Genomic DNA, 55,774 nt, shown 5'->3' with positions numbered 1-55,774 from the left:
TGATGGCGCTGGGCCTGTCGCTCATCATCAATCTCACCAATGTCATCAACTTCGCGCACGGCGGCTTCCTCGCGCTGGGGGCGTACTTCGCCTACACCCTCGAACCCTATCTGGGCTTCTGGGGGGCCTTGCTGGTGTCGCCTTTCTGCGCCGCGCTGGTGGGCATCATCGTCGAGCGGGTGCTCATCCGCCCGCTCTACAAGCGTGATCCACTCTACAGCCTGTTGCTCACTTTCGGCCTGGCTTTCGTGCTGGAAGATTCCGTGCGCTACATCTGGGGCGCGCAGGGCCTGCCGCTGAAAGTGCCCGACGTGCTGCAGTCGTCGCTCAGCCAGACGCTGTTCTTTCTCACCGGCTACCGTGTTTTCATGGTGGTACTGGTGGCGCTGGCCGTCGCCATCCTGTTTCTCATCCTCAAGAAAACCCGCCTGGGGATGCGCATTCGCGCGGGCACGCTCGACCTCGAAATGGTCTCGGCCCTGGGCGTGGACGTGCGCATCCTGCGCAACCTCAACTTCGGCCTGGGCATCTTCTTCGCCGGCCTGGCCGGGGTGCTGGCGGCGGGCATGCTGGGGCTCACGCCCACGATCGGCGATCAGCTCATCATGCCCAGCTTTGTCGCCGTCATCGTGGGCGGCCTGGGCAGCCTGGTGGGCACGCTGTTTGGCGGCATTCTCATCGGCGTGGCCACGGGGGTGGTCACCGTGTTTTACCCTTCGGCATCCGAGGCCACCATCTACGTCATGATGGCCCTGGTGCTCTTGATCCGGCCTCACGGCCTGTTTGGTGAAGAGGGCGGGACGAAACTGTGAATCAATCCTTCAACGCGCGTCTGCCGGGATTGGCGATCCTGTGGCTCATTCTGCTGTCCATGCCGTACTGGATCGGCCTGGTGGGCGGCTATACCGACCTGGCCTCGCGCCTGCTCATCATCGGTCTGGCGGCCATGGCCACCAACTTGCTGGTCGGGCATTCGGGGGTCATGGCCTTTGGCCATGCGGCGTACTTCGGGCTGAGCGCCTACACCACGGGGCTGGTCATCAACCACTGGATGCCCAGCACGCCACTGGCCTTCGTGGCCGGGGTGCTGATGGGCACCTTGGGGGGCGCGCTCGTGGGCTTTCTGCTGGCCAAGCTGCGCGGCATCTACTTCGCCCTGGCCACCATCGCCTTCGGCCAGGTGTTTTTCTTCATCGCCTTTCGCTGGAACGCCGTCACCGGGGGCGATAACGGTCTCACCTTCCAGCGCCAGCCCATCGACCTGGGCCTGCTGCGGATCGACCTGACCCACAGCCTGCCGTACTACTACACGGCGCTGGCGGTGTTTGCCGTGTGCGCCGCGGCCATGGCCATGATTCTGCGCTCGCCCTTCGGCCACACGCTGCTGGCGATGCGCGAAAACGAGCGTCGCGCCCGTTTTCTCAGCATCCCGGTCAACCGCCACCTGTGGATGGCGTACACCGTCTCGTGCGTCTTTGTGGCCGTGGCTGGTTCGCTGTACGGCATGCTCAACAATTTCGTCAGTCCGCACGACCTGCACTGGACGCAGTCGGGCGACTTCGTGCTCATGGCGGTCATTGGCGGTATGCGTTCCTTCTGGGGGCCGCTGCTGGGGGCCGCCATCTTCGTGGTGGCGCAAGACTATCTCTCCAGTCTCACCCAGAACTGGATGTTCTTCATCGGCCTCATTTTCGTGCTGGTCGTCCTGTTTCTACCGCGCGGCATCGCCGGGCTTTTGCAGCGGAGGGGCGCATGAGCCTGCTCGAAGTACATCAGGTCTCGCAGCGCTTTGGCGATCTCGTCGCCGTGAAAAATGTCTCGTTGGCCATCGAACCGGGCGAACTGCACGCCATTATTGGCCCCAACGGCGCGGGCAAGACCACCTTCTTCAACATGATCAGCGGCTTTTACCGGCCCACGGAAGGCCGCATCGTCTTTGACGGCCACGACGTCACCGCCGTGCCCGCGCACCGGCGGGTGGCCATGGGCATGGCGCGCACCTTCCAGATCACCGAGGTCTTTCCCGAGCTGACCGTGCGTGACAACCTGCGCATCGCGGTCGAAGTTACCCAGGGCCTGCGCATGCGGCTGTTCAGTACCCGCGCACAGACCCGCGCCACCAACGAGCGCATCGACGAACTGCTCTTGCTGGGCGGCCTGACGGATTACGCCGAGCGCTACGTGGGCGAACTCTCGCACGGCGACCAGCGTTCCGCCGAGATCATGATGGCGCTCGCCCTGCGGCCCCGGCTGCTGCTGCTCGACGAACCCGCCGCAGGCATGGGCAACCAGGAAACCTACGACACGGCCCGCCTGATCCGCCGCCTGCACCGCTCGCAAGGCCTCACCATCGTGCTGGTCGAGCACGACATGCGCGTGATCTTCAACCTGGCCGACCGCATCACGGTGCTGACCGAAGGTGAAATCCTCGACCAGGGCACGCCGGATCACATTGCCGCCAGCGAAAAAGTGCAAGTGGCGTACCTGGGGGAAAAGCATGAAGGCGCTTGAAGTGCGGCAGCTCAACACCTACTACGGCAAGAGCCACATCTTGAAGGGCGTCGATCTCGACGTGGGCGAGGGTGAGCTCGTCACCCTGCTGGGGCGCAATGGGGCGGGCAAGTCCACCACGCTGCGCAGCATCATGGGTCTGACGCCCGCGCGCGCCGGTTCCGTGCGGGTCTTCGGGCAAGAGTCCACCCACCTCGCGCCTTTCCGGGTGGCGCGCCTGGGGGTCGGGCTGGTGCCCGAGGGGCGGCGCATCTTCGCCAACCTCACGGTCGAGGAAAATCTAAAGGTGCCGGTCGACCAGCCCGGGCCCTGGAACATCCCCAAGGTGTATCGGCTGTTTCCGCGCCTGGCCGAACGCAAGGCGCACAAGGGCAAGCAGCTCTCGGGCGGCGAACAAGAAATGCTCTCCATTGCCCGGGTGCTGCTGCTCAACCCGAAGCTGCTGCTGCTTGACGAACCCTCGCAGGGGCTCGCGCCACTGATCGTCAAACAGGTGTTCGACGTCATCGTGGCCGCGCGCAACGCGGGCACCGCCGTGCTGCTCATCGAGCAGAACGTGCGCGCCGCCATCGGTGTGGCCGATCGCGCCTACGTGCTGGATCGCGGGGCCATCACCTACAGCGGCCAGGCCGCCGAGTTCGGCCAGGACGAACAGCGCGTGCAAGAGCTTGCGGGCGCCAGCGCGCAAAAATGGGATTTCCCCGATGACGACTAGTGTGCTCGCCGGGTCGCGGGTTCTTGGGTGCGCTCGCTTGTACCGCGCCCGCTTAGCCGCTTATACGGACATTGCCTAGGGTTTTGGGGGCTCTGAGGCGAGGCGGATGGTACAAAGAGAGTTTGTTCACCATCCAGGCAGGCACCGTATCATGAGCGATTCCGATTTTCAGCCAGGCACCATCCAGCGTGTGGACAGCGGCTTTCAGGGGCAGCTGCAGCGCACCATCGAACATCCGCCCGCACAGGTCTGGCAGATGCTCACCGCGCCCGATCGACTGGCGCAGTGGCTGGCGCCGGGCACCATCGAGCCGCGCCAGGGCGGCGCGGTGCACATCAACTTTGCCGACAGCGGCATCCTCATCGAAAGTACGGTGTCGGCCTACGAGGCCGAACGGGTGCTGGAATATTCCTGGAGCAGCGGCGACGAGCCCGCCCGGCCCCTGCGCTGGACGCTGAACCCAGTGCCGACGGGCACCCAGCTGGTGCTCACCGTGCGCGTGCCCGGCAACGAAGACATCGCCAAGGCTTGCGCCGGCTTCGAGGGGCACCTCGACATGCTGGTGGCCGCGCTCGAAGGGGTGCCCATCCGTTTCCCCTTTGAACTTTTCCTGCAGGCGCGCAAGGCCTATCAGGCGGTCGTGGATTCCCAGGCGGGGTAGTCGGTATAGCCATGAACCCCGCCGCCAAACAGCGTGGCGGGGTCGAAGGCCGCCAGCGGCAGGCCTTGTGCCAGGCGCTGCGGCAAGTCGGGGTTGGCCACAAAGGGCCGCCCGAAAGCCACCAGATCGGCATACCGGTGCTCGAGCACCCAGGCTGCCTTGTCCAGGTCGTACTTGCCCGCCACGATGATGGGGCCGGGAAAGCGTGCGCGAACCGCCTGGCGGAAGGCTTCGGTGAATTCGGGCGCGTCGTCCCAGTCGGCCTCGACCAGGTGCAGGTAGGCGATCTGTCGTTCGTGCAGGTAGCCGACCGCTTCCAGGATGGTGGGCAGGATGTCGGGGCAGGCCATGCCGCGCGCCGTCAAAAACGGGGCCAGGCGGATGGCCGTGCGCGCGGGCCCCGCTTCGCTGGCCACGGCATCGACCACCTGCTTGAGAAAGCGCAGGCGGTTCTCGCGCGAGCCGCCGTATTCGTCGGTGCGGACATTCGAGGTCGTGCGCAGGAACTGATCGATCAGGTAGCCGTTGGCGCCGTGGATTTCCACGCCGTCAAAGCCCGCCGCCAGGGCTCGACGGGTTGCCAGGCGGTAGTCTTCGACGATCTGGCCGATTTCGGCGTGTGTCAGGGCGCGCGGCGTGGGGCAGGGGGCGGTGCCGCCCAGGCCCGTGGCGGGGTCCACCATCCAGATGGCGGCCTCGAACGGCACCGCCGAGGGCGCCACGGGTAGTTGCCCGTCGTGGAAGACCGGGTGCGACATGCGGCCCACGTGCCACAGTTGCAGGAACATGCGGCCTCCCGCCTGGCGCACTGCCCGGGTCACCAGGCGCCAGCCGTCGCGTTGCGCATCGCTGTGGATGCCGGGGGTGAATGAATAGCCCTTGCCCTGGGGCGAAATCTGTGTGGCTTCCGACACGATCAGCCCCGCTTCGGCGCGCTGGGCGTAGTACTGCGCGTTCAGTTCGGTGGGGATGTCGCCGGGCTGCGCGGCGCGGCAGCGCGTCATGGGCGCCATGACGATGCGGTTGGGCAGCTCCAGAGCGCCCAGGCGAAAGGGGGTGAACAGCAGCGGGGCTTTATTCATGGTGGTTCTTGAGGTAGGGGCAGGTGGATTCGCTCAATGGGCCGTAGGCGGCTTCGGCGGGAATGTGCGCCGCCACTTTGTGCAAATCCCAGGGGCCCGTGCTTTCAGCGGGTTTTTTCACCTGCAGCAGCGTGAGGTCGTTCATCATCCGGCCATCGGCGCGAATGACGCCGTTGTGTACGAAGAAGTCGTTGACGGGGTGGGATTTCAGCCAAGCCATGATGGTCTGCGCGTCGTCGGTGCCGGTATCGCGCACGGCGTTCAGGTAGCTGCGCGCGGCGGAATAATCACCCGCCTGGCCGTAGGTGGGCATGCGGCCGATTACTTCATAGTAACGCTTTGACCAGGCCTCGGATTCGGGGTTTTTGTTCCAATACCAGGGCACCGTGAAGTACATCCCTTGTGTGACTTCCAGCCCCAGGGCGTGGATGTCGAGCAGCGTGGCCGTGAGTCCCACCGGGGTCATGGTCCGGGTCAGGCCGAACTCGACGGCGGTCTTCAAGGAGTTGACCAGGTCGGCCCCCGCGTTGGCCAGGCCCAGCACTGTGGCACCCGAGTTTTGAGCCTGCAGCATGAAGGACGAGAAATCGGCGGCGCCCAGCGGGGTTCTGACCGCCCCGGCCACCGTGCCGCCCGCCTTCTCGACCACGGCGGCGGTGTCACGTTCGAGTTCATGCCCGAAGGTGTAGTCGGTGGTGACGAAAAACCAGCGCTTGCCGCCTTGCTGCACGACGGCGGCCCCGGTGCCGCGCGCCAGGCCGCTGGTCGAGTAGGTGTACTGGATGGTGTAGGGGTTGCACTGCGCGTTGGTGAAGGCCGAGGCCCCGGCGCCCGAGGTGATGAAAGGTTTTTTCTTTTCCGCCGCCACCGCCGACATGGCCAGGCTGGCCGCCGAATTGGTGCCGCCGATCAGCAAGTCGAGCTGCTTGTTGTCGAACCAGTCGCGCGCCAGCGCCGAGGAAACGTCGGCCTTGTTGCGGCTGTCGGCCACCAGCAGTTCGATCTTCTTGCCATGGACGGCGCCGCCGGCATCGGCAATCGCCATGCGGATGGCCTGCGCGCCACCGGGGCCGTCGCCGTCGGCATAGACGCCGGACATGTCCGTGATAAAGCCGATGCGGATCACGTCGTCCGAGATGCCGTCCGCCAGGGACGGCGCCGCGCAGCAGGCGAGCATCATGCCGATCAGCAGGCACGAGCGGTGGAGTTTCATGAAAATTCCTTTCGATGATGACTGGGGCCCTCATGATGCCACCAGGGAGCGCCCGTCTTTCCAATATGCACACGCTAAGCAGGGTGGCGCCCGGGTTCCGGGCACCGGGGCCTGCCTGTTACCAGGCGCCCTTGTGTTCGGGCACGTGCGCGACCAGCGGCAGCGCGGCCAGCACGACCAGAGCCCAGATGCCGTAGACCCAGGCCTGGCTGCGGCCGGGGTCGTGCGACACGGACAGCACCATGGTGACGATGGAGATGAAGGTGATGGTGCCGATCTGCATGGCCAGCGTACGCAGGGCGGCCAGCGTGGCGGCGTGGTTGGGCGCCAGTTGCAGGCCGGCATTGCGGCTGGCCGGGTTCACCGTGCCCGTGCCCACGCCCACCAGGAAGGCGGTGGCCGTGAGCCAGAGGAAGGGGGGCAGACCAAAGGCGGGGGGCAGCGCGAGCAACACCATGCCCAGGGCGATGATGGTGCCGCCGATATACAGCGGCAGGCGGTAACCCGTGCGGCGGATGGCCAGGGTGCAGGTCAGCGAGAACAGGATGGCGGCGATGCCCTGGGCCACGAGCAAGGTGCCTGAACCCAGTGCGTCGATGCCGTAGCGGTTGCCGGCGTAGAGCGGCACCAGGGCGATGGCGCCGATGGTGATGCCGCCAAAGACCATGTTGATGAGGTTGACGACACCAAACGATTCACCATAGATGAGGTGGGGTTTGATGAAGGGATGTTTGACGCGCCGGATGTGGCGAAAGAACAGGCAGGCTGCCAGCACGGCCAGCAGGCCTGGCACGAGCACCTGGGCCGATCCGGCGGCAACGTCGCGTTCACCCAGGAAACTGGTGGCCAGCATGCCCGCCAGCAAGCAGACCCCCAGGTAGCCCAGGCCGGGATAGTCCAGTCGCGGGCCTGCCTGACGCTCGCGGACCGGGTCGGCGGGAATGTAGCGCCAGGCCATCCAGAGAATCAGCAGCCCGATGGGCACGTTGACGAAAAAGACGCCGCGCCAGCTCCAGTAGGTGACGAACAGACCGCCGAAGATGGGGCCGATCATGGCGCCCACGGGGAAAATGCTGCCAAAGAGGCTGACGGCGCGGTCGCGGCTGCTGCCGAAGTAATCGACCACAATGCCGGTGGCCGAGGGCGTGAAGCCGGCGCCGCCAGCGGCCTGCAGCGCGCGCAGCAGGATCAGCAGATAGATGTTGTCGGTGAGGCCGCACAGCAGGGACGCCAGGGTGAACAGCACGACCGAGGCCATGAAGACGCGGCGGCGGCCCATGCGCTCGCTGAGCATGCCGCTGATGGGCAGCATGAGCACGAAGCCGAAGGAATAGGCCGTGATCGTCCAGCCGGCCCAGTTGATGGAGGTGTCCAGCCCGCGCAGCAGGGCATGCAACACTGTGGCCACGATGGTGGAATCCACGGACATCATGAGCAGGGCCAGCGAGATGGTGATGAAGGCGGGAACCTGGCGTATGGCCGGTGTGGCGGGGGACGCGGATGGCATGCGATGCCTTGTGTTGAAACGCAAACCCCGCATTTTATCGCTGAAACAGCGTGTTGCAGGGCTTGGGGGGCTAGGGCAGTGCCCGCAAGACGGCCTCTACGTCGAGTGTCTGGAGGGCGTCGACCACCATCTCCCAGCGGCCCTCTTCGCACAGCCCACCCAGGCCTGCGCGTTCGTAGCCGTCAAGCGCGGCCTGCAGGCAGGCGGCGCGTACCGCCAGAGCCACCTGCCGCAGGCGTTCGGTGTCATCGGGGGGCGTGGCGGGGTGGGTCATGGCTTGCGCGCCGCCGCCCGGGCGCTGTCGACCTGGGTGCGGATGTCCTCGACCACGCTGCCGTTGGCCAGCGTGGTGATGTCGCCCACATCGCGTCCGTTGGAGATGGCCGAGAGCACCCGGCGCATGATCTTGCCCGAGCGCGTCTTGGGCATGTCCTGCACCACGTAGACGTGTTCGGGCCGGGCGATCTTGCCGATGATGGACTCGCAGGCCTGGACGACCTTGCGCGCGGCGGCGGCGGGATCCCGGGCGTCGGGCGTGAGCGAGACGTAGACCTCGGGCACCTTGCCCTTGACCTCGTCGGAGACCGGCACCACGGCGGCCTCGGCCACTTCGGGCACGGTCATGCAGGCGGATTCGATTTCTTTCGTGCCCAGGCGGTGGCCCGAGACGTTGATGACGTCGTCCAGGCGCCCCAGGATGCGGAAGTAGCCGTCGGCGGCCTGCATGGCGCCGTCGCCCGACATGTACGGCCAGTCGCGCCAGTCGGTGCTGTCGGGGTTCTTGCAATAGCGCTTGTAGTAGGTGTCGATGAAGCGCTGGTCGTTGCCCCAGACCGTCTGCATGATGCCGGGCCAGGGGTTGCGGATGCACAGGTTGCCGGCCTGGCCGGCACCTTTTGCGACTTCGTTGCCATCGTCGTCGTAGATGACCGGGTAGATGCCGGGCAGGGCGGGGCCCGCGCTGCCCGGCTTCATGGCGTCGAGCGCCGGGATGGTGCTGCACAGGAAACCGCCATTTTCGGTTTGCCACCAGGTGTCCACGATGACGGCCTGGCTCTTGCCGACTTCTTCGTAATACCAGCGCCAGGCGCTGGGCTCGATGGGTTCGCCCACGGTGGTCATGTGCTTGAAGCGCTGCTGGCACTGGCTGGGCTCGTCGGGCCCCGCCCGACGCAGCGCGCGCACGGCGGTGGGCGAGGTATGGAAGATGTTGACGCCCAGGCGCTCGGCGATGCGCCAGGGACGGCGCACGTCGGGGAAGGTGGGCGTGCCTTCGTAGATGACGCTGGTGGCCGCCAGCAGCAGGGGCCCGTAGACGATGTAAGAGTGCCCGGTGATCCAGCCGATGTCGGCCATGCACCAGTAGGTGTCCGTGGGGTGGATGTCTTCGATGTACTTGGAGGTGCCCGCCACGTAGGCCAGGTAGCCGCCGGTGCGGTGCTGGCAGCCCTTGGGCTTGCCCGTGGTGCCGCTGGAATACATGAGGAACAGAGGGGCTTCGGCGTCCATGGCTTCGGGCTCGACCCGCCGCCCGGCGTACTGCTTGAGCAGTTCGTTGACGAAGTGGTCGCGCCCTTCGACCATGGGGGTGGGCGAGCTGTACTTGCCCGGATAGCGCTGCCAGATGAGCACCTGGTCGACGTGCTGGCCCAGCGCTTCGGCGGCCTGCACGGCGATGTCGGCATTGACCTTGTGGTCGATGAGCTTGCCCGAGCGCCAGTAGGCGTCGGTGGAGATGAGCACGCGGCTGCCGGAATCCTGGATGCGCGAGCCGCACGACTGCCCCGAAAAACCGCCAAAGACCTGCGAGTGGATGACCCCCAGGCGCGCGCAGGCGAGCATGGTGATGGGCAGATCGAGCGTCATGGGCAGGTGCAGGGTGACGCGGTCGCCCTTTTTCAGCCCGCAGAAGTCGCGCAGCAGCGCCGCCATTTCGTTGACCCGGACGTAGAGTTCCTGGTAGGTCATGGCCACGGGCGCGTCGGATTCGGGTTCGGCCACGAAGATGAAGGCGGCCTTGTTGCGGTAGTGTTCAAGGTGGCGATCGACGCAGTTGTAGCAGGCGTTGAGTTCGCCGCCCGTGAACCATTTCCAGAAGGGCGGGTGGCTGGTGTCGAGCACCGTGTGATAGGGCTTGGACCACGTCAGAAGGTCGGCGTATTCGCGGAAGCAGTCCGGGAAATTGTCTTCGCCGAATCGCGTGCGCACGTCGGGGTCGCGCAGGTTGGCCTGGTCGATGAAGGATTGCGAGGGCTGGAAGTATTGCTCCTCTTTCCAGTGCACCGCGATCTGGGCCTCGTTGGCCTCGGTGCGCTCCTCGTTCCGGGATGTGTTGCTCATGGTGAACCCCCCTGGTAGGAACTGGTACGCTATTCAGTCTACTCTTTGCGTGTGCGTCGCGGTACGCATGGGCGAGCGGCGAGGCCCTGCTGGCCGGGCGCGCCCGAGATCGCTGCGCTGGGGGCACGCCGCGGCCGTCCTTCTTTTTTATCGAGCCTGGCCGCCTGTCAGCCCTTGCAGACCCTGCAGCAGGTTTTGCAGCTGGGTGGGCTGTGCGGGCAGGGCGAACTGGCTGGCGGCCGGTTCGCTGCCCGAGATGGATTCGAGCGTGAAGTCGCGCCCCAGGCGCAGGATGCCGCGCCGCTGGGCGGGCAAGGCCGCGGTCAGCTTTTGTGCCGTGCTGGCGCCCAGCAACGTGTCCATGGTGTGCAGGTAGGTGTCGCTCATGTTGACGACCAGCGGGTCGTCCGTCAGCACGGCGTCGGTGATGTGGCGCTTGCCCTGCGTGTCGGTGACGGTGAGCTGGTACACGTGGCCCGCGATGCCGGCCACGGTTTCACGCTTGCCCAGGTCTTTGACCTGATCCACCTGCTCGGGCAAATACTGGTTGGGCCGGGACTGGGCCAAGGCGCCCAGGCCTTGCAGCAGGCCACCCACCTCCATGACCAGTGGCTGCTGGCCCTGGTACGTGACGGAGTACGCCTTGTCGCCGCGCACGAGCAGGTAGTTGCCGCTACTTTGCTGCTGGACGCGCACCGCGCCCTGGGTCTGCCAGGCAAGGTGCGTGGTTTTGCCGCCCGCCAATACCGTGGCGCTGCCGCCCGCCAGCGCGCTGATGGGCAGGGTCGCCGCCAGCAGAAATGCGCCCAGCGGCGCGTGCAAGCCTGCTTTCAAATGCATGTGAAATACCTCGTAGTGGCACGGACGCCTGCGCCGCGCACTCGCGCCGACGCACCCCGTGACGCATGGTTCAGACGGGTCTATTGTGCCGCAGCCGCGCGCGGCCGCTGTGTTCAAGCGTAACGCGGCCCGATGCCGCGCTGGCCATCTGGCCCGTGGGCGGGCCAGAAGCCGCGCGCGGCGTGCCGGTACTGCGCCGGTGCCGCCGGGCCGCCGCATAAAATATCGGCTTCCCTCAACGAACGACAGGTTTTCCATGCTGCTCTACGACGCCCACAGCCCGGCTCCCCGCTGCCTGCGCATGTTCATTCTGGAAAAGGGCCTGCGCGTGCCCGCCGTCACGGTGGACGTCTTCGCGGGCGAGAATCGTCAGGCGGATTACCTGGCACGCAATCCGGCGGGCCAGACGCCCGCCTTGCTGCTGGACGACGGCAGCACGCTGGCTGAGGCCGTGGCGATTGCCGAATATCTCGAAGAGCGCCACCCCGAACCGGCCCTGATCGGCCGCAGCGCCGAAGAGCGGGCCCACACCCGGCAATGGTGGCGCAGGGTCGAACTCAACGTCACCGAGTTCATCCACAACGCCTACCATTATGCCGAAGGGCTGGCGCGCTTTCAGCCGCGCATTCCGGTGGTGCCCGAGGCCGCCCAGGGCCTGAAACAGGTGGCACAAGACCGCCTGCGCTGGCTGGACGGCATGATGGGGCCAGGCCCATATCTGTGCGGCGAGCGTCTGACGGCGGCCGACATCTGGCTGTACGTCTGGCTCGATTTCGCACAAGAGACGGGGCAGCCTTTCGACCACGCCCTGGGCAAGATCGGCCCCTGGTTCGAACGTCTGGCGCGCCGCCCCAGCGCCGCAGCCAGCCGCCAGCTGTTTGCCGACTGACCGGCGCGCGGGCTGGGTTCAGTCGCGCGCCTGGATGCGCAGGCTGCGCTCGACCAGCCAGGCACAGCCCAGCAAGGTGATGTTGATGGCCAGGTACAGCAGGCCGGCGATCACGAAGGTTTCCACGATCAGGTAGCTTTGGCTCATCAGGCGCCGGGCGTAGCCGGTGAGTTCCATCACCGCGATGGTGGAGGCCAGGCTGGTGCCCTTGATGGCCAGCACCAGCTCGTTGCTGTAGGCCGGAAACGCCTGGCGGATCGCCAGCGGAAAGCGGATGCGGCGAAACACCTGCAGGCGATTCATGCCGCACGACAGCGCCGCGTCGATCTGCCCCGTGGGCACGGATTGCAGGCCGCCGCGGATGGCCTCGCTCATGTAGGCGCCGCTGTTCAGGCTGATAGCCAGGATGGCGCAGCGCGCGCCGTCGCTGAAAAGCCACCAGAGCGCGGGCTGTTCGCGCACGAAATCCAGTGTGCCGATGCCGTAGTACAGCAAAAACAGCTGAATCAGCAGGGGCGTGCCGCGAAACGTGGTGCTGTAGAGAAACGACACCGTGTTCAGCACGCGCTGTTCTGAGGTACGCATCAGCGCCGCGCTCAGGCCCAGGATGGAGGCGAACAGGATGGAGAACAGGCCGATGCGCAGCGTGATCCAGAAGCCGTCGATAAGCACCGGGACGGCTTTTTCAAAGAGCTCGATCATCGTCCGGCCCCCGTCATGCCGCGCCCGAAGTGGCGTTCGGCCCAGACGAACAGCCCCTGGCTGCAGACGCCGATCAGGAAATACAGGATGCCGGCCAGCAGGTAGAGCATGAGCGGCGCCCGGGTGGCGGCGGCGCCCAGTACTGCGGCGCGCATGAGTTCGACCAGCCCCACCAGCGAGATGAGGGCGGTGTCTTTCAGGGCGTTTTGCCAGACGTTGTTGGCGCCGGGCAGGGCGTACCAGAACAGCTGCGGCAGGGTGATGCGCCACAGGCACTGGCGGCGCGTCATGCCGATGGCGCGGGCGGCTTCCAGCTGGCCCGGGTCGATGGCCTTGAAGGCGCCGCGAAAGACTTCCACGCTGTACGAACCCGAGATCAAACCAATGGCCAGGATGCCGATGAGGGTGGGAAACACCTTGCCCATCAGGTCGTCCCATTCCAGCCAGTCGGCCAGGTCGGCGGCGGGCTGTACCGTGCCGAAGAACAGCAGGTAGATGATGAGCAGCTCGGGGACGCTGCGCACCAGCAGCGTGTACAGGCCGATGAGGCCACGCGCCAGCCAGTGGCCGCCCGATTTCAGGGCCGCGCCCGCGATGCCGATCACCAGACCCAGGCAGATGCCGAACAGGCTGATGAAGATCGTCATGCCCGCGCCGCGCAACAGCATGGTGCCCCAGCCGGCGCTCAGGATGTCGTACAGGGAAGAAATCATGAAATTGGAAGAGCCCGGGTGCTTGCCCTTGCGCCGGGCTCATCGGTGCGCAAGGCAAACCAGCCCCGGACGGGGCTGGTGGTGGTCAGACTGATTTTATTTGCAGGCGGCGTAGTTGGAAAGATCGACGCCACCGAACCATTTCTGGCTGGACTGCTTGATGGTGCCGTCCTGGATCAGCTCGCACAGAGCCTTGTCGACCTTGGCCTTGAGCTGGGTGTTGTTCTTGTTGATGCCCGCGCCAATGCCCTGACCGAGGATTTCGGGGTCGGCGCTGCTCTTGATGACGGCGTCGGCCATGGCAAACTTGCCCTTGCCGCTGGTGTCGAGAAACTGGCTTTGCGGCGTCACTTCGGAGAAAGTGGCGTCGAGGCGGCCAGCGGAGAGATCCATCTGCATCTGGTCTTGCGTCTCGTAGCTCTTGAGCTTGAGCTCGGGCGCGTGCTTTTGCAGGAAGGCACCCTGGGTGGTGCCGCTTTGCACACCCACGGTCTTGCCCGCCAGACCGGCCAGCAGGGCCTTCTGGTCGGTGGCCTTGAGCAGCGGGCTGTTGGCCGGCAGCACGAAGGCGGAATCTTCGGTGGCGTAGGGGATGCTGAAGGCGATGACCTTGGCGCGTTCCGCCGTCACCGACATGCCGGAAATCACGAGGTCGAAGCGGTCGGCCTGCAGTGAGGGGATGAGGCTGTCGAAGGCCTGCACCACGAAGCGGCATTTCATGTCGAGCTTCTTGCAGACGGCGTGGCCGACGTCGGCGTCAAAGCCGGTGACCTTGCCCTGGGCGTCTACCATGCTCCAGGGGGGATAGCCGCCTTCAGTACCGATCTTCAGGGTGGCGGCGGAGGCCGCCGTGGCCAGGCCGACGAGGCCCAGTGCGGCGCACAGCACGGCCTTTCGTGCGATGGAAGTCACCATGGACGAGATCCTTTTTCGTTGTGAGCGGGAAAGAGGCAATAGTAGTACATCACTAGCCGATCTGCACGGAAGCACCCGGGTAGCGGACGCGGCTGTAGCGCTGCGTGCCCAGGCTGTAGACGAGGGTCAGCGGCCCCAGGCGGCCGATGAACATCAGCACCATCAGCAGCACCTGGCTGGGCAGCGACAGCGTGCGCGTCAGGTCGGGGCTCAGGCCCGTGGTGCTGAAGGCCGACATGACTTCCATCATGAGCAGCACGAAGGGCTGCTGCTCGAACAGGCTCATGAGAAAAATGCCCACGCAGACCAGCAAGCCCGAGACCATCAGCAGCGCCAGGGCCTTTTGGATGGTCTCGGGGGCGATGGCGCGGTGCATCAGCACCACCTCTTTACGCTGCAGGATGTAGGCGCGCACGACCGCCAGCAAGACGATGAAGGTGCCCAGCTTGATGCCACTGGCCGTGGACAGCGATCCGCCGCCGATGAACATCAGGCACATCAGCAGAAAGCGTGAGCTGTCGCGCAGCTGTTCGACGTCGAGGCTGGCGAAGCCGGCGGTGCGGGCGCCAACCACCTGTGTCCAGGCGGCCAGCCCCTGGCTGGGCATGGGCAGTCGGCCCAGGGTGCCCGGGTTGCGCGTCTCGATGAGCCAGAAGACGGCCACGGCCAGCACGTTGAGCACCAGGGTGCCCAGCAGCATCAGCCGGGTGTAGTAGGCCAGCGGCTGGCCTGCGCGCTTGTGGTAGATGTCGGCCAGCACGCTGAAGCCCAGACCACCCAGGATGATGCAGCCCGTGAGTACGAAGGTGGTGACCGGGTCGCCGCTGAAGCGCGCCAGGCTGTCGGGAAACAGGGTGACCCCGGCGTTGTTGAAGGCCGAGATGGCATGAAAGCCCGCCAGCAGGAAGGCGTGGCCGAGCGTGTCGTGCTGCCACCACCAGAGCGTCAGGATGAGGATCGCCACCCCTTCGATCATGAATGAGAACTTCAAGACGGTCAGGGCGGTCTGGCCGATGCGGGCGACGCTGGTCTGGTTGAAGGCCTCCAGGGCCAGCGCCTGGTATTTCAGGCTGACGTGCTTGCCCAGGGTAAGCGAGGCGATGATGGCGAAGGTGACGAAGCCGATGCCGCCGATCTGGATCAGCGCGAGCAGCACGCCCTGACCAAAGGCGCTCAGCTGGGTGGCCGGATCGATGACCATCAGGCCGGTGACCGTCACCGCCGAGGCCGCCGTGAACAGCGTCTCGAAGAACGTGAGCGGCTGGCGCTGCGCGGCGGGCAGGCTCAAGAGCGCCGTGCCCAGCAGGATCAGGCACAGGAAGCTGGCCGTCAGCACGACCGGCGGGCTGGCTTGCAGCTGCCCCGTGCGGCGGGCGCGGCGCACGGCTTGCAGGGGATGGATGGTGAGTCGGGCCATGGGGGCGTGGCGGCGGATCGTGCTTCAGCTGAGCTTGGGCGCAGCCATCTTCAGCTGCTGCAGGGGGCCCAGGAGAATCAGGGTGTCCCTGGCGCGCAGGACGAACTGGTCGGGTGGATGCGTGGTGGTCTCGATCTTGCGCTTGACGGCCAATGCCTGGATGATGCCGGGCGGTTCGGTGGTCAGGGCATCGCCCAGCGTGCGGCCGTCCAGCTTTTCGCTGGCCTCGATTTCGACGACGAATTCGCCATTGCCCAGGGCGATGTAGTCGTTGACCATGGGGTAGCTGAGCACCTGCGCGATGCGCAAGCCCATTTCTTCTTCCGGGTGGATGATGCGGCTGACCCCCAGCTTGTTGAGGATGAGGTGGTGGGCGCGCGACGAGGCCTTGACCCATACGTCGGCCACGCCCAGCGCCTTCAGGTGCACCGTGCACACCAGGCTGGCCTGGAGGTCTTCGCCGATGGCCACCAGCACCACGTCGTAGTGGACGAGGCCCAGCTCGGCCAGGGCGTTGCGATCGGTAACGTCGGCAATCGCCGCGCGGGTGAGCTGTTCGGCGTGCTGATCGACGATTTTCTTGTCGGCGTCCACCCCGAGCACCGAGTGCCCCAGGCGCATGAGTTCGAGCGAGGTGGCCGCCCCGAAGCGGCCCAGACCGATGACGGCGAATTGTCCCATGAGGTTCCTGTGTCGGCCGTGCCGTGGATAGTCATTTGACGCAAAATCTGGTAAAAACCCTGATAGATTTTAAAAAATCTTTGGTGTCTGGATTGTGCGTTGCAGCAAACTGTGTCGCAGTTCCGGCGCGTACATACTGACCGCATGATATGACAAGTTTGCTTGATCCGCTGCAGCTTGGCGATGTATTGCTTCGCAATCGCATCGTCATGGCGCCGTCCGCCAGCCTGCGTCCCGCCCAGGGCCGCGTGCCGGGCGATGCCTTGCGCGCCTACTATGCGCAGCGCGCGGCGGCGGGGCTCATCGTCACCGAGGCGGCTTCGGTTTCGCCCCTGGGGGTTGGCTATCCGGGCATGCCGGGCATCTGGAACAGCGCCCAGGTACAGGGCTGGCGGCGCGTCACCGAAGCCGTCCACGACCGTGGCGGGAAAATCTTCCTGCGTCTCTGGCACGCGGGCCGGGTGTCCGACCCCGAATACCTGCTGGGCGAAATGCCGGTGGGCCCCAGCGCCATCGCCTGTACCCGCGCGGGCACCGCCTACGACACGCCGCGCGAAGCTTACGTCGTGCCGCGCTGCCTGCATCCGGACGAAATCCGCCAGATCGTCGCCGAATTCGACCAGGCGGCACGCTATGCGCGCCTGGCCGAATTCGACGGCATCGAAATCCACGCGGGCGATGGCTACCTGATCGACCAGTTCCTGCACGATGGCTCAAACCGCCGACAGGACGAATACGGCGGCAGCGTGGTCAACCGCTGCCGCTTTCTGCTCGAGGTGATCGATGCCTGCATCGGGGTCTGGAGCCCGGGGCGCATCGGTGTGCACCTGTCGCCGCGAGGCGACCGCTATGACATGTGCGATTCCAATCCGGTGGCGCTCTACCAGTTCGTCGCGCGTGCGCTGGGCATGCGCCGCCTGGCGTTCATCTGCGTGCGCGAACATCAGGGCGACGACGCCCTGACACCGGTCATCCGCCAGGCATTCGGTGGCGCTCTGGTGCTCAACGAAGGCTACGACATCTCGCTGGCCCAGCAGGCCATCGAAACAGGCTGCGGCGAAGCAGTGGCTTTCGGGCGCGCCTTCGTCGACAACCCCGATCTCGTCCAGCGGCTCGAGGCCGGCATGGCCCTGCGTTCGGGGGCCGAGCTGGCGCCCGCGGTGTGACCCTCGCGTGATGCTTTCGCAGGCTAGGCCTGGGCCAGCTGCGCCTTGACCTGTGCGGAAACCGCGGCCATATCGGCGCGCCCGGCCAGTGCCTTTTTCAGCTGTCCCATGACGGCGCCCATGGCGGGGCCGCCTTGCAGCCCTTTGGCCCGGACGTCGGCGATGGCGGCAGCCACGGCGGCGTCGATTTCCGCCGCGCTGGCACCCTGGGGCAGAAACTCTTTCAGGATGTCCAGTTCGGCTTGTTCCTGGGCGGCGCTTTCGCTGCGGCCCGCCGATTCGAAGGCCGCGATCGACTCGCGCCGCTGCTTGGCCTGCTTTTCGATGATGGCGACGATCATGGCGTCGTCGGGCTCGATGCGCTCATCCACTATTTTCTGCTTGATGGCGGCTTGCAGCAGGCGCAGGGTGCCCAGTCGGGTGCTGTCGTGCGCGCGCATGGCGGCTTTGACGGCGTCGGAAATCTGCTTGTCGAGCCCGGTACTCATGAATGCATCCTTATCGAAAAAAGTCGATTTTAATCCCGCCGCCGGGGTGCCGTTTCGCGCGGCAACCGGGGACGGGCCTCAGGGCTGCGTCAGGCGGGCGGGCAGGTGCCAGTCGTGGCGCTCGGTGGGCGCGCCTGCGGCGTCGTAGCTGAGTTCGCTCAGGGACAAGCCGCCCGCGGCGTCGCCGGTAATGAGGGTCGAGCAGCGAGTGCCGTATCCCGGGCTGACGATGAAGGGGCTGCTGAGCAGCTGCTCGCGCACTGGGCCCAGGCCAGTGTCCGGCAGTTCGTCGGCGGGCGCCTGGGTGGTGTCGCGCAGCAGCGCGAAGACGCGTTCGGGGTGCCGCGTCCAGTCGGACGCGGGCAGGGCCTGCAAGGCCGCGCGCAGGCGCCGCGCTTTGGGCCAAGGGGTGTCGAGCAGGTGGTTGGAGAGCACATACTGGCCGGGGCCCAGCTGCCGGGGGGCGTGCCGCGGGTCGCGGTTGCCCAGATACCAGACACCCTGGGCGTCGGCGACGATGAGGTTGAAGCCGGCCCAGTCTTGCGCGTGGCAGGCGACGCTGTCGATGTAGTGCGCGGCGGATTGTCCGCCCAGCAGGTAGTCGCGCACCAGCAGGCCGCGCGAGGGGGCGTGCGTGGACACCGGCACACCGGGCTCGCGGTAGTTGGTCAGCAGGGCGAAGCGCCCGCCCGTCGCGCACCCCAGCCAGGTGCCGCCCGCCGTGAGGTCGCGCCCGGCAATGAGCTGCTCGTACCCAGGCCACGGTGCCGCCGCGGCGGCGGGACGCGCGTGGAATTCGTCGCGGTTGGCCGCCACGAGCACGGGCCACACGGGGTGGCCCAGGGAAAGATAGGCGATGCACATGTGCCGATCTTACTCGAGTCACGCCGCCCGCGTCGCTCCAAGTTCCCCGCCACACGCCGGATAGTGGGCCGCGTGGGCCATGCCCCGGCGCGTCGCTGCCGGGGCGTGTTCCGGCTATCATGCCAAGCCGTGGGTGCCTTCGGGTGCCGTTTTCCGCCGGAGTCGCGCATCGTGCTTGTCAAGCTGATCTCGTCCGTCTGTCTGATCTCGTCCGTCCGTCGCTGGTGCTGTCGGCGCACGGTCGACGCGTGTCTGGGGCGTATCGCCCGGGGGCTCGCCATCGGAGTGCTTTCCAGTTTGTGCGCGGGGTCGCTGGCGGCTGCGGGCGGCGCCTGGACGGCGGATCAAACCAGCCAGGGCCTGCAGGCCGTCGGGCGCCCCGTGGTCGTGTCGTTTCAGCCCGGCGCGCGCGCTGCGGCCATACCGGCAGGCGCGCGCATTACGCAGGTGTACGCATCCCGCGCCTACGACAGCAGCGCGCGGATTGCAAGCCAGTTGTGCTGGGGGACGGGTCAGGGCGTGTGCGTGCCGCTGCAAGGCAGTCATCTCAATACGCATGCTTTCGACGGTCGCGCGGCCCAGGGCCCCCTGTCGCTCGTTCACACCGTGGTGCAGTGGGGGCGGGATCACCCGCCGGTTTTCGTCCGTGGCACGGTGACGGTCTGGTACTCGGTCGATTAGCCCAGAATTTTCAATGTGTTGTGGTATGGCGGGTTATACTGCTAGGCTTACCTAGTTTGAAGGCTTGTCAATTGGCACCAGATCGAGTGATCCGCAAGCCGGCCATTTCATAGAACATCATGCAAAAAAACAGTTACAGCTACGAAGAACTGCTGACGTGCGGGCGCGGGGAACTTTTTGGCCCGGGCAATGCCCAGCTGCCCTTGCCCCCCATGTTGATGCTCGATCGCATCGTGCATATCGATGATCATGGCGGCTCGCACGACAAGGGCGAAATCATCGCCGAACTCGACATCCGGCCCGACCTCTGGTTCTTCAACTGTCACTTCCAGGGCGATCCGGTCATGCCCGGGTGCCTGGGGCTCGACGCCATGTGGCAGCTGGTGGGCTTTTTTCTCGGCTGTTGCGGCGGCCAGGGGCGTGGCCGCGCGCTGGGGGTGGGCGAAGTCAAGTTCACCGGCCAGGTCTTGCCCACGGGCCGCCTGGTGCGCTATCACATCGACATGAAGCGGGTCATGATGCGCAAGCTCGTCATGGGCATCGCTGATGCGCGCATGGAGGTCGATGGCCACGAAATCTACGTGGCCCACGACCTGCGGGTGGGGCTCTTCACCCGCACAGATAACTTCTAGGAGGCCCGATCATGCGTCGTGTGGTCGTCACCGGGATGGGCATCGTCTCCAGCCTGGGCAACAATCAGTCCGAAGTCCTCGACAGCCTGCGTGCGGGGCGTTCCGGCATCACCTTTCAACCCGAATACGCCGAACACGGCCTGCGTTCGCACGTGGCCGGTTCCGTGCATCTCGACGCGCTCGAGAAAATCGACCGCAAGCTCAGCCGCTTCATGGCCAACGGCCATGCCTACGCCTGGCTGGCCATGCAAGAGGCCATTCAAGACGCGGGCCTGGCACCCGAACAGGTGTCCAACCCGCGCACCGGCCTGATCGTCGGCGCCGGTGGGGCCTCGCATTCGTCCATCAACGACGGCATCCAGACCCTGCGCGAAAAAGGCGTGCGCCGGGTCGGGCCCTATATGGTCACCAAGGCCATGGCCAGCGGCGTGTCGGCCTGCCTGGCCACCGGGGCGCAGATCAAGGGCGTCAATTACTCCATCAGTTCGGCCTGCTCCACCAGCGCGCACTGCATCGGCAACGCCGTCGAGCAGATTCAGCTGGGCAAGCAAGATATCGTCTTTGCCGGCGGCGCTGAAGAAGAACACTGGTCGCTGTCCTTCATGTTCGACGCCATGGGGGCGCTGTCCACGCGCTACAACGACACGCCCGAGCGCGCCTCGCGCACCTACGACGCCGAGCGTGACGGTTTCGTCATCTCGGGCGGCGGCGGCATTCTGGTAGTCGAAGAATACGAACACGCCAAGGCGCGTGGTGCCCGCATCCTGGCCGAAATCATCGGTTATGGGGCTACCTCCGACGGCTACGACATGGTGGCGCCGTCGGGCGAGGGCGCCGAGCGCTGCATGCGCCAGGCCCTGGGCGATGTGCGCGTGCCGGTCGATTACATCAATACCCACGGCACCAGCACGCCGGTGGGCGACGTCAAAGAGCTCGAAGCCATTCGCGCGGTCTTCGGCGACAAGCAGCCCTGGATTGCCTCGACCAAATCGCTTTCGGGCCATGCGCTGGGCGCCGCGGGCGTCAACGAGGCAGTCTACACGCTGCTCATGATGAAACACGGCTTCGTGGCGGCTTCGGCCAACATCGACACCCTCGATCCCGCCGCCGAGGGCATGAATATCCTGCGCGAAACCCAGGGCAGCGCCGACATCCAGACGGCCTTGTCCAACAGCTTTGGTTTTGGCGGCACCAACGCCACGCTGGTGTTCTCCCGCGCCACCTTGTAATCAGGCGGGCTGGTGCGCCCGCGCGCGCACCAGCGCATTGCGCCCCGCGCACCAGCCCGCCAGGGCAGTGCACAGGCCCAGCGCGGCCAGCAGGCCCGTCGTAGCCTGAAAACCGCCAGTCCAGGCGGCCATCAAACCCAGCAGCAGCGGCCCGCAGGCCGCGAGCAGATAGCCCGTGGTTTGCGCCATGCTCGACAGGTGCGCCGCCACGTGGCTGTCACCCGAGCGCAGCACGATGAGCATCAGGGCCAGGGCGAACAGGCCGCCTTGACCGATGCCCTGGACGAACGCCAGCGGCCAGATGGCCCAGCGTGGCCCCAGCACCATCCCGATCAAGGCCATCGTGGCCGTTGCCGTCAGGGCCACCGCCAGCCAGCGCTGGTCGCGGCCGCGTGCCGCCAGCAGCGGCGTCAGCAGGCAGGCGACCACCTGCAGCAGGATCGAGACGGAGGTGACCAGCCCGGCCTCGGTGCCGCTCAGGCCGCGCGCCCGCATCATGGGCGCCATCCAGCCCAGCACGCAGTAGGCCAGGGAAGATTGCAGCCCCATGAACAGCGTCACCGCCCAGGCCAGGCGGTCGCCGCGCAGCCCTGCAACCGGCAGCAGGCACGGCCCGCTGCCCGGACGGCCCACGCCCGCGCGCGCGGCGAAGGGGCTCCAGGCCACGAGTGCGAGCGCTGCGGGCACGGCCCACAGAGCCAGACCGAAGGGCCAGTGGCGCTCGAACAGGCGTGTCAGGGGCAGGGTGGCCGCGGCGGCCAGCGCTGCGCCGCCCACCAGGGCCATGGTATAGAGCCCCGTCATGAGAGCGGCTCGGTCGCTGAAGTCGCGCTTCACCAGGCCGGGCAGGAGGACGTTGCCCAGCGCGATCCCGGCCCCCGCCAGGGTGGTGCCCAGAAACAGGCCCGCGATGCCCGAAGCACCGCGCAGGGCGGTGCCCAGCGCAATCAGCAGCAGCACCAGCCAGAGCGTGCGTTCGATGCCGATGCGCTGGGCGCAGCGCGGCGCGAGCGGCGCAAAGATGCCCATGCAGAGCACGGGCAGTGTGGTGAGGTAGCTGCCCCCCGTCGCGCCCAGGCCCAGATCGAGGCTCAGTTCGGGCAGCAACACCGCCATGCTGGGAAACAGGGGGCGCAAATTGGCGGCCAGCAGCAGGAGGCTGGCCGCCGTGAGCCAGCGCCATCCTTTAAGGCGGGGGGGCGTCATGCGCGGCGGGGCTCGATGGTGTGGCCCTGGCGCATGTCGGGCAGGAAGAACGCCGCCAGGCCCAGCAGCGGCAGGAAGGCGCAGACGTGATAGACGAAGGTGATGCTGGTGACGTCGGCCAGCTTGCCCAGCACGGCGGCGCCGATGCCGGCCATGCCGAAGGCCAGGCCGTAGAACAACCCCGAGACGGTGCCCGTCTTGCCGGGCATCAGCTCTTGGGCGTAGACGATGATGGCCGGGAAGGCCGAAGCGATCATGACGCCGGCGCAGAACACCAGGATGAGCGTCCAGTGCAAGTTGGCATAGGGCAGGGCGAGCGAGAAGGGTGCCGTGCCGAGGATGGAGCCCCAGATGACGCGCTTGCGCCCGATGCGGTCGCCCACCGGGCCGCCCACGAGCGTACCGGTGGCCACCCCGGCGAGAAAGATGAAGAGCGAATACTGCGCCTGCTGGATGTCGAGCCCGAAGCGGTCGATGAGAAAGAAGGTGAAGTAGCTGTTCAGGCCGGCCAGGTAGAAATACTTGCTGAAGATGAGCAGCAGCAGTACGGCCAGGGCCGCCCGCACCTGGCGGCTGGACAGGCCGTTATCGGTTTTGCGCAAAGAGCTGCGGCCTCGGCTGCTGGTGAGATTGGCCGCGTACCAGCGACTGACCCCCAGCAGGATGCAGATGCCGGCCAGCGCCGCGAGCGACACCCAGGCTACGCTGCCCTGGCCGCGCGGCACGATGAGCAGGGCGGCCAGCAGCGGGCCGATGGACGAACCGATGTTGCCGCCCACCTGGAAGATGGATTGCGCCAGGCCGTGCTGCCCCGCCGAGGCCATGCGGGCCACCCGGGACGATTCGGGGTGGAACACGGAAGAGCCCGCCCCCACCAGGGTGGCCGCGAGCACCACCAGCGGGAAGTTCCAGGCCTGTGAAAGCAGCAGCAGCCCGCAGCAGGTAAAGCCCATGCCGATGGGCAGCGAATAGGGCAGGGGCCGACGGTCGGTGAAGCGGCCCACCAGCGGCTGCAGCAGCGAGGACGAAAACTGGAAGGCCAGCGTGATGAAGCCTACCTGCACGAAGCTGAGGTCGAAGCGCCCCTGCAGCACCGGGTAGATGGCCAGCAGCACCGACTGCATCATGTCGTTGAGCAGGTGCGTGATGCTGATTGCGCCCAGCACGGGGAAGGCCACCTGCTGCCTGCTGGCGGCGGCGTCGGGCTGTGCCAGCGAGGCGGACGAGGCGGGGGCAAGCGTGTTTTTCATCCGGCTCATTGTACGCGCAGACGCCATGACGCCTATATGAACAATGCATTTTTCGCGGGCCTGGCTTCGGAGTACGATGCGCCAGGATTTTCGTGATTGTTTTGCTTCGAGTTTTCACGTACGCATGATCAAGCCGCTTTCATCCGTAGCCCTGAGCCGACAGTGTTTGCGGGGCATAGGACAGATATACCTGCAGCGCAGCGCCTGGGCTGGCGCCTGCTTTCTGCTTGCCGTGGTTTTGCAGGCGCCCACGCTCGGGCTTGCCTGCGCGCTGGGTGCCCTCGTTGGCACTTTGTGGGGGCGTCGTTGCGGCATGGTGGCTGACTGCGAAGATGGTCTGCACGGTTATAACGGCGCGCTTGCGGGCATTGCGGTGCTGGTGGTGCTGCCGCCAGGCGTTCTGGCCTGGGGGCTCGTGGTGCTGGCTGCCGGGCTGTCCACCTGGTTGGCCCAGATCTGGCGACGGACGCTGCCGCTGTCGCCCTACACCGGGCCGTTCGTGCTGGTCACCTGGCTGCTCATGGTCGTGGCAGCCGTGATGCAGTGGCCCCAGGCTGCCGCAGCCAACAGCGGGGGCACGCCGCTTGCCGAGACCGCGTTGGTGCTGGGGACATTGCGCGGGCTGGGGCAGGTCATGTTCCTGGATCAACCCGGAGCAGGCCTGCTGTGCCTGCTGGGGCTCGCCCTGTCGGATCGCCGTGCGGGGGCGTACGGCCTGCTCTCCAGCGGTGGGGCGGCCCTGTTTGCCTGGGGGATGGGCTTGCCGCTGGATGCGCTTGCCCTGGGGCTGTATGGCTTCAATGCCGTCTTGGTGGCCGAAGCCTTGCGCCAGGCGCTGCCGGGACGCTGGCTGGTACTGTTTGGTGCCGTGCTGGTCAGCGTGCTGCTCACGCGTGGCTTTCAGTGGCTGGCCCTGCCTTCGCTGACGGCACCCTTCGTGCTGGTGACCCTGTTGGCGCGGATGCTGACCCAGCCAGCATCCGCGCATCTGAGGTCGGGTGACTGCTAGGCGCGGCCAGCCAGCAGGGCTGAGTCATCCTGGATGCCGACCACCGGGTGGGGGCGCGCCTGCAGTGAGGCCAGGAAGCGCCAGACGAACAGCAACGTGATGAGCAGCAGCCCAGGGTAGCCCAGCCCCGCCAGCACATAGGGGATGGTGGGATCGCCCAGGGCCACGGTGTCCAGGTTGAAGCTCAGCAGCCCTAGAGTGATCATGGCGCCGAAAATCCACATGCCCATGAGCCACAGGCTGGCTTCGGCCCCGCGCAGGCCCGAGCGCCAGCCGACGCGCGGCGGGTTGACCTGGCTGCGCGGCTCGCTGGCCGCCGCTGAGGGCTGGCGCAGCCCCAGGGTGAGCAGGTCGAAGATCAGCAGACCGGCGCCGACGGCAAAGACCAGGCCGAACACTGGCACCAGCACCTTGAAGAGCTGCATCGCGGGAAACAGCTGCCCGCCGAACCAGCTCAGGCCCATGGCCCGGTAGAGAAATACCTGGATCGTGCCGCCGATGGCAAAGGCGAAGGCGATGCCCAGCATGCCGGTAAACACCAGCCAGAAGGCGACCCGGCCCAGGCGCTGGTCGAACTGCTTGACGCCGCGCAGCAGGGGCACGGCATAGTAGGCCGAAGCGATGCCCAGCATGCCGAAGGTGCCGAACATGGCCAGGTGCGCGTGGCTGGGCGTGACCCAGGTGCCGTGCGACCAGACGTTGGTCAGGGCGAAGGTCATGGTGAAGCCCAGGATGCCGGCCCCCACCTGTTCGAGCACCACCGAGCCCAGCACGAAGTAGAACGCCGGGGCGTTTTCCAGGGGGCGTTTGTCCTGGTGGGCATCGAGGTAGATGTGCCAGAAGCAGAACACCAGGGGCAGGGGCTCGAGGGCGCTGAACAGCGAGCCCCAGAACTGCCAGAACTCGGGGGTGCCGATCCAGAAGTAGTGGTGGGCGTTGCCGATGAGCCCGGAGAGCCACACCATGGCCACCCCCCAGAAGACGGCGTAGCCCACGGCCTTGACCTCGGCCTTGAACATCAGCACCAGCAGGAAGCCGACCAGGCTGATGTGGATGACTTCCCAGACCCCCTCGACCCAGTAGTGCACGACGTACCAGCGGAAATATTCCTGCAGGTCGATGCGTTCGACGAAGAACATGCCGAAGAGCCAGACGAAGGTGAGCGCGCTGACGCCGATGGCCAGGCCCCAGTGGATTTCGTTCCAGTCTCGTCGCGGCGGGAAGGTGCGCAGGACGACATAGGCGAGGATGGCGAAACCGATGAAGATGACGATGTCGGCGGCCCGTCCGGCCTCGAGGTATTCGAGGCCTTCCTGCAGCCAGGGCTGGCCCAGCCACCAGCCCGCGATGCCATCCATGGCAAGGGCCTGGGTGGCGACGTTCCAGATGGTGACGACGATGAGGGCGTAGAACAGCACGTGAATGAGCCAGGGGGCGGCCAGTTCGCGCCGCGAGAGCAGGGGGCCGATGAAGAGGATCGTGCCAATGAAGCCGCAGAGAATCCAGAGGATGCCCAGGTTGGTGTGTTCGGCGCGCAGGACGTTGAAGTTGAGGATGCCCGACAGCAGCGTCGGATCGACGTGCTGGGTGGCGATGAGCAGGCCGAAGAGCATCTGGAACAGGAACAGCACCAGCATCAGCAGGAAGAACCGCAGGCTCAGGCGCTGCGTGCCGTATTCGATCTTGATCATGATGGCTTCCTTGTCAGAGGCTGCGCAGGTAGGCCACGATGGCCTTCATGTCGGCGTCGTTGATGAGCGTGTCATACGAGGGCATGACGTGGGCCGGGTAGCCCGCCACGATCTGCGCGTCGGGCTGGCGGATGGATTCGATCAGGTAGGGCTCGTCGGCCGTGACGCTCGAACCGTCGGCCAGAGTGACCTTCGAACCATACAGCCCGCCCCAGCCGGGCCCCACTAGCCGCTTCTGGTCGGTGGCGTGGCACGAGACGCAGCCCAGGTCGTTGACGAGCTTCTTGCCCAGGACAACCGGGTCGGCCGGGGCGGCATCGTGCGCCGGGGTGGCTGCCACCGGGGCGGGCGCGTTGCCGCCGGGTGCGCCGACCTGGGCCACTGCGGCGGCCAGTGGCAGGCGGCGGCCTTCGCGCGGCACGGGCGGCCAGCCTTCGGTGTTGAGGGCCGAACTGTACTTGAGGAAGGCCATCAAAGCCGTGATCTCGTCGGCCTGCAGGGGCAGGTTGGGCATGAAGGTATGCTGCCCGCCGCGCTGCCGGATGCGTTCGGCGGCCCCCGGATAGCGGCTGAGGTATTCATCGGGGTCGGCGGTGCCCGCTTCTTGGCGCACCAGCGGGTTCTGCAGCTGCACCCGCACGGCGGCCGCGGTGGGCCAGCCCCCCGCCGAGGGCAGGAAGGCCGCCAGCCAGGCGGGCCCGACGTCCCGGTAGACGTGGGTGAGGTCGGGGCCGAAATAGGCGCCGTTGCCCACGATGGTATGGCAGCCCATACAGTTGTAGGCCTGGAACACGCGCTTGCCTTGCACGGCATCGGCATCGCCGTAGCGGGTGACCGAGGGGATGGCTTGCTGCCGTGAGGGCAGGAACGACCAGACGGAGAGTACGAGGAAGATCACCAGCATGAGACCCAGGACGGCCAGGGCGCGGTGGCGCTTGGCGGGTTCCTGGCAGTCGGCACCGTTCAGGCAGCTCATGATTGTTTCTCCTGTGAGGCGGTGGCGTCCGGGCGCCCCTGCGCGTCATGCAGAAAGAGCGTGCGCAGGCTGCCCAGGAAGGCGTAGAACACGTAGACGGCCAAGAGGTATCCGACGATGACGTACAGTGTCCACAAGGTGCGTGATTCGGGCCAGTACTCGAAGTTGCGCCAATAGGGCCAGGACAACAGGACGCTGACCAGGCTGGCGAGGGCGGACAGAACCAGATCGATGATGCGCTGTGCCATGCTTTCCTCCCAATGGGCAAGTGGCTGGCCCAGTCTAGAAATGCGGCACGGCGGGGTCAATGAAGCCCTTGCTCGGAAGTCGGGCTCTCGCTGATGCAGAATGGCTGCTTATGTCAACAAACGTTCGTTTGGGCTATGGCGCGGCCATTGCGGTTCAGCGCACGTCGCGCTGGCGCTGCGCGTGAAAAGGCCATATTGCCTGGCTGTGGCCCAGGCAGGACTCGACGGACACGACACGACCCGAACCGCCCGAACTAGCAGAGCAAGGCTGGCAGAGCATTAATACAGATCAAATTTGCAAGGAAACAGGGATTTACACCAGATATCAGACGTTGCGTCCGATGTTCCGCACGTGACGGGGGCCATCGCTGCCTGCCGTCATCTCCTTGCGCCGCGCATTACTCGATATTCTGCGCCTGCTCGCGCATCTGCTCGATGAGCAGTTTGAGGTCGATGGCGGCCTGGGTGACCGACAGCGCGGCGGCCTTGGAGCCCAGGGTGTTGGCTTCGCGGTTCATTTCCTGGAAGAGGAAGTCGAGCCGTTTGCCGCTGCCGCGCGTGGCGGATTTGTGCATGCCGCCGAGGATTTCGCGCAGTTCTTGCTGGTGCGACTGCAGGCGCGTGAGTTCTTCGGCGACGTCCACGCGCAGGCCGAACAGCCCGGCCTCTTGCGCAATGCGGGCGGTGAGTTCGGCACCGCTGATGGCGGCAAAGCCTTCGGGGCTGGCAGCCAGCAGCGCCTCGCGCAGGCGCTGTGCGATGCGTTCCTGGTGCTGTTGCACCAGGCCGGGCAGGCTGGTTTCGACGGTGCGCACGATGGTGTCGATTTCGTCGGCCATGCCCAGCATGGCCTGTGCCAGACGTGCGCCTTCGCGTTCGCGGGCGGTGCGGAATTCCGCCATGGCCTGCGTACAGGCCTGTTCGCACAGCGGCAGCCAGACGTCGGGTTCCAGGCCCGTGCGCGCACCGCCTTCGCGGGGCAGCTCGGCCAGGCCGGGAGCGGGAAGGTCGGGGATGTAGCGCCGCGCCCAGGCCAACTGTTCGGCCAGGGCCTGCACGGCCTGCGCGTCGATGGGGCGCAGCGTTTCGCGTTCGGGCACGCTGTAGTTGAGCCGTACTTCGACCTTGCCGCGCAGGGCGTGGCGCGCGACGATGTCGCGCACGGCCCCTTCGGCAAAGCGCAGATCGTCGGGGATACGCAGATTGAGATCGAGAAAGCGGTTGTTGACGCTGCGGACTTCCACCGCCAGGGTGCCCTGTTCAGTTTCTAGACGGCTTGCCCCATAGGCGGTCATGCTGCGGATCATCGGTCGGCTCTCGTGATTCTCTACAATAAGGGCTTATTGTAGTCTGCCCCCAGAGATCACCATCATGAGTTCCACGTCTTCCCCCGCTTCATTCGTCCGCCCTTCTGGGCGCGCCGCCCGCGACTTGCGGCCCGTGCAATTGCTCACGGGCTACACCCGGCACGCCGAGGGTTCGGTGCTGGCCTGCATGGGCGACACCCGCGTGCTGTGCACCGCCAGCGTGCTCGATAAAGTGCCGCCTTTCCTGAAGGGCAAAGGGCAGGGCTGGCTCACGGCTGAATACGGCATGCTGCCGCGCGCCACCCATACGCGCGGCGAGCGCGAGGCGGCGCGTGGCAAGCAAAGCGGCCGCACCCAGGAAATCCAGCGCCTCATTGGCCGCAGCCTGCGCGCGGTGTTCGACCTGCAGGCCCTGGGCGAGCGCACGTTGCAGCTGGATTGCGACGTGCTGCAGGCCGATGGTGGCACGCGCTGCGCCAGCATCACCGGCGCCTGGGTGGCCGCCGCCCTGGCGGTGCGCGCGCTGAAGACGCAAGGCGTTTTGCCGGGTGATCCCCTGAAAGGCCAGGTGGCTGCGGTCTCGGTCGGCCTGCTGGGCGGCTCGGCGGTGCTCGACCTCGATTATGCCGAAGACTCCCACTGCGATACCGACATGAACGTCGTCATGACCCGAGAAGGCCATTTTGTCGAGGTGCAGGGCACGGGCGAGGGCGGCAGTTTCCGGCGCCAAGAACTCGACGCCCTGCTCGACCTCGCCAGCGGCGGCATCGAGCAACTGATTCAGGCGCAGGCCCGCGCCCTGGAGGCCGCATGAAAAACCGCATCGTTCTGGCCTCCAACAATCCGGGCAAGCTCAAAGAGTTCTCGGCCAGCCTGTCGGCGGCGGGCATCGAGATGGTGCCACAGGGCCGGCTGGGGGTGACCGAGGCCGAAGAGCCATTTGGCACCTTTGTCGAAAACGCCCTGGCCAAGGCGCGCCATGCCAGCCGCGCCACCGGCCTGCCCGCGCTGGCGGACGATTCCGGCCTGTGCGTGCGGGCGCTGGGCGGCGCGCCGGGCGTGCATTCGGCCCGCTACGCCCAGCTGGCGGACGGCACGCGTTCGGACGCGGCCAATAATGCGCGCCTGGTGGCCGACATGGCCGGCCAGGCCGACCGGCGCGGCTGCTACGTGGCCGTGCTGGTGTACATCCGCAGCGCGGACGACCCGCGCCCCATCGTCGTCGAAGGCAGCTGGGACGGCGAGGTGCTGGCCGAGCCCCGCGGCGACAACGGCTTTGGTTACGACCCTTATTTTTACCTGCCCGACCTGGGTATGACCGCCGCCGAGCTGCCGCTCGAACAGAAAAACATGCTCAGCCACCGGGCGCGCGCGCTGCGCGCCCTGCTGCAGGCCCTGCGCACCGAATACCAACCCAACCCTGCGACACTGGCATCATGAAAAAACTGGTACGCGTGCCCCAGCCCGAAACCGAGGGCGATGGGCGGCCCGGCGTGCGCGGGCGCCCCGGCCTGGCGGCGCTGCCGCCGCTGTCGGTCTACATTCACGTGCCCTGGTGCGTGCACAAATGCCCATATTGCGACTTCAACTCGCACGAACGCCAGGGCGAAATCCCCGAGCAGGCTTATCTGCAAGCCCTGCAGGCCGACCTCGAACAGGCGGTGCCCGACGTCTGGGGGCGTCCCGTGTCCACCGTCTTTTTCGGCGGAGGCACGCCCAGCCTGCTGTCGGCGGACGCCATCGACCAGATCATCGGCATGTTGCGTGCCACGCTCAACCTGCCGCCGGACGTCGAAATCACCCTGGAGGCCAACCCGGGCACCGCCGAGGCAGAGCGCTTTCAGGGGTATGCACAGGCGGGCGTCAACCGCATTTCACTGGGCATCCAGAGCTTCAACGATGACAAACTGCGCCGCCTGGGCCGCATCCACGACGCCGCCCAGGCGCGTGCCGCCATCGGCATGGCACAGCGCGCCGTGGATCGTGTCAATCTGGATCTGATGTTCGCCTTGCCTGAGCAGACGCTGGCGCAATGCGAGCAGGACGTGCGCGAGGCCATCGCCTTTGGCACGGGGCACCTGTCGCTCTACCACCTCACACTGGAGCCAAACACCGTATTCGCCAAGTTTCCGCCGCCCGTGCCCGGCGACGAACTGAGCGCCACCATGCAAGATCGCGTGGCCGAGCTGGCCGTGGCGGCAGGCTTCGAGCGCTACGAGGTCTCGGCCTACGCCCGACCAGGGCAGCGGTGCCTGCACAACCTCAACTATTGGCAGTTTGGCGACTACCTGGGCATCGGTCCGGGGGCGCACTCCAAGATTTCATTCCAGAACCGCATCATTCGCCAGGCGCGGGCGCGCATGCCCGATGCCTGGATGCGCCTGGCCACCGAGCAGGCGGGCAAGCACATCGTCGAACAGCGCGAGCTGTCGCATGCCGATCTCAGCTTCGAGTTCATGCTCAACGCCCTGCGTCTGCGGCAAGGGGTCGAGGGGGGGCTGTTCATCGAACGCACGGGCCTGTCGCTCATGTCCATCCTGCCCGCCATGCAGCACGCGGTCGAACGCGGCCTGCTCGAACCGGGGCTGGAGCGCATCAAAGCGACCGAACAGGGCTGGCGCTTTCTTAACGACTTGCAGATGGAATTTCTGGCCTGAGCGTGCTGTGCGGGCTCGTGGCCCAGAGAACAGTCTGCCCGCACAGTCATGCCGCGCATGCCATAAAATGGTGCATTGCTGGGTATCCTTGCACTTGTTTGGTGCAAGAGCAGGGCAGTGCATCGTCGTGGTGCGGGTTCGACCCACGGCCGTGGCGGCTGGCAAGCGCAGCGTCCGGGCGTCATTTCACGCACGTGATGGCGTGTTTGCCAAACGGCTCGGAAATTTTTGGCATGCTAATTGCTTAAGCTTTATCGGGGGCGCTGAACGCTCCCCACCGATCACAGTCGCCACAGACGTGTCTTTTTATTCAATTCTGGCGCAGGAGCCACTATGTCCACCCCTGAAAACGTCGTTCAGATGATTGCCGAGCGCGAAGTCGCGTTCGTGGATTTCCGTTTTACCGATACCCTGGGCCGGGAACACCATCTCACCGTGCCCTCCAGCCAGGTGGACGAAGACCGCATGGAAACCGGGGTGGCCTTTGACGGTTCGTCGCTGCCGGGCTGGAAGGGCATCGAGGCCTCGGATATGACCCTCGTGCCGGATGCGGCCACGGCCCGCCTCGATCCGTTTCGTGAAGAAACAACGCTCATCCTCACCTGCGACGTGGTTGAACCGTCCGATCTCAAAGGCTACGATCGCGACCCGCGCTCGCTCGCGCGCCGCGCCGAGGCCTACCTGAAATCCAGCGGCCTGGGCGACACCGCCTACTTTGGCCCGGAGCCCGAATTCTTCGTCTTCGACGGCGTCAGCTGGAAAGCCGACATGTCGGGCTCCTTCGTCAAGATTCACTCCAACGAGGGTGCCTGGTCGAACGCGGATGACGCCAACGGCACCAACCTGGGCTACCGGCCCGCGATCAAGGGCGGCTACGTGCCCGTCCCCCCGATCGATTCCTTCGCCGACATGCGCTCCGAAATGTGCCTGCTCATGGAGCAAATGGGCGTGCCGGTTGAAGTCCACCACCACGAGGTGGGCAACTGTGGCCAGCTCGAAATCGGCACGCGCTTCTCCACCCTGGTGCAGCGCGCCGACTGGACGCAGATCATGAAGTACGTCATCCGCAACGTGGCGCACGTCTACGGCAAGACGGCCACCTTCATGCCCAAGCCCGTCGTGGGCGACAATGGCTCGGGCATGCACGTGCACCAGTCCATCTGGAAGGACGGCCAGAACCTGTTCGCCGGCAACGGCTACGGCGGCCTGTCCGAATTCGCCCTGTATTACATCGGCGGCATCATTCATCACGCCCGCGCCCTGAACGCGATCACCAACCCAGGCACCAATTCGTACAAGCGCCTTGTGCCGCATTACGAAGCCCCTGTGAAGCTGGCTTATTCGGCGCGCAACCGCTCGGCCTCGATCCGCATCCCCTACGTCAGCAACCCCAAGGCCCGGCGTGTGGAATCGCGCTTCCCCGATCCCCTGGCCAACCCCTACCTGGCGTTTTCCGCCCTGATGATGGCGGGCCTCGACGGGGTGCAGAACAAGATTCATCCGGGCGATCCGGCCGACAAGAACCTGTACGATCTGCCGCCCGAAGAAGACGCCAAGATCCCGACGGTCTGCTCCTCGCTCGACCAGGCGCTCGAAGCGCTGGATCGCGACCGCGAGTTCCTTACCCGTGGCGGGGTCTTCAGCAACGACTTGCTGGATGCCTACCTGGACTTGAAGGCCAACGAACTCGACCGCCTGCGCGTCACGCCGCATCCCGTCGAATTCGATATGTACTACGCCCTGTAAGGGGGCGCGGCGTGGACACGTCCAGCTTCGAGCTGCTGCAAACGGCAGTCCTGCTGCTGGACGCGTCCGGCCGGATCACCTATGCCAACGGGGCGGCGGAAGAGCTGCTGGGCAGATCGCGCCGTCAGCTGGCTGGGCGGGCTGCGGCGCCGTATCTGCCCGCGCACAGCAGCGTGCTGAAAACGCCGTTGGCCGATCCCCCGGGCGGCAGTCTGATCGAGATTCCCGTGCATCAGGCACCCCATCTGGCCGACCTGCGGCAGGCGCGCAGCGGCCAGGCCGCGCAAAGAGAAGTGCTGCGCAACCTGGCGCACGAGGTGCGCAACCCGCTGGCGGGCCTGCGGGCCGCCGCCCAGCTGCTGGACATGGAACTGCCCCGGGCGGATCTGCACGAATACACCCAGGTCATTATTGACGAGGCCGACCGCCTGGCCGATCTCGTCACCCGGCTGGGGTCGCCCCAGCACCAGGCCGCTGAGCGGCAGCGCTTCAACGTGCACGAAATCTGCGAGCGCGTGCGCGCCCTGGTGCAGCTCGAATTCGGCGAGCACATCCGCTTCGAGCGCGACTACGACGCTTCGGTGCCGGACATTCTCGCCGACCGCGACCGCCTGCTGCAGGCCTTGCTGAACGTCGTGCGCAACGGCGCCCAGGCACTGGCGGAACACCCCGACATCCCGGCGCCGACCCTGTCGATTCGCACCCGTATCGTGCACCAGCCGCCCTTGCTGCAGGCGCGGCACCGCACGGGGCTCATGATCGCCGTCCTCGACAACGGCCCCGGAGTGCCGCCCGAGCTGCACGACAAATTGTTCCACCCGCTCGTGACGGGCCGAGCGCGGGGCACCGGGCTGGGGCTCAACCTGGCGCAAGAATGCCTGCAGGCCCACGGGGGCGTGCTGGAATTCGATTCACGGCCGGGGCACACCGAGTTCCGCCTGCTCTTGCCGCTGAGCACATCATGAAATCCGTCTGGATCGTGGATGACGAGCCCGCCATGCGCTGGGTGCTCGAGCGGGCCCTGGGCAAGGCGGGCTGGCAGGTGCGCAGCTTCGACGACGGTGCCGCCCTGTTGCGCGCGCTGAACGCGACCGAAGCCGATGCGCAGCCCGCCGTTCTGGTGTCCGACGTGCGCATGCCGGGGGCCGACGGCCTGACGGTACTGGCCGAGGCACGTGCGCGCCACCCCCGGCTGCCCATCATCCTGATGACGGCGTACACCGACCTCGATACGACCGTCGCCGCCCTGAGCCAGGGCGCTTTCGACTACTTGGCCAAGCCCTTCGACATCCAGGCGGCGGTCAGCCTCATCGAACGCGCCGCGCAGACGACGGCGGACGCGGGGCAGGCCGCGGCGGCGGGGCAGCCGCGCGTCGGCACCCTGATCCCGTCCGCTTCGCCCGCCATGCAGGAGGTCTTTCGGGCCATCGGTCGGTTGGCGCGCTCCAGCATCACCGTGCTGATCACCGGCGAGTCGGGCACGGGCAAAGAACTGGTGGCGCGCGCTTTGCACCAGCACAGCCAGCGTGCCCGGGGGCCGTTCGTCGCCGTGAACGCGGCGGCCATTCCGCGCGACCTGCTCGAGGCCGAACTGTTCGGCCACGAGCGGGGCGCCTTCACGGGCGCCACGCAGATGCGCCAGGGGCGCTTTGAAGAGGCCCGGGGCGGCACCTTGTTTCTCGACGAGATCGGCGACATGCCCATCGAGTTGCAGACCCGCCTGCTGCGCGTGCTGGCTGAAAACACCTTTTATCGCGTGGGCGGCAGCCATCCCATCCAGGTGGACGTGCGCGTCGTGGCGGCCACCCACCAGCCGCTGGAGCAGCGCGTTGCGGCCGGGCAGTTTCGCGCCGATCTCTTCCACCGCCTCAATGTCATCCGCCTGCGTCTGCCGGCGCTGCGCGAGCGACGCGAGGACATCGCGGCGCTGTGCCTGTACTTTCTGCAGCGCAGCGCCGCTGAACTGGGCGTGTCGGCCCGCACGCTCAGCGCCGCGGCGCAGGCGGCGCTGCAACGGTTCGACTACCCCGGCAACATCCGCCAGCTGGAAAACATCTGCCAGTGGCTGACCGTGATGACGGCGGGCACGCAAGTGCAGCTGGCGGATCTGCCGCCCGAGGTGCTGGCGGGGGCGGGAGAACTGGCGAAAGGGGCCGCACAGCCGCCGGATGCGGCCGACGACTGGCGCCCGCTGCTGGCGCGCGACGTCCAGGGCCGCCTGCGGCGCGGCGAGGCCGCGCCCATGGACGCCTTGCGCCGCGACTTCGAGTACACGGTCATCCGCGCCGCGCTGGCCCACACGCAAGGGCAAAGGGGGCGTGCCGCCGCCAGCCTGGGTCTGGGACGCAATACCCTGACCCGCAAGTGCCAGGAGCTGGGCCTGGACGCGGGAGAGCCGGATGCAGCGGGGTTGGGCGCACCGTCCGCACAAGACCCCTGAGGCCCGCGCAATACCCCCTGGGCCAGAAGCGATTCTGGGTGTTTGTCTCGGCGGGCCTGTATAATCAGCCACTTAGCCGATTCCAACCCCCGGACGACCGTGGCCCGACCTTGAGTCAAATCAAGCAAAGCCCTTTTTTCCGGCGCCACCCGTTTCGGGCAGCGTCGGTTGCGCCGTACCATTACAGCATTCATCGTCCGTCTACTTTTCCGACACATGGCCGCTTTCCTCTCCGAGCATGTTCTCAGTGTGCACCACTGGAACGACACCCTGTTTTCCTTCAAGACCACGCGCGATCCCGGCCTGCGGTTTCATAATGGCCACTTCGTCATGCTGGGGCTCGAGGTCGAGGGCAAGCCGCTGATGCGCGCCTACAGCATCGCCAGCGCCAACCACGAGGAAAACCTCGAATTCTTCAGCATCAAGGTGCCCAACGGCCCGCTCACGTCGCGCCTGCAGCACCTGCAGCCGGGCGACGCCGTGCTGGTCAGCCGCAAGCCCGTGGGCACCCTGGTGGTGGACGACCTCAAACCGGGCAAGCACCTGTACCTGTTCGCCACAGGCACGGGGCTTGCCCCGTTTCTCAGCATCATCAAAGACCCCGAGGTCTACGAGCGCTTCGAGAAAGTCATCCTCACGCACGGCGTGCGCTTCGTGAGCGAACTGGCGTATTCGGATTACATCCAGCACGAACTGCCCCAGGATGAATTCCTGGGCGAGATCGTGCGCGACAAGCTCATCTACTATCCCACGGTCACCCGCGAACCTTACGAGCATCAAGGGCGTCTCACCACGTTGGTCGAAAGCGGGCAAATCTTCCAGGACATCGGCCTGCCGCCGCTCGACCCGACCACCGATCGCGCCATGATCTGTGGCAGCCCCGCCATGCTCACCGACATCCGCGCCATGCTCGACGCACGCGGCTTCGTGGTGTCTCCAGGGGTGGGCGAGCCCGGCGATTACGTCTACGAACGCGCCTTCGCCGAAAAATAGCCCATGCTCCCGCGCGGATGCCGTTTCGCGCAGGCCTCCGTACGGGTCTCTTTTATTTTTTGCTATTGATCTGTAAACTCTGATAGTTACGAAAACACGTCAGGGATTCCCATCATGAGCAAGCAAGTCGTACACACAGACGCCGCCCCGGCCGCCGTCGGCCCGTATTCCCAGGCCATCAGCGTGCCTGCGGGCCGCCTGGTCTTTCTGTCGGGCCAGATCGGGCTCGAACCGGGCACGGGCGAACTCGTCTCCGAAAACTTCGAAGGCCAGGTGCGCCAGTCGTTCGCCAACATGCAGGCCGTGATCGAAGCGGCGGGCGGCACGCTCGACAACGTCGTCAAGCTCACGCTGTTTCTCACCGACCTCAGCAAGTTCGCCAGCGCCAACGCGATCATGGCGGAAATCATCCCCCAGCCGTACCCGGCACGCTCCACCATCGGCGTGGCCAGCCTGCCCAAGGGGGCCCAGTTCGAGGTCGAAGCCGTCCTGTCGCTCTGATCGGGCCGCCGCGCAGGGGCGTCGTCATGGGTTCGACAGCAGTCGGCGCGCAAGCGGCGCGTCGCCCGCCCAAGGCGGTCTCTGGCACGCAGCGTCTCTTCGAGCGCCTGGGGCTGCGCACGGCGGCCGACTTCGTCGTGCATCTGCCGCTGCGCTACGAAGATGAAACCCGGATCACACCCGTCAGCCAGGCGCAGCCCGGGGCGCACGCCGTCTTCGAGGGCGAGATTCTCAGCAGCGAATTGCGCCTGCGGCCCCGCCGCGAGCTGCAGGCGGTGCTGTCCGATGGCACCGGGCACTTGCAGCTGCGCTGGCTGCACGTCTATCCCGGCCAGCAAAGCCGCCTGAAATCCGGCCGCCCGGTGCGCGTGCGGGGTGAAGTGCGGGGCGGCTTTCATGGCCTGGAAATCGTCCATCCGCTGGTTACCGAACCCGGCACGCCGCTGCCCGCGACCCTGACGCCCGTCTATCCCAGCACCCAGGGGCTGTCGCAAGCCAGCCTGCGCAAGGCCATCGGCAAGGCGCTGGACGAGGCCGACCTGAGCGACACGCTGCCGTCGGCGGTCTGCCAAGCCTACGATCTGGCCGATTTTGCCGCTTCGTTGCGGCTGCTGCACCACCCGAGCCCGGACATCTCGCTCGAACTGCTGGCGCAGCACAGCCACCCCGCGTGGCGCCGCATCAAATTTGACGAACTGCTCGCGCAGCAGCTGGCGCTGGCCGATGCCCGCGCCGCGCGCCGGGCGCTCAAGGCCGTGGCTCTGCAAAAGGCCGGGGCGCTGTCGGCCCGGCTGCTGGCCGGGCTGCCTTTCAAGCCCACGCGTGCGCAGCAGCGGGCCATCGTCGAAATCCAGCAGGATCTCGCCGTTGCGCACCCCATGCACCGCCTCTTGCAGGGCGATGTGGGCAGCGGCAAAACCTTGGTGGCGGCCATGGCCGCCGCACAGGCCATCGACGCGGGCGTGCAGGTGGCCGTGATGGCGCCCACCGAAATTCTCGCCGAACAACTGTGGCGCAAATTTTCCGAATGGCTCGGGCCGCTGGGCGTGCCGATCGCCTGGCTTACCGGCAACCTGCCCGCGGCGGCCCGCCGCCAGGCGCTGCAGGCCATCGCCTCGGGCGAGGCCCGCCTGGCCGTGGGCACCCAGGCGCTCATCCAGGACAAGGTGCAGTTCCAGTCGCTGGGCCTGGTCATCAGCGACGAACAGCACCGCTTCGGGGTGGGGCAGCGCCTGGCCCTCAGCCGCAAGGGTGACCAGGCCCGCTTTCATCCGCATCAACTCAGCATGAGCGCCACGCCCATTCCGCGCACCCTGGCCATGGCCTTTTTTGCCGACATGGACGTCTCCGTGCTCGACGAGCTGCCTCCCGGACGCACGCCAGTGCGCACGCGCCTGTTCGCAGGGGCGCGGCGCGAAGAAGTCCTGGCGCACGTGGCCGCCTGTGTGCGCCAGGGGCGCCAGGCCTACTGGGTCTGCCCATTGGTCGAGGAAAGCGAGGCCCTGCAGCTGCAGACTGCCGTCGATACCTGGCAGCACTTGTGCGCCGAACTGCCCGACCTGCGCGTCGGCCTCATGCACGGGCGCCTGCCCGCGCAAGAAAAGGCCGATACCATGGCGGCGTTTCGCGCCGGAGACATCCAGCTGCTGGTCAGTACCACGGTGATCGAGGTGGGGGTGGACGTGCCCAACGCCAGCCTGATGGTGATCGAGCACGCCGAGCGCTTCGGCCTGGCGCAGCTGCACCAACTGCGGGGCCGGGTAGGGCGCGGCGCGCACGAATCCACCTGCGTGTTGCTCTACGAACAGCCCCTGTCGATGGTGGCCCGAGAACGCCTGCGGGCCTTGTACGAGACCACGGACGGCTTCGAGATCGCGCGCCGCGATCTCGCGCAGCGCGGCCCGGGCGAACTGCTGGGGGTGCGGCAGTCCGGCCAGGCTCTGCTGCGCTTTGCCGACCTCAATGACGACGAAAGCCTGCTCGAGCAGGCGCGCGAGGCCGCCGCCTGGCTGGTGCGCGATTTTCCCGAACAGGCCAGGGCGCATCAGCAGCGCTGGATGTCGGGCGCCAGCCAGTACCTGCGCAGTTAAACACGAGAAACCACCATGACCTTGACCGAACTGAAATACATCGTGGCCGTGGCGCGCGAGCGTCACTTTGGCCGGGCGGCGGAGGCCTGCTTCGTCAGCCAGCCCACCTTGTCGGTAGCCATCCGCAAGCTCGAGGAAGAGCTGGGGGTCGTGCTGTTCGAGCGCGGCGGTGCCGAGGTCGGCATCACCCCGATCGGCCTGCGCGTGGTCACCCAAGCGCAAAAAGTGCTCGAAGAGGGCGCCAATCTGCGCGAAATTGCCCGCCAGGGGCACGACCCGCTCGAAGGGCCCTTGCGCGTCGGCGTCATCTACACCGTGGGCCCCTATCTGCTGCCGCATCTGGTGCCCGAACAGATCCGCCATACGCCGCAGATGCCGCTGCTGCTGCAGGAAAACTACACTACGCGCCTGCTCGAACTGTTGCGCCAGGGCGAGATCGATTGCGCCATCGTGGCGCTGCCGCTACCTGAAACCGGGCTGGCGCAATGTGCCCTGTACGACGAACCCTTTTTCGTGGCCCTGCCGCACGATCACCCGTGGGCCCGGCACAAACAGATTCCATCGCGGCGCCTGAAAGAAGAAACCATGCTGCTGCTGGGCGCGGGGCACTGTTTTCGGGATCAGGTGCTGGAGGTCTGCCCCGAGCTGTCGCGCTACTCGGCGTCCAGCGAGGGCATCCAGCGCACCTTCGAAGGCTCTTCGCTGGAAACCATCCGCCACATGGTGGCGGCGGGTATCGGCATCACCGTCATGCCCGCCAGCGCCATTGGCATGCAGGGGGCGGAAAGCAAGCTGCTGAAATTCGTGCCCTTCGCCCCCCCCGTGCCCGACCGTCGGGTGGTGCTGGTCTGGCGCAAGAGCTTCCCGCGCCAGGCCGCCATCGACGCCCTGGTGCACGCGGTGCGCCAGTGTCATCTGCCGGGCGTCACGATGCTTGAAGAGCAGGCGGTCGCCACGGCCGCCGACGCGCTCATCTGAAGCTGCGGCCAAGCTGCGCGCGCCCGGTGTCGGGCATTCATGAAAAGCCGTCCGGGATGCCGCACAGCTTGCTTGCCCAGGCCATATTTGCGGCAAATCGTGCGTGCGCAATCGTTTATACGCCGTATTATTCCGGGAAAACCCCCGTATGAGATATTGTGTCTCCCACGGGGGTTTCGTGTATTCTTTCTGGGTCTTTCATAGGAGGTTGTATGAATATTCGCTTGACGCCGATGGTTGCCGCATTGGGCTTGGCCGCCGGCATGATGATGTCTTCCGCCGCAAGCGCCGACACGATCAAGATCGCCATCGCGGGCCCCTACACCGGGGCCCTCACGCAATATGGCGACATGGTCAAAGAAGGCGTCGATACCGCCATTGAAACCATCAATGCATCGGGCGGCGTCCTGGGCAAGAAGCTCGAAGCCGTCGTCATGGATGACGCCTGCGAACCCAAGCAGGGCCCCGTGGTTGCCAACCGCGTCGTCAACGAAAAGATCCACTACGTCGTCGGTCACGTCTGCTCGGGTGCTACCATCGCGGCAGCCCCCGTGTACAACAACGAAGGCGTGGTCATGGTCTCTCCCTCGGCCACCTCGCCCGCCGTCACCGATGGCAAGAACTACGACATGATTTTCCGCACCATCGGGCGTGACGACCAGCAAGGTCCCGCGGCTGCGGAATTCATCGAGCAGAAAATCAAGCCCAAGGCCGTCGCCGTGCTGCACGACAAGCAGTCTTATGGCCAGGGCATCGCCTCGGCCGTCAAGGCCGACCTCGAAAAGGCCGGTGTCAAGGTCGTGATGTTTGAAGGCATCAACGCCGGCGACAGCGATTACTCCGCCGTCATCACCAAGCTCAAGTCGTCGGGTGCCGACTTCGTCTACTACGGCGGCTACCACCCCGAAATGGGCCTGTTGCTGCGCCAGGGCGCCGAACAAGGGCTGCAAGCCAAGTTCATGGGGCCTGAAGGGGTCGGTAATCCCGATATCAATGCCATTGCCGGCCCGTCCGTCGAAGGCATGCTGGTGACGCTGCCCGCCGACTTCACCTCCGATCCGGCCAACGCCGCCGTCGTCAAGGCCTTCAAAGACAAGGGGCGCAACGCCGGTGGTGCCTTCCAGCTCACCGCCTACTCGGCGGTCGACGCCATTGCCGCCGGCATCAAGGGTGTTGGCAAGGACGACCCCACCAAGGTGGCCGCCTGGCTGCACGCCAATTCGGTCAAGACGCCTATCGGCGACATTGCCTGGAACAAGCAGGGTGACCTGAAGTCCTTCAAGTTCGACGTGTTCACCTGGCACGCTGATGGCTCGAAGACGGTTTACAAGTAAGCAGGCCAGTGTCGGCGGGCCGCTTTGCGGCGGCCCACCAGGGCGGCGCACGGCCTGACCGCCTGCGCCGTTCCGGCCAAGGAACCGCCACGAAAAACACCCGATGGCTGGACGATCGTCCTGCCATCGGGTGTTTTTTTATCCAGGCCTTTTTATCCAGGGGCTTTTACCCAGGCGTATCCCGCGATCCGGCCCGGGCCCGAGTAGACTCAGGCACTGCCGGTCAAGAGCCCAGCCAGGGCAGCTCAGCCAGGGCCTGCCCGGCAAGTAGTCGGCAGCGTCCGTCAGCGGGCCGCTGCTTCGATGCGCTGGCCGGAGGCCGAATCGAACCAGTGGATGGGGTGCCCGGCTGCGGGGCCCAACGTGATCTGCTGGCCGATATTGAGCGGCTGCTCGCGCGTTTCGGCCACGGCGCAGCGCACAATCAGGTTCTGTTCGCCCCAGCGGGCGTGGATCAGCTGTTCCGAACCCAGCACTTCGATCATCTCGATGCGGGCCTGCAGGCCCTGGCCGCCCAGGCTCAGGTGCTCGGGCCGCAGGCCGAGGATCAGCGGCGCGGCATCCGCTGGGCGGGGCGGCGCCTGCACTGGCAGTACGGCCCCGTCCGGGGCCACGGCGCGGCCCTCGGCGTCCAGACCCACGGTGAGCAGGTTCATCGGCGGCGAACCGATGAAGCTGGCCACGAAAGTGGTGGCGGGCTTTTCAAAAACCTGCGCGGGTGTGCCGATCTGTTCGGGCACCCCCTTGTTCATGACGATCATGCGATGCGCCAGCGTCATGGCCTCGACCTGGTCGTGCGTCACGTACAGGCTGGTCGTCTTCAGGCGCTGATGCAACTTCTGGATTTCCAGCCGCATCTGTACGCGCAGCTTGGCGTCCAGGTTGGACAGCGGCTCGTCGAACAGAAAGACTGCCGGTTCGCGCACGATGGCGCGGCCCATGGCAACGCGCTGGCGTTGCCCCCCGGACAGCTGGCGCGGGCGGCGGTCGAGCAGGTGATCCAGCTCGAGGATGCGCGCGGCGTCTTCCACTCGGCGGCGGATTTCGGCTTTGTCGAGGCGGCGGATCTTCAGCCCGTAGGCCATATTGTCGAAGACGCTCATGTGCGGGTAGAGCGCGTAGTTCTGGAAGACCATGGCGATGTCGCGTTCGGCGGGTTCGAGCGCATTGACCACGCGCTCGCCGATGGCGATGTCGCCTTCAGTGACCGATTCGAGCCCGGCCACCATGCGCATGAGGGTGGATTTGCCACAGCCTGACGGCCCCACGATGACGACGAACTCGCCGTCATGCACCTCCATGTCGATACCGTGGATGACTGCGACGCCGCCCGGATAGGTCTTGCGCACGTTGCGAAAGCTCAAGCTTGCCATAAGGTGATCGGTATCCTATTTTTCGGTGTCTACGAGGCCCTTGACGAACCAGCGCTGCATCAAGATGACCACGGCCGCGGGCGGCACCATGGCCAGCAGGGCCGTGGCCATGACGAGGTTCCATTCGGTGACGCTGTCGCCGCCCGCGATCATGCGGCGGATGCCGACGACCACGGGGTACATATTCTCTTGTGTGGTGATGATGAGCGGCCACAGATATTGGTTCCAGCCGTAGATGAACTGGATGACGAACAGCGCGGCGATGCTGGTGCGCGACAGTGGCAGCAGGATGTCCTTGAAAAAGCGCATGGGCCCCGCGCCGTCGATGCGCGCGGCCTCGACGAGCTCGTCGGGCACGGTAAGAAAGAACTGGCGAAACAGGAAGGTGGCCGTGGCCGACGCGATGAGCGGCAGCGTAAGGCCCGCGTAGCTGTTGAGCATGCCCAGGTTCGCCACCACGGCGTACGTGGGTGCGATGCGCACCTCGACGGGCAGCATCAGGGTGACGAAAATCATCCAGAAGCACAGCATGCGCAGGGGAAAGCGGAAATACACCACGGCAAAGGCCGAGAGCATCGAAATGGCGATCTTGCCGATGGCGATGGCCAGCGCCATGAAGGTGCTGATCCAGAGCATCCGGCCCACGGGCGGTGTGTTGATGGCATTGCCCGTGAGCACGGCCCAGTAGTTGCCGAAGAAATGCGTGCCCGGCAGCAGCGACATGGGCGCCTGGGCGACTTCCTGGGCGGTCTGGGTCGAGGCGACGAAGGCCACGTAGAGGGGAAATGCGATCACCGCCACGCCGAGGATCAGGACGGCGTGCGAGAACAGATCGAGCAGGGGGCGGCGTTCAACCATCTCAGTAATTTACCTTGCGATCGACGTAGCGAAACTGGATGGCCGTCAGGGCGATGACGATGAGCATCAGGATGACGGATTGCGCCGCCGAAGAACCCAGATCCAGACCTTTGAAACCCGCGTTGTACACCTTGTAGACGAGGATGTCGGTGGCATGCCCGGGGCCGCCTTGCGTGACCACGTCGATGACCGCGAAGGTGTCGAAGAAAGCGTAGATGAAGTTGATGACCAGCAGAAAGAAGGTGGTGGGCGAGAGCAGCGGGAAGACGATCGTCCAGAAGCGCCGCGCGGGACCCGCGCCGTCGATCGCGGCGGCCTCGATGAGGGACTTTGGGATGGACTGCAGGCCCGCCAAAAAGAACAGGAAGTTGTAGGACACCTGTTTCCAGATCGAGGCAAAGACGATGAGCGCCATGGCGTCGCCGCCATCCAGGCGCGGGTTCCAGGCCAGGCCCAGGCGCATCATGCCCACCGCGAGGATACCCACTGAGGGCGAGAACAGGAACAGCCACAAGACCCCGGCCACGGCGGCGGCCACCGCGTATGGCCAGATGAGCAGGGTCTTGTAGACGGCCGCGCCGCGCACGACGCGGTCGGCCATGACGGCCAGCAGCAGGGAAATAGCCAGCCCGCCCGCAGCGACCAGGGCCGAGAACCAGGCCGTGGTGCGAAACGAGGCGAGGTATTCGGCGTTGGAGAACAGCTCGATGAAGTTGTCCAGCCCGACGAACTGTGACGCCAGGCCAAACGGGTCTTCCATGCGAAACGACTGCCACATTGCCTGCCCCGCCGGCCAGAAAAAGAACACCAGGGTGATGGCCAGCTGCGGCGCCAGCAACAGCCAGGGCAGGGTGCGGTGGCGGAAGACGACGCGTTTCTCCATGGCCTACTTGACGCTCTTCTGGAAGCGTGCGAGCAGGGCGTTGCCTTCGTCGGTCATTTTCTTCAGGCCCACGTCGGGGCTCATCTTGCCGGCGAAGACCTGTTCCATCGTACTGTCTTCGATGTCGCGGATTTGCGGCAGGAAGCCCAGGCGCACGCCACGGGAATTGACCGTGGTCTGGGCGTTGAGCTGCTGCACGGCGACTTCGGTGCCCGGGTTCTTTTCATAGAAGCCGGACTGCTTGGTGAGTTCGTAGCCGGCCTTGGTGACGGGAACGTAGCCCGTGCCCTGGTGCCAGGCCGCGGCCTGCTCGGGGCTGGCAAGGTACTTGAAGAAGCGGATGACCCCCTTGTAGGTATCGTCGCTCTTGCGCGAGAAGACCCACAGCGAGGCGCCGCCGATGATGGAGTTCTGCGGTGCGCCCTTGACGTCCGGGTAATAGGGAAGGGTAGAGGTGCCGAAGGCAAACTGCCCGTTTTTGATGATGGCGGCCCGCATGCCGCTCGATCCGGTGTACATGCCGCACTTGCCCGAGATGAACAGCGCATTGCCGGCATCGCCGCGTCCGCCGTAGGTGAATTCGCCCGCCTTGGCCATGTCGGCGAGGAAGCTCAGGTGCTTGTGAAACAGCGGGTTGCTGTCGAGCTGCAGGCGCGCGCCCAGGCCGCCGAAGCCGTTATCCAGTGACGCATAGGGAATGTTGTGCCAGGCGGCGAAGTTTTCCAGCAGCACCCAGGACGGCCAGGCGGTGGAATAGCCGCATTCCATGCCGGAGGCCCGCAGCTTCTTGGCGGCCTCGGCGACTTCGGGCCAGGTTTTGGGCGGAGTTTCGGGGTCGAGCCCGGCCTTCTTGAAAGCGTCTTTGTTGTAGTAGAGCACCGGCGTGGAGCTGTTGAAGGGCATCGAGACCAGCTTGCCGTCGGTGGAGGCGTAGTAGCCCGCCACCGCGCCGAGAAAGCCCGTGGGGTCGATGGGATCACCCACTTTTTCGGAGAGCAGCTGCACCGGCTGCACCGCCCCCTTGGCATACATCATGGTGGCCGTGCCGACCTCGAACACCTGCAGGATGTCGGGTGCGTTGCCCGCCCGGAAAGCGGCGATGCCGGCGTTCATGGATTCGCCGTAGGCCCCCTTGTAGACCGGGTGCACGACGTAGTCGGACTGGCTGGCGTTGAAGGCCTTGGCCATGGCATCGACCCGTTCGCCCAGCGGCCCTTCCATCGAGTGCCAGAACGTGATGTCGGTTGCCGCCTGCGCGACGCTGGCGCTGGCCAGCAAGGCGGCCAATACGGTCATGCGGGAAAGGGAGGATGCCATCCGTGTCTCCTGTGGGGTATGGGTGCCAGAGAACCAGGCGCAGCCTGACCCCTTGTCCGGGCCCGGCTGCCGAAGCGAAGGATTATAGGCACTTATTGTGGCAAACTCGGGTCAGGGCGGACAATCCGTAATTTCGAGAACGCACTCACACCGGGCTCTCCATGGCAAAGACTACGAACACTCAACTCTCCCTGGCCTTGATCGGCGGCGGCAACATGGCCAGCGCCCTGGCCAGTGGCCTGATCGGGCGGCGCTGCGCCGCCGCGGACATCCACGTCATCGACCACAACGCCGCGGCGCGCGAGCGCTGGGAAGCCCTCGGGGCGCACGCCGCGGCCGCCCCCGACGCGCGCCTGTCCGAGTGCCGGGTCTGGTTCTTCGCCGTCAAGCCCCAGGTGATGGCCGAGGTGGTACGGCAATGCCAGCCCTGGCTCAAGCCGGGCACGCTGGTCATCAGCATCGCCGCAGGCATCCCCAGCGCGGCCATCGCCCGCTGGCTGGGCGACGCGCAAGGCCCTTACACCCGCATCGTGCGCTGCATGCCCAATACCCCGGCCCTCATCGCCTGCGGCATGACGGGCATGACGGCCATGCCGGGGGTCGATGCGGACGACCACGCGCTGGCCGAGACCCTGCTGCGCGCGGTGGGCGAGGTGCTGTGGGTGCCTGACGACACGGCGATCGACGCCGTCACGGCCCTCTCGGGCAGCGGCCCGGCGTACGTCTTCCTGTTTCTCGAAGCGCTGATCGCGGCCGGCGTCCGCCAGGGGCTGGACGCCGAGCAGGCGCGCCAGCTGGCGCTGGCCACGTTTCATGGCGCCACGCAACTGGCCACCTTGTCGCCCGATACGCCTGCCGTGCTGCGCGAACGGGTCACCTCGAAAGGCGGCACCACCGCCGCCGCCCTGGCCGTGTTCGAACAGCGCGGCCTGGCCGCGATCATGGACGAAGCGGTGGCCGCCGCCGCGCGCCGCGCACACGAGCTGGCGCAGGAATTCTCCCGCTGAACCCGGGGCGGCGCCCACAACGTCGGTTGCCCGGTTCGCGCCGGGTAACAGGTGGTCATCAGGGATTAACCGTAGTGACACTCCGGGATCAAGCCGTCAGAATACGCCTGCCGCTCAGGGCGGAGAGCAATAAACCAAGGCTTGGCGTCCTGGCTTGAAGCACCCAACCGGGTGGCTTCTCCAGCCAGTGGCGCCTCTACCGGAGACATCTCGAATGAAGTTCAACTTGCGCATCACCCCCGTCGTGCTGGCGTTTGGCGCTCTGGCGCTTGCAACCGGCGCCCAGGCCGATACTCTGAAGATTGGCATTCCGCAGCCCATGACCGGTCCCAATACCCAGTACGGTGACCAAATCCAGGCCGGCGCGCTCACCGCCATCGATGCGCTCAATGCCGCGGGCGGCATCAAGGGCATGAAGCTCGAACCCCTGCTCATCGACGACGGCTGCGAGCCCAAGCAGGCCGTGCCGGCGGCCAACCGCGTGGTCAACTCGGGCGCCAAGTTCGCCGTGGCCCACGCCTGCTCGGGCACCACGGTGCCCGCCGTCAACGTCTACGAACAGGAAGGCATCGTCGCCATTACCCCGGGCGCCACTTCGCCACTGGTCACCGATACCATCAAGCCGCACTTCTTCTTCCGCACCATCGGGCGCGACGACCAGCAAGGCCCGTTTGCCGCCGACTACATCGTCAAGCAGCTCAAGCCCAAGAAAATCGCCATCCTGCACGACAAGCAGACCTACGGCTCGGGCGTGGCCACCCAGGTGCAGAAAACGCTTGAAAAAGACGGCGCCAACGTCGCGCTCTTCGAGGGCATCAACGTGGGCGACAGCGATTATTCCGCCGTCATCTCCAAGCTCAAGGCCCTGGGCCCCGACCTCATCTATTTTGGCGGCTACCACCCCGAACTGGGCCTGCTGCTGCGCCAGGCGCGCGAACAAGGCCTCGACACCCAGTTCATGGGGCCTGAAGGCGTCGCCAACAAAGACCTCGTGGCCATCGCCGGCCCCGCCGTCGACAAGCTGCTGGTCACGCTGCCCGCCGACTTCACCAAGATGAAGGGCAACGAGCAGATTCTTGAAAACTTCAAGAAATACAATCGCAGCCCCGATGGCGCCTTCACCATGCCGGCCTATGCCGCCATGCAGGTGCTGGCCGACAGCATCAACGCCGTGGGCACCGACCCGGCCAAGGTGGCCGACTACATGCACTCGCACAGCTTCAAGACAGGCATCGGCCAGGTGGACTACGATGCCAAGGGTGACCTCAAGCATTTCGAGTTCGCCGTCTATCGCTGGGATGCCAACGGCAACATGACTCAAATCCAGCCCTAACGAGGCTTGGCAGGCCCCGGCACACGCCGGGGCCGTCTCTTCCAGCGGGAAGTCTGGTAAATTGCCAAACCCTGTTACCAGGGTTCCCGCCCTGTCTTTACTTTGTCAGTGCCGCCATTATGTCCGACTTGCTTCCTCTATTGACGCAACAGCTGTTTAACGGTCTGTCGCTCGGTGCCATTTATGCGCTCATCGCCATTGGCTACACCATGGTTTACGGCATCATCGGCATGATCAACTTCGCCCATGGCGAAATCTACATGATCGGTGCCTATGTCGGCCTCGTCACCCTGTCGGCCATCGGGCTCAACAGTGGTCTGCCGCTGCCGGTCATGATCCTGATCATGCTGATCATGGCCATCCTGGTCACGGCCGTTTACGGCTACGCCGTTGAAAAAGTGGCCTACGCGCCGCTGCGCAACAGTCCGCGGCTGGTGCCGCTGATTTCCGCCATCGGCATGTCCATCTTCCTGCAAAACTGGGTGGCCACCGGGCAGGGCGCGCGCGACATGGCCGTGCCCGCCATGATCAGCGGCGCGGTCGATTTCACCATCGGCAGCAGCGATTTCACGGTGACCGCACCGTATTCGCGCATCCTCATCATCGTGGTCACCGTGCTGATGATGCTGGGGCTTACGCTGTTCATCAAGTATTCGCGCACGGGTCAGGCCTCGCGCGCCTGCTCGCAAGACCTGCACATGGCCAATCTGCTGGGCATCGACACCAGCCGCATCATTTCGTTCACCTTCATGATCGGTGCCATGATGGCTGCCGTAGGGGGGGTGCTCATCGCCCTGGCCATCGGCAAGCTCAACCCCTTCATCGGCTTCATCGCCGGCATCAAGGCCTTCACGGCGGCGGTGCTGGGGGGCATTGGCAGCATTCCGGGGGCCATGCTGGGCGGGGTGCTGCTGGGGCTGGCCGAAACCTTCGCGGCGGCCTTCATTTCATCGCAATACAAGGACATCGTGGCGTTCCTGCTGCTGGTCTTCATTCTGATGTTCCGTCCCACGGGGCTTCTGGGTAAACCTGAGGTAGAAAAGGTTTAATGATGCAGAATGTCAAAAATTCACTGATCGCCGCCGTTCTGGCGGGGGTCATCATCGCGCCGGTCTATGGCCTGCAAATCCTGCGCAAGGGTCAGGAAACCTACCTGCAACCCGACTGGAAGATGATCATCGGCGGCATGCTGGCCGTCTTCCTCATCCAGATGCTGCGTCCGTTGCTCAAGCGCAAATCGGGGGCGCCCACGCGCCTGAAGCTGCCGGCGTTTTCCGACAAGACCCGGCACAAGGCCATCATCGTGCTGATTCTGTTCGCCCTGGTCTGGCCGTTTTTCACGGGCCGGGCGCAGGTGGACATCGCCACGCTGGTGCTCATCTACGTGATGCTGGGCCTGGGCCTGAACATCGTCGTGGGCTTTGCCGGTCTGCTCGACCTCGGTTTCGTGGGTTTCTACGCCACGGGCGCCTATACCTACGCGCTGCTGTACCACTGGGCGGGCTGGGGCTTCTGGCAGGCGCTGCCGTTTGCCGGGCTGATGTCGGCCTTCTTCGGCTTCATCCTGGGCTTTCCGGTGCTGCGGCTGCGCGGCGACTACCTCGCCATCGTCACGCTGGGCTTTGGTGAAATCATCCGCCTGCTGCTCATCAATCTGTACAGCTTCACCGGTGGCCCGGACGGCATTTCCGGCATTCCCAAGCCGTCGTTCTTCGGCTACCAGATGGTGCGCCGCACGACGGACGGTTCGCCCACCTTCCACGAGCTGATGGGCTGGTCGTTCAACAGCCAAGACGTGGTCATCTACCTGTACCTGATGGCCTTCGTATTGGTGCTCTTCACCCTGTACTTCACCAGCCGGCTCATCCGCATGCCCATCGGTCGCGCCTGGGAGGCCTTGCGCGAAGACGAGATCGCCTGCCGTTCGCTGGGCCTGAACCCGCGCAACATCAAGCTCTCGGCCTTTACCATGGGGGCCATGTTCGCCGGCTTTGGCGGGGCGTTCTTCGCCGCCCGCCAGGGGCTGGTGAACCCCGAATCCTTCACCTTCATCGAATCGGCCCTGATCCTGGCCATCGTGGTGCTGGGCGGCATGGGCTCGCAGCTGGGGGTGATTCTGGCCGCCGTGCTGCTCACGGTGGTGCCCGAGATCGCCCGTGAATTCGCCCAGTATCGCATGCTGATTTTCGGCCTGGTGATGGTGGTAATGATGGTCTGGCGTCCGCAAGGATTGCTGCCGGTGAAACGTCCGCAAGTGGAATTGGAATCATGAGTGAAGCATTACTGACCGTCAGCGGGCTCACCATGCGCTTTGGCGGCCTGCTGGCCGTCGATCAGGTCGAGTTCGAAGTACGCAAAAACGAAGTGTTCGCCATCATCGGGCCCAACGGCGCGGGCAAGACCACGGTGTTCAACTGCGTGGGGGGCTTCTACAAGCCCACCACGGGCGCCATCGTGATGGGCAACAAGCCCATCACGGGCCTGCCCAGCCACAAGGTGGCGCGCCACGGTCTGGTGCGCACCTTCCAAAACGTGCGCCTGTTCAAGAACCTCACCGTGCTTGAAAACCTGCTGGTTGCCCAGCACACGCACATGGAAACCGGGCTGCTGCAAGGCTTGCTGAAGCTGCCGTCGTTCCGCCATTCCGAGGCCAATGCCAAGAAGCAGGCCGTGCAGTGGCTCGACTTCATGGGCATCCGCGAATACGCCAACCGCGAAGCCGGTAACCTGGCCTACGGGCACCAGCGGCGCCTGGAGATCGCCCGCTGCATGATCACGCAGCCGCGCCTGCTGATGCTCGACGAGCCCGCCGCCGGCCTCAACCCCCAGGAAAAGCGCGAACTGCAGGCGCTCATCGACCAGCTGCGCCGCGAATACGGCGTGGCGGTGCTGCTCATCGAGCACGACATGAGCCTGGTCATGGGGGTGTCCGATCGCATCCTGGTCATGGAACACGGCAAGCCCATCATCACGGGGCTGCCGCAGGAGGTCCGCACGGATCCCCGCGTCATCAAAGCTTATCTGGGGGAATGACCGTGCTCAAGCTCGAGAACGTCAGTACGTTTTATGGCGCCATCCAGGCGCTCAACGAGGTCTCGGTCGAGGTCAATCAGGGCGAGATCGTCACCCTGATCGGCGCCAACGGGGCGGGAAAGACCACCTTGCTCATGACGGTCTGCGGCAACCCACGCGCGCGTTCGGGCAAGATCAGCTTTCTGGGCGAAGACATCACCGAAGCTCCCACGCACAACGTCATGCAGCGCGGCATCGCCATCTCGCCCGAGGGACGGCGCGTGTTCCCTGACCTGACCGTGGCCGAAAACCTCAACATGGGCGCGTTCTTCCTGAACAAAGTGCAAACCGAAGAAAGCATGCAGCACATCTTCGACCTGTTCCCCCGCCTGAAAGAGCGCGCCAACCAGCGCGCGGGCACGATGTCGGGGGGCGAACAGCAGATGCTGGCCATCGGGCGGGCGCTCATGACGCGCCCCAAGCTGCTGCTGCTCGACGAACCCACGCTGGGCCTGGCCCCGCTCATCATCGCGCAGATCTTCGACATCATCCGCACCATCCGCGACGAAGGCATCACGGTATTCCTGGTCGAACAGAACGCCAACAAGGCGCTGCAAGTCGCCGACCGCGGCTACGTGCTGGAAACCGGCAAGGTGGTGCTGGCCGACACCGGCGCCAACCTGCTGAGCAACGACGAAGTCCGCAAAGCGTATCTGGGGGGATGAAACAGGACAGAAAAGGGGCCCTGCGGCCCCTTTTCCGCCTGTTTCATCGGAGCGGCCTGCAAGCCGCGAGGTGGATGAGATCGGACGTAGAAGGAGCCCTGCGGCTCCTTCTACGCCTATCGAATCGGAGCGGCCTGCAGGCCGCGACGTGGAGAGATGCGACAAACCAAGAACAACCCCGCCGCTCCAGTCCCGTCCAAATACCCTATCCGCTTTATAAAGTTAAATTAAATTGACATTAGCTATAGTTTTTGATAAATAGTTAGTTATATTTAACATTCAGAGATCAACATGGCGATCTCAATCCATCAGCTCAAAAATGCCTGCCGAGAGATCGAGGTGTTCGTCGAGCAAACTCCGGTTGGTACTCTCACGAAGTCTGGCGACCATTTTGCTTTCACCTATCGAAAGGGGATCGACCCGTCGCTCGCCGTTTCGCTGTTGATGCCCGTCAGGGTCGAGTCATACCGCACACGGCGACCAGGCGTTTTGTTGCCCGCGTTCGACATGAACCTTCCTGAGGGGGAGCATCGCAGGGTTCTGACCGCAAGGTATTCAAAGCTGGTTGTCGATTTCAACGATTTGGCGCTTCTGTTTTTGGTAGGAAGAACGACCATTGGTCGAGTCACCTTCGGCGCACCTCAAACTGACAAGGCAGGAACACTTGAGCTTGATGCCTTGATGTCCAGCCGCTCCGCCGAGGAGCTTCTGAACGCGCTGTACCGAAGTGATGCGGCATTTTCTGCCATTTCCGGCATGCAGCCCAAAGTGCTTGCTCGCCTCAACGAAGCTGATGTGCAGAAGTTCAGCGACGACAGGGCGCCCGGGCAGAACCTTCGTTTGACGCTGAGAACGGATGACATCGTCGTCAAGGCGAGTCCAAGCGACAAGCCTTGGCTCGCTGCCAACGAGTTTTATTGCCTGAGGGCCGCCAAGTTGGCAGGGCTTGTCGTGCCAGAGACCCGTTTGTTCAGAGACGGGCAGGTGCTGCTTGTCGAACGGTTCGACAGGGCTGAAACTAGCACAAACGGGCTATCAGGGCTTGCTTCAGAGGACTTTTGTTCGCTCAATGCCTTCACATCAAGTTACAAATACACTTCATCTTATGAGCGCGTCGTCTCGACGCTAAAACGGTGGATAGTGCCCGAGGCGTCGGATGAGCAAATGCGGAGGCTTTTTAAGTCGATTGCCTTGTCTTGTGCTGTCCGGAATGGCGATGCCCATCTGAAAAACTTCACTCTGCTGTACTGCCCGCAAGAGGGGGCTGCCTTGGAACCGCGGGTGATCAGAGCGACGCTATCGCCGACGTACGACGTTTGCACGACCAACGCCTATCTTTCAGAAGACATGTTGGCGCTCGATCTCTTGGGTTCAAAGAAGTATCCTGCCAGGCAAAAACTGACAGACTTTGGGGTAAGAATTTGCAATTTGCCGCTTAAAACTATCGAGGTGGCGCTGGCCGAGGTCAGCTGCGGCGTCAGGCGCGCGCTTGACGAGCTGCGCCTCTACGCTGAAAACAACCCGCGCTTCATGGGTACGGTCGGCCAGCCGATGATCAAATGTTGGCAGGCCGGTCTCGCGTCTATCGATACCGGGCGGTCTGGCAGCCTCCCTTCGCGGGGATAGGCGGACAAGGGATAGGCGGTCATGGATCTTTTACAAATCGGAGCGCTGGTGCGTAAACTGCGCATCGAGCGAGGACTGACGCTTGAACAGCTGGCGTCGCGATGTTCGATCACCCGGCAGACACTGGCTGCGTTTGAGCGTGGGTCGGCCGCTGATATCGGCTTTCGGAAGGTCGTGCGTATTGTCAATGCCTTGGGTTTGACGATTGACGTCAAGCGGCAAGAAGGCGGGCTCCCGACCCTGGACGACATGTACGACCTGAACGAACAGGAAGACCGGGAGCGGGAGGAAGCATTTTTGAAAGAGGCTAGAAAGATACGCAGACCGATGCGGGAGCGTTGATAAGTCAGTGACAATGGTAATTATTAATTACATTTTGGCGTAATCTAGGGTTAATACTGTATACTGCCAACCTTTCCAGGTTTTGAGCCTAGACAGTGCGGGTGTTTGTCGCCTCACTCAAGCCTTTCTGCGCGCTTGCTGATCGTGTCACAGCACGGCGGTAGCGTGCCCAAACGTCTCTTATGCCTCATACAAAAAAACGGAATGAAGACCCCCAGCCGGGCGGTTCAGCGTCAGACAGCACCTTCAAAAGCAGTTTCAGCCGTACCGTACCAGACGATGCCATCGCCATCGTCGGCATGGCCTTCCGGTTTCCGGGCGATTGTGCAGACAAGGAAACCTTCTGGCAGGCACTCAAAGACAAACAAGACCTCGTTACACAAATCCCCGAAGATCGCTGGGCGGTAGACGAGCTGCAGCATCCCAAACGCGCAGAGCCTGGGCGCAGCATTACGTTTGCCGCAGGCGTGCTGTCTCGCATCGATGAGTTCGACGCCGAGTTTTTCGGCATCTCCCCCCGCGAGGCCGCCTGGCTGGATCCACAGCAACGCCTGTTGCTGGAGCTGTCCTGGGAGGCTATGGAAAACGCGGGCGTGGTGCCTTCCAGCCTGGCGGGGTCGGATTGCGGCGTTTATCTGGGCATTGCCGGCCTGGACTACGGCACCCGCGGCCTGGACGACCTGTCCAGCCTGTCGGCCAACGTCATGACGGGCAACACGCTCAGCGTGGCGGCCAACCGCCTGTCCTACGTCTACGACTTGCGCGGGCCGTCGATGGCATTGGATACCGCCTGCTCGTCTTCTCTGGTGGCATTGCACCACGCCTGTCAGGCGGTGCGCGTCGGCGAGGCCTCGTGCGCCCTGGTCGGCGGCGTCAATCTGCTGCTGCACCCGTACCCCTTTGTCGGCTTCACGAAAGCCTCGATGCTTTCGGCCAGCGGGCGTTGCCGTCCGTTTGATGGGGCGGGCGATGGCTACGTGCGTGCCGAGGGCGGCGCAGTCTTGCTCATCAAACCCTACGCCCAGGCCGTGGCCGCTGGTGACACCATCGAGGCTGTCATTCTGGCAACGGGAGTCAATGCCGATGGAGCCCGCAAGACCGGGATCACCATCCCCAGCAGCGAAGGGCAGGCCGATTTGATGCGGACGGTGCTGGCTCGCAGCGGCCTGAGCGCAAGCGAGGTCGATTTCGTCGAGGCGCACGGCACCGGCACGGCAGTGGGCGATCCGATTGAAGCCCACGCCATCGGTCAAGTGTATGGGCACGAACGCCAGCAGGCCTTGCCCATTGGGTCGATCAAAGCGAACCTGGGTCACATGGAAGCCGCCGCCGGCATGGCGGGCCTGGTGAAAACAGTGCTGGCCTTGCAGCATCAAGCCTTGCCAGGCTTGGTTCACCTGGAAAACCCCAACCCGCGCATTGATTTTCAAGCCCTGAATCTGGCCTTGCCTACCGAGTACACGGCGCTTCCTGCAACGGGCCGACCACTGGTGGCTGGCGTCAATTCTTTTGGTTTTGGCGGCGCCAACGCACACGTATTGCTGCAAGCAAGCAAGCAAGCAAGCAAGCAAGCAAGCAAGCAAGCAAGCAAGCAAGCAAGCAAGCAAGCAAGCAAGCAAGCAAGCA

Annotated in this window: 54 protein-coding genes (1 of these 54 cut by a window edge); 31 read left to right on the top strand and 23 right to left on the bottom strand. The window is 65.3% G+C overall.

Features of this window, described 5'->3' with window-relative positions:
* The 5 genes from CCA01S_RS12155 to CCA01S_RS12135 form a co-directional block, all read left to right on the top strand.
* Nucleotides 1–812 carry the 3' portion of a branched-chain amino acid ABC transporter permease gene (locus tag CCA01S_RS12155; RefSeq protein ID WP_066458892.1) on the top strand. The gene continues 61 nt to the left of window position 1, outside the view, so only the last 812 of its 873 coding nucleotides appear in the window; the start codon falls outside the window, past its left edge; it ends in the stop codon at nt 810–812.
* Nucleotides 813–871: 59 nt separating this feature from the next.
* On the top strand, nt 872–1,756 hold the full coding sequence (locus tag CCA01S_RS12150; protein WP_084386735.1) for a branched-chain amino acid ABC transporter permease: 885 nt from the start codon (nt 872–874) through the stop codon (nt 1,754–1,756).
* Complete coding sequence (locus CCA01S_RS12145) at nt 1,753–2,511, top strand: ABC transporter ATP-binding protein (protein WP_066458890.1); 759 nt, start codon at nt 1,753–1,755, stop codon at nt 2,509–2,511. The genes CCA01S_RS12150 and CCA01S_RS12145 overlap by 4 nt, the downstream gene beginning before the upstream one ends.
* Nucleotides 2,498–3,226, top strand: a complete 729-nt coding sequence (locus CCA01S_RS12140) for an ABC transporter ATP-binding protein (protein WP_066458888.1) — start codon at nt 2,498–2,500, stop codon at nt 3,224–3,226. The genes CCA01S_RS12145 and CCA01S_RS12140 overlap by 14 nt, the downstream gene beginning before the upstream one ends.
* 151 nt (nt 3,227–3,377) lie before the next feature.
* A complete protein-coding gene (locus CCA01S_RS12135) occupies nt 3,378–3,887 on the top strand; it encodes an SRPBCC family protein (protein WP_066458886.1) in 510 nt (169 codons plus the stop codon).
* On the opposite strand, the gene CCA01S_RS12130 is transcribed toward CCA01S_RS12135, so the two are convergent.
* The 6 genes from CCA01S_RS12130 to CCA01S_RS12105 form a co-directional block, all read right to left on the bottom strand.
* A complete protein-coding gene (locus CCA01S_RS12130) occupies nt 3,857–4,969 on the bottom strand; it encodes an alkene reductase (RefSeq protein ID WP_066458883.1) in 1,113 nt (370 codons plus the stop codon). The two genes, CCA01S_RS12135 and CCA01S_RS12130, sit on opposite strands and share 31 nt — an antisense overlap.
* Nucleotides 4,962–6,182, bottom strand: coding sequence for an ABC transporter substrate-binding protein (locus tag CCA01S_RS12125; protein WP_066458881.1), 1,221 nt, complete (start codon nt 6,180–6,182; stop codon nt 4,962–4,964). The genes CCA01S_RS12130 and CCA01S_RS12125 overlap by 8 nt, the downstream gene beginning before the upstream one ends.
* 118 nt (nt 6,183–6,300) lie before the next feature.
* Nucleotides 6,301–7,689: an MFS transporter gene (locus CCA01S_RS12120; protein WP_066458879.1), complete on the bottom strand. Its 1,389-nt coding sequence runs from the start codon at nt 7,687–7,689 to the stop codon at nt 6,301–6,303.
* Between the two features lie 70 nt (nt 7,690–7,759).
* Nucleotides 7,760–7,963 carry a hypothetical protein gene (locus tag CCA01S_RS12115; RefSeq protein ID WP_066458877.1) on the bottom strand — a complete coding sequence of 68 codons (204 nt, stop codon included), beginning with the start codon at nt 7,961–7,963 and terminating at the stop codon, nt 7,760–7,762.
* A complete protein-coding gene (gene acs / locus CCA01S_RS12110) occupies nt 7,960–10,029 on the bottom strand; it encodes an acetate--CoA ligase (RefSeq protein WP_066458875.1) in 2,070 nt (689 codons plus the stop codon). Before acs ends, CCA01S_RS12115 begins: the two co-directional genes overlap by 4 nt.
* Before the next feature lie 147 nt (nt 10,030–10,176).
* Entirely contained in the window at nt 10,177–10,869 is a 693-nt protein-coding gene (locus CCA01S_RS12105) for a hypothetical protein (protein ID WP_066458873.1), read from the bottom strand.
* 256 nt (nt 10,870–11,125) lie between these two features.
* On the opposite strand from CCA01S_RS12105, the gene CCA01S_RS12100 reads away from it, so the two are divergent.
* Nucleotides 11,126–11,758: a glutathione S-transferase family protein gene (locus CCA01S_RS12100; RefSeq protein WP_066458871.1), complete on the top strand. Its 633-nt coding sequence runs from the start codon at nt 11,126–11,128 to the stop codon at nt 11,756–11,758.
* Between the two features lie 18 nt (nt 11,759–11,776).
* Here CCA01S_RS12100 and CCA01S_RS12095 read toward each other — a convergent pair whose 3' ends face one another.
* The 5 genes from CCA01S_RS12095 to CCA01S_RS12075 all read right to left on the bottom strand — a co-directional run bounded on the left by CCA01S_RS12095 (nt 11,777) and on the right by CCA01S_RS12075 (nt 16,186).
* Complete coding sequence (locus CCA01S_RS12095; protein WP_066458869.1) at nt 11,777–12,460, bottom strand: ABC transporter permease; 684 nt, start codon at nt 12,458–12,460, stop codon at nt 11,777–11,779.
* Nucleotides 12,457–13,173 (bottom strand): ABC transporter permease, encoded by a 717-nt coding sequence (locus tag CCA01S_RS12090; RefSeq protein ID WP_066458863.1) that lies wholly within the window; start codon nt 13,171–13,173, stop codon nt 12,457–12,459. Before CCA01S_RS12090 ends, CCA01S_RS12095 begins: the two co-directional genes overlap by 4 nt.
* Nucleotides 13,174–13,269: 96 nt before the next feature.
* A complete protein-coding gene (locus CCA01S_RS12085; RefSeq protein ID WP_066458861.1) occupies nt 13,270–14,088 on the bottom strand; it encodes a transporter substrate-binding domain-containing protein in 819 nt (272 codons plus the stop codon).
* A 52-nt stretch (nt 14,089–14,140) separates the two neighbouring features.
* Nucleotides 14,141–15,505, bottom strand: coding sequence for a TrkH family potassium uptake protein (locus CCA01S_RS12080; RefSeq protein ID WP_066458859.1), 1,365 nt, complete (start codon nt 15,503–15,505; stop codon nt 14,141–14,143).
* 24 nt (nt 15,506–15,529) lie between these two features.
* Nucleotides 15,530–16,186, bottom strand: a complete 657-nt coding sequence (locus tag CCA01S_RS12075) for a potassium channel family protein (protein WP_066458857.1) — start codon at nt 16,184–16,186, stop codon at nt 15,530–15,532.
* A gap of 149 nt (nt 16,187–16,335) precedes the next feature.
* Between CCA01S_RS12075 and CCA01S_RS12070 the strand changes: the two genes are divergently transcribed.
* Nucleotides 16,336–17,352, top strand: coding sequence for an alkene reductase (locus CCA01S_RS12070; RefSeq protein WP_084386732.1), 1,017 nt, complete (start codon nt 16,336–16,338; stop codon nt 17,350–17,352).
* 23 nt (nt 17,353–17,375) lie between these two features.
* On the opposite strand, the gene CCA01S_RS12065 is transcribed toward CCA01S_RS12070, so the two are convergent.
* The gene (locus CCA01S_RS12065; protein ID WP_066458853.1) at nt 17,376–17,840 is read right to left on the bottom strand and encodes a GatB/YqeY domain-containing protein; all 465 of its coding nucleotides are present in this window, start codon (nt 17,838–17,840) and stop codon (nt 17,376–17,378) included.
* 78 nt (nt 17,841–17,918) lie between these two features.
* Entirely contained in the window at nt 17,919–18,704 is a 786-nt protein-coding gene (locus tag CCA01S_RS12060) for an NRDE family protein (RefSeq protein ID WP_066458852.1), read from the bottom strand.
* A 171-nt stretch (nt 18,705–18,875) separates the two neighbouring features.
* On the opposite strand from CCA01S_RS12060, the gene CCA01S_RS12055 reads away from it, so the two are divergent.
* From CCA01S_RS12055 to fabB, 3 genes are all read left to right on the top strand, one after another.
* The gene (locus CCA01S_RS12055; protein WP_146030571.1) at nt 18,876–19,385 is read left to right on the top strand and encodes a hypothetical protein; all 510 of its coding nucleotides are present in this window, start codon (nt 18,876–18,878) and stop codon (nt 19,383–19,385) included.
* A 119-nt stretch (nt 19,386–19,504) separates the two neighbouring features.
* Nucleotides 19,505–20,017 carry a 3-hydroxyacyl-[acyl-carrier-protein] dehydratase FabA gene (fabA, locus tag CCA01S_RS12050; RefSeq protein WP_066458849.1) on the top strand — a complete coding sequence of 171 codons (513 nt, stop codon included), beginning with the start codon at nt 19,505–19,507 and terminating at the stop codon, nt 20,015–20,017.
* Nucleotides 20,018–20,028: 11 nt separating this feature from the next.
* On the top strand, nt 20,029–21,246 hold the full coding sequence (gene fabB, locus CCA01S_RS12045; protein WP_066458847.1) for a beta-ketoacyl-ACP synthase I: 1,218 nt from the start codon (nt 20,029–20,031) through the stop codon (nt 21,244–21,246).
* On the opposite strand, the gene CCA01S_RS12040 is transcribed toward fabB, so the two are convergent.
* Complete coding sequence (locus tag CCA01S_RS12040) at nt 21,247–22,452, bottom strand: MFS transporter (RefSeq protein ID WP_066458845.1); 1,206 nt, start codon at nt 22,450–22,452, stop codon at nt 21,247–21,249.
* Complete coding sequence (locus CCA01S_RS12035) at nt 22,449–23,711, bottom strand: MFS transporter (RefSeq protein WP_180984142.1); 1,263 nt, start codon at nt 23,709–23,711, stop codon at nt 22,449–22,451. The genes CCA01S_RS12040 and CCA01S_RS12035 overlap by 4 nt, the downstream gene beginning before the upstream one ends.
* Nucleotides 23,712–23,868: 157 nt before the next feature.
* Here CCA01S_RS12035 and CCA01S_RS12030 point away from each other — a divergent pair, with 157 nt between their 5' ends.
* The gene (locus CCA01S_RS12030) at nt 23,869–24,711 is read left to right on the top strand and encodes an urea transporter (RefSeq protein ID WP_066458843.1); all 843 of its coding nucleotides are present in this window, start codon (nt 23,869–23,871) and stop codon (nt 24,709–24,711) included.
* Here the strand turns inward: CCA01S_RS12030 and CCA01S_RS12025 are convergent.
* The 4 genes from CCA01S_RS12025 to CCA01S_RS12010 form a co-directional block, all read right to left on the bottom strand.
* Nucleotides 24,708–26,402 carry a cbb3-type cytochrome c oxidase subunit I gene (locus CCA01S_RS12025; protein WP_198150007.1) on the bottom strand — a complete coding sequence of 565 codons (1,695 nt, stop codon included), beginning with the start codon at nt 26,400–26,402 and terminating at the stop codon, nt 24,708–24,710. The two genes, CCA01S_RS12030 and CCA01S_RS12025, sit on opposite strands and share 4 nt — an antisense overlap.
* Before the next feature lie 13 nt (nt 26,403–26,415).
* Nucleotides 26,416–27,378, bottom strand: a complete 963-nt coding sequence (locus CCA01S_RS12020) for a c-type cytochrome (protein ID WP_084386730.1) — start codon at nt 27,376–27,378, stop codon at nt 26,416–26,418.
* Entirely contained in the window at nt 27,375–27,626 is a 252-nt protein-coding gene (locus CCA01S_RS12015) for a hypothetical protein (protein WP_066458841.1), read from the bottom strand. Before CCA01S_RS12015 ends, CCA01S_RS12020 begins: the two co-directional genes overlap by 4 nt.
* 398 nt (nt 27,627–28,024) lie before the next feature.
* Nucleotides 28,025–28,933: a YicC/YloC family endoribonuclease gene (locus tag CCA01S_RS12010; RefSeq protein ID WP_066458839.1), complete on the bottom strand. Its 909-nt coding sequence runs from the start codon at nt 28,931–28,933 to the stop codon at nt 28,025–28,027.
* Between the two features lie 64 nt (nt 28,934–28,997).
* Between CCA01S_RS12010 and rph the strand changes: the two genes are divergently transcribed.
* The 11 genes from rph to CCA01S_RS11955 all read left to right on the top strand — a co-directional run bounded on the left by rph (nt 28,998) and on the right by CCA01S_RS11955 (nt 41,672).
* Entirely contained in the window at nt 28,998–29,747 is a 750-nt protein-coding gene (gene rph, locus CCA01S_RS12005; protein ID WP_066458837.1) for a ribonuclease PH, read from the top strand.
* The gene (gene rdgB, locus CCA01S_RS12000; protein ID WP_066458832.1) at nt 29,744–30,373 is read left to right on the top strand and encodes an RdgB/HAM1 family non-canonical purine NTP pyrophosphatase; all 630 of its coding nucleotides are present in this window, start codon (nt 29,744–29,746) and stop codon (nt 30,371–30,373) included. The genes rph and rdgB overlap by 4 nt, the downstream gene beginning before the upstream one ends.
* Nucleotides 30,370–31,590 carry a radical SAM family heme chaperone HemW gene (gene hemW, locus CCA01S_RS11995; protein ID WP_084386729.1) on the top strand — a complete coding sequence of 407 codons (1,221 nt, stop codon included), beginning with the start codon at nt 30,370–30,372 and terminating at the stop codon, nt 31,588–31,590. The genes rdgB and hemW overlap by 4 nt, the downstream gene beginning before the upstream one ends.
* 333 nt (nt 31,591–31,923) lie before the next feature.
* Nucleotides 31,924–33,336, top strand: coding sequence for a type I glutamate--ammonia ligase (gene glnA, locus CCA01S_RS11990; RefSeq protein ID WP_066458831.1), 1,413 nt, complete (start codon nt 31,924–31,926; stop codon nt 33,334–33,336).
* An 11-nt stretch (nt 33,337–33,347) separates the two neighbouring features.
* Entirely contained in the window at nt 33,348–34,301 is a 954-nt protein-coding gene (gene glnL, locus CCA01S_RS11985; RefSeq protein WP_066458829.1) for a nitrogen regulation protein NR(II), read from the top strand.
* Nucleotides 34,298–35,776: a nitrogen regulation protein NR(I) gene (ntrC, locus tag CCA01S_RS11980; protein ID WP_066458827.1), complete on the top strand. Its 1,479-nt coding sequence runs from the start codon at nt 34,298–34,300 to the stop codon at nt 35,774–35,776. Before glnL ends, ntrC begins: the two co-directional genes overlap by 4 nt.
* A gap of 216 nt (nt 35,777–35,992) precedes the next feature.
* Complete coding sequence (locus tag CCA01S_RS11975) at nt 35,993–36,769, top strand: ferredoxin--NADP reductase (RefSeq protein ID WP_066458825.1); 777 nt, start codon at nt 35,993–35,995, stop codon at nt 36,767–36,769.
* Nucleotides 36,770–36,883: 114 nt separating this feature from the next.
* Nucleotides 36,884–37,270 (top strand): Rid family detoxifying hydrolase, encoded by a 387-nt coding sequence (locus CCA01S_RS11970; protein WP_066458823.1) that lies wholly within the window; start codon nt 36,884–36,886, stop codon nt 37,268–37,270.
* A gap of 26 nt (nt 37,271–37,296) precedes the next feature.
* Entirely contained in the window at nt 37,297–39,360 is a 2,064-nt protein-coding gene (gene recG, locus CCA01S_RS11965) for an ATP-dependent DNA helicase RecG (protein WP_066458821.1), read from the top strand.
* A 15-nt stretch (nt 39,361–39,375) separates the two neighbouring features.
* The gene (locus tag CCA01S_RS11960; protein ID WP_066458819.1) at nt 39,376–40,338 is read left to right on the top strand and encodes a LysR substrate-binding domain-containing protein; all 963 of its coding nucleotides are present in this window, start codon (nt 39,376–39,378) and stop codon (nt 40,336–40,338) included.
* Nucleotides 40,339–40,550: 212 nt separating this feature from the next.
* Complete coding sequence (locus CCA01S_RS11955) at nt 40,551–41,672, top strand: branched-chain amino acid ABC transporter substrate-binding protein (RefSeq protein ID WP_066458817.1); 1,122 nt, start codon at nt 40,551–40,553, stop codon at nt 41,670–41,672.
* 284 nt (nt 41,673–41,956) lie between these two features.
* Here the strand turns inward: CCA01S_RS11955 and CCA01S_RS11950 are convergent, their stop codons facing one another.
* From CCA01S_RS11950 to ugpB, 4 genes are read right to left on the bottom strand one after another with little or no spacing between them, the layout of a single operon-like run.
* Nucleotides 41,957–43,045 (bottom strand): sn-glycerol-3-phosphate import ATP-binding protein UgpC, encoded by a 1,089-nt coding sequence (locus CCA01S_RS11950; protein WP_066458816.1) that lies wholly within the window; start codon nt 43,043–43,045, stop codon nt 41,957–41,959.
* Between the two features lie 15 nt (nt 43,046–43,060).
* On the bottom strand, nt 43,061–43,903 hold the full coding sequence (gene ugpE / locus CCA01S_RS11945) for a sn-glycerol-3-phosphate ABC transporter permease UgpE (protein WP_066458814.1): 843 nt from the start codon (nt 43,901–43,903) through the stop codon (nt 43,061–43,063).
* Nucleotide 43,904: 1 nt separating this feature from the next.
* Nucleotides 43,905–44,786: a sn-glycerol-3-phosphate ABC transporter permease UgpA gene (gene ugpA / locus CCA01S_RS11940; protein ID WP_066458812.1), complete on the bottom strand. Its 882-nt coding sequence runs from the start codon at nt 44,784–44,786 to the stop codon at nt 43,905–43,907.
* A gap of 3 nt (nt 44,787–44,789) precedes the next feature.
* Nucleotides 44,790–46,103, bottom strand: a complete 1,314-nt coding sequence (gene ugpB / locus CCA01S_RS11935; protein ID WP_066458810.1) for a sn-glycerol-3-phosphate ABC transporter substrate-binding protein UgpB — start codon at nt 46,101–46,103, stop codon at nt 44,790–44,792.
* A 161-nt stretch (nt 46,104–46,264) separates the two neighbouring features.
* On the opposite strand from ugpB, the gene proC reads away from it, so the two are divergent.
* The 9 genes from proC to CCA01S_RS11890 form a co-directional block, all read left to right on the top strand.
* Nucleotides 46,265–47,110 carry a pyrroline-5-carboxylate reductase gene (gene proC, locus CCA01S_RS11930; RefSeq protein WP_066458808.1) on the top strand — a complete coding sequence of 282 codons (846 nt, stop codon included), beginning with the start codon at nt 46,265–46,267 and terminating at the stop codon, nt 47,108–47,110.
* 214 nt (nt 47,111–47,324) lie between these two features.
* The gene (locus CCA01S_RS11925) at nt 47,325–48,443 is read left to right on the top strand and encodes a high-affinity branched-chain amino acid ABC transporter substrate-binding protein (protein WP_066458806.1); all 1,119 of its coding nucleotides are present in this window, start codon (nt 47,325–47,327) and stop codon (nt 48,441–48,443) included.
* A gap of 119 nt (nt 48,444–48,562) precedes the next feature.
* Nucleotides 48,563–49,492 carry a high-affinity branched-chain amino acid ABC transporter permease LivH gene (livH, locus tag CCA01S_RS11920; protein WP_066458804.1) on the top strand — a complete coding sequence of 310 codons (930 nt, stop codon included), beginning with the start codon at nt 48,563–48,565 and terminating at the stop codon, nt 49,490–49,492.
* Nucleotides 49,492–50,715 carry a high-affinity branched-chain amino acid ABC transporter permease LivM gene (locus tag CCA01S_RS11915; protein ID WP_066458802.1) on the top strand — a complete coding sequence of 408 codons (1,224 nt, stop codon included), beginning with the start codon at nt 49,492–49,494 and terminating at the stop codon, nt 50,713–50,715. Before livH ends, CCA01S_RS11915 begins: the two co-directional genes overlap by 1 nt.
* A complete protein-coding gene (gene livG, locus CCA01S_RS11910) occupies nt 50,712–51,476 on the top strand; it encodes a high-affinity branched-chain amino acid ABC transporter ATP-binding protein LivG (protein ID WP_066458797.1) in 765 nt (254 codons plus the stop codon). The genes CCA01S_RS11915 and livG overlap by 4 nt, the downstream gene beginning before the upstream one ends.
* A gap of 2 nt (nt 51,477–51,478) precedes the next feature.
* Complete coding sequence (locus tag CCA01S_RS11905; RefSeq protein ID WP_066458905.1) at nt 51,479–52,180, top strand: ABC transporter ATP-binding protein; 702 nt, start codon at nt 51,479–51,481, stop codon at nt 52,178–52,180.
* Between the two features lie 291 nt (nt 52,181–52,471).
* Entirely contained in the window at nt 52,472–53,806 is a 1,335-nt protein-coding gene (locus tag CCA01S_RS11900; RefSeq protein ID WP_066458795.1) for a type II toxin-antitoxin system HipA family toxin, read from the top strand.
* A gap of 21 nt (nt 53,807–53,827) precedes the next feature.
* Nucleotides 53,828–54,148: a helix-turn-helix domain-containing protein gene (locus CCA01S_RS11895; protein WP_066458793.1), complete on the top strand. Its 321-nt coding sequence runs from the start codon at nt 53,828–53,830 to the stop codon at nt 54,146–54,148.
* Nucleotides 54,149–54,330: 182 nt separating this feature from the next.
* On the top strand, nt 54,331–55,774 hold a 1,444-nt coding region (locus CCA01S_RS11890; protein WP_198150005.1), incomplete at its 3' end, for a type I polyketide synthase.

The organism is Castellaniella caeni NBRC 101664 (assembly GCF_001592225.1).
Classification (GTDB): Bacteria; Pseudomonadota; Gammaproteobacteria; order Burkholderiales; family Burkholderiaceae_B; genus Castellaniella; species Castellaniella caeni.
The sequence above is the reverse complement of the archived record's forward strand: the minus strand, read 5'-3'. Positions and strand labels throughout refer to the sequence as shown.

What these genes read in the sequence shown, in the direction of transcription:
- CCA01S_RS12150 (WP_084386735.1), top strand. Translation starts at nt 872, where the DNA reads ATGCCGTACTGGATCGGCCTGGTGGGCGGCTATACCGACCTGGCCTCG.
- CCA01S_RS12145 (WP_066458890.1), top strand. Translation starts at nt 1,753, where the DNA reads ATGAGCCTGCTCGAAGTACATCAGGTCTCGCAGCGCTTTGGCGATCTC.
- CCA01S_RS12140 (WP_066458888.1), top strand. Translation starts at nt 2,498, where the DNA reads ATGAAGGCGCTTGAAGTGCGGCAGCTCAACACCTACTACGGCAAGAGC.
- CCA01S_RS12135 (WP_066458886.1), top strand. Translation starts at nt 3,378, where the DNA reads ATGAGCGATTCCGATTTTCAGCCAGGCACCATCCAGCGTGTGGACAGC.
- CCA01S_RS12130 (WP_066458883.1), bottom strand. Translation starts at nt 4,969, where the DNA reads ATGAATAAAGCCCCGCTGCTGTTCACCCCCTTTCGCCTGGGCGCTCTG.
- CCA01S_RS12125 (WP_066458881.1), bottom strand. Translation starts at nt 6,182, where the DNA reads ATGAAACTCCACCGCTCGTGCCTGCTGATCGGCATGATGCTCGCCTGC.
- CCA01S_RS12120 (WP_066458879.1), bottom strand. Translation starts at nt 7,689, where the DNA reads ATGCCATCCGCGTCCCCCGCCACACCGGCCATACGCCAGGTTCCCGCC.
- CCA01S_RS12115 (WP_066458877.1), bottom strand. Translation starts at nt 7,963, where the DNA reads ATGACCCACCCCGCCACGCCCCCCGATGACACCGAACGCCTGCGGCAG.
- acs (WP_066458875.1), bottom strand. Translation starts at nt 10,029, where the DNA reads ATGAGCAACACATCCCGGAACGAGGAGCGCACCGAGGCCAACGAGGCC.
- CCA01S_RS12105 (WP_066458873.1), bottom strand. Translation starts at nt 10,869, where the DNA reads ATGCATTTGAAAGCAGGCTTGCACGCGCCGCTGGGCGCATTTCTGCTG.
- CCA01S_RS12100 (WP_066458871.1), top strand. Translation starts at nt 11,126, where the DNA reads ATGCTGCTCTACGACGCCCACAGCCCGGCTCCCCGCTGCCTGCGCATG.
- CCA01S_RS12095 (WP_066458869.1), bottom strand. Translation starts at nt 12,460, where the DNA reads ATGATCGAGCTCTTTGAAAAAGCCGTCCCGGTGCTTATCGACGGCTTC.
- CCA01S_RS12090 (WP_066458863.1), bottom strand. Translation starts at nt 13,173, where the DNA reads ATGATTTCTTCCCTGTACGACATCCTGAGCGCCGGCTGGGGCACCATG.
- CCA01S_RS12085 (WP_066458861.1), bottom strand. Translation starts at nt 14,088, where the DNA reads ATGGTGACTTCCATCGCACGAAAGGCCGTGCTGTGCGCCGCACTGGGC.
- CCA01S_RS12080 (WP_066458859.1), bottom strand. Translation starts at nt 15,505, where the DNA reads ATGGCCCGACTCACCATCCATCCCCTGCAAGCCGTGCGCCGCGCCCGC.
- CCA01S_RS12075 (WP_066458857.1), bottom strand. Translation starts at nt 16,186, where the DNA reads ATGGGACAATTCGCCGTCATCGGTCTGGGCCGCTTCGGGGCGGCCACC.
- CCA01S_RS12070 (WP_084386732.1), top strand. Translation starts at nt 16,336, where the DNA reads ATGACAAGTTTGCTTGATCCGCTGCAGCTTGGCGATGTATTGCTTCGC.
- CCA01S_RS12065 (WP_066458853.1), bottom strand. Translation starts at nt 17,840, where the DNA reads ATGAGTACCGGGCTCGACAAGCAGATTTCCGACGCCGTCAAAGCCGCC.
- CCA01S_RS12060 (WP_066458852.1), bottom strand. Translation starts at nt 18,704, where the DNA reads ATGTGCATCGCCTATCTTTCCCTGGGCCACCCCGTGTGGCCCGTGCTC.
- fabA (WP_066458849.1), top strand. Translation starts at nt 19,505, where the DNA reads ATGCAAAAAAACAGTTACAGCTACGAAGAACTGCTGACGTGCGGGCGC.
- fabB (WP_066458847.1), top strand. Translation starts at nt 20,029, where the DNA reads ATGCGTCGTGTGGTCGTCACCGGGATGGGCATCGTCTCCAGCCTGGGC.
- CCA01S_RS12040 (WP_066458845.1), bottom strand. Translation starts at nt 22,452, where the DNA reads ATGACGCCCCCCCGCCTTAAAGGATGGCGCTGGCTCACGGCGGCCAGC.
- CCA01S_RS12035 (WP_180984142.1), bottom strand. Translation starts at nt 23,711, where the DNA reads ATGAGCCGGATGAAAAACACGCTTGCCCCCGCCTCGTCCGCCTCGCTG.
- CCA01S_RS12025 (WP_198150007.1), bottom strand. Translation starts at nt 26,402, where the DNA reads ATGATCAAGATCGAATACGGCACGCAGCGCCTGAGCCTGCGGTTCTTC.
- CCA01S_RS12020 (WP_084386730.1), bottom strand. Translation starts at nt 27,378, where the DNA reads ATGAGCTGCCTGAACGGTGCCGACTGCCAGGAACCCGCCAAGCGCCAC.
- CCA01S_RS12015 (WP_066458841.1), bottom strand. Translation starts at nt 27,626, where the DNA reads ATGGCACAGCGCATCATCGATCTGGTTCTGTCCGCCCTCGCCAGCCTG.
- CCA01S_RS12010 (WP_066458839.1), bottom strand. Translation starts at nt 28,933, where the DNA reads ATGATCCGCAGCATGACCGCCTATGGGGCAAGCCGTCTAGAAACTGAA.
- rph (WP_066458837.1), top strand. Translation starts at nt 28,998, where the DNA reads ATGAGTTCCACGTCTTCCCCCGCTTCATTCGTCCGCCCTTCTGGGCGC.
- rdgB (WP_066458832.1), top strand. Translation starts at nt 29,744, where the DNA reads ATGAAAAACCGCATCGTTCTGGCCTCCAACAATCCGGGCAAGCTCAAA.
- hemW (WP_084386729.1), top strand. Translation starts at nt 30,370, where the DNA reads ATGAAAAAACTGGTACGCGTGCCCCAGCCCGAAACCGAGGGCGATGGG.
- glnA (WP_066458831.1), top strand. Translation starts at nt 31,924, where the DNA reads ATGTCCACCCCTGAAAACGTCGTTCAGATGATTGCCGAGCGCGAAGTC.
- ntrC (WP_066458827.1), top strand. Translation starts at nt 34,298, where the DNA reads ATGAAATCCGTCTGGATCGTGGATGACGAGCCCGCCATGCGCTGGGTG.
- CCA01S_RS11975 (WP_066458825.1), top strand. Translation starts at nt 35,993, where the DNA reads ATGGCCGCTTTCCTCTCCGAGCATGTTCTCAGTGTGCACCACTGGAAC.
- CCA01S_RS11970 (WP_066458823.1), top strand. Translation starts at nt 36,884, where the DNA reads ATGAGCAAGCAAGTCGTACACACAGACGCCGCCCCGGCCGCCGTCGGC.
- recG (WP_066458821.1), top strand. Translation starts at nt 37,297, where the DNA reads ATGGGTTCGACAGCAGTCGGCGCGCAAGCGGCGCGTCGCCCGCCCAAG.
- CCA01S_RS11960 (WP_066458819.1), top strand. Translation starts at nt 39,376, where the DNA reads ATGACCTTGACCGAACTGAAATACATCGTGGCCGTGGCGCGCGAGCGT.
- CCA01S_RS11955 (WP_066458817.1), top strand. Translation starts at nt 40,551, where the DNA reads ATGAATATTCGCTTGACGCCGATGGTTGCCGCATTGGGCTTGGCCGCC.
- CCA01S_RS11950 (WP_066458816.1), bottom strand. Translation starts at nt 43,045, where the DNA reads ATGGCAAGCTTGAGCTTTCGCAACGTGCGCAAGACCTATCCGGGCGGC.
- ugpE (WP_066458814.1), bottom strand. Translation starts at nt 43,903, where the DNA reads ATGGTTGAACGCCGCCCCCTGCTCGATCTGTTCTCGCACGCCGTCCTG.
- ugpA (WP_066458812.1), bottom strand. Translation starts at nt 44,786, where the DNA reads ATGGAGAAACGCGTCGTCTTCCGCCACCGCACCCTGCCCTGGCTGTTG.
- ugpB (WP_066458810.1), bottom strand. Translation starts at nt 46,103, where the DNA reads ATGGCATCCTCCCTTTCCCGCATGACCGTATTGGCCGCCTTGCTGGCC.
- proC (WP_066458808.1), top strand. Translation starts at nt 46,265, where the DNA reads ATGGCAAAGACTACGAACACTCAACTCTCCCTGGCCTTGATCGGCGGC.
- CCA01S_RS11925 (WP_066458806.1), top strand. Translation starts at nt 47,325, where the DNA reads ATGAAGTTCAACTTGCGCATCACCCCCGTCGTGCTGGCGTTTGGCGCT.
- livH (WP_066458804.1), top strand. Translation starts at nt 48,563, where the DNA reads ATGTCCGACTTGCTTCCTCTATTGACGCAACAGCTGTTTAACGGTCTG.
- CCA01S_RS11915 (WP_066458802.1), top strand. Translation starts at nt 49,492, where the DNA reads ATGATGCAGAATGTCAAAAATTCACTGATCGCCGCCGTTCTGGCGGGG.
- livG (WP_066458797.1), top strand. Translation starts at nt 50,712, where the DNA reads ATGAGTGAAGCATTACTGACCGTCAGCGGGCTCACCATGCGCTTTGGC.
- CCA01S_RS11900 (WP_066458795.1), top strand. Translation starts at nt 52,472, where the DNA reads ATGGCGATCTCAATCCATCAGCTCAAAAATGCCTGCCGAGAGATCGAG.
- CCA01S_RS11895 (WP_066458793.1), top strand. Translation starts at nt 53,828, where the DNA reads ATGGATCTTTTACAAATCGGAGCGCTGGTGCGTAAACTGCGCATCGAG.